Annotated in this window: 58 protein-coding genes (2 of these 58 cut by a window edge); 12 read left to right on the top strand and 46 right to left on the bottom strand. The window is 49.4% G+C overall.

Features of this window, described 5'->3' with window-relative positions:
• From flhB to flgB, 37 genes are all read right to left on the bottom strand, one after another.
• Nucleotides 1–860, bottom strand: partial view of a flagellar biosynthesis protein FlhB gene (gene flhB / locus MJX74_RS09300; protein WP_240222590.1) — the 5' portion only. The gene continues 292 nt to the left of window position 1, outside the view; the window shows 860 of its 1,152 coding nt (coding positions 1–860); its start codon is at nt 858–860; its stop codon lies off the left edge, out of view.
• A gap of 3 nt (nt 861–863) precedes the next feature.
• A complete protein-coding gene (gene fliR / locus MJX74_RS09295) occupies nt 864–1,643 on the bottom strand; it encodes a flagellar biosynthetic protein FliR (protein WP_240222589.1) in 780 nt (259 codons plus the stop codon).
• Nucleotides 1,640–1,909, bottom strand: a complete 270-nt coding sequence (locus MJX74_RS09290) for a flagellar biosynthetic protein FliQ (protein ID WP_240222588.1) — start codon at nt 1,907–1,909, stop codon at nt 1,640–1,642. Before MJX74_RS09290 ends, fliR begins: the two co-directional genes overlap by 4 nt.
• Nucleotides 1,910–1,958: 49 nt before the next feature.
• Entirely contained in the window at nt 1,959–2,708 is a 750-nt protein-coding gene (fliP, locus tag MJX74_RS09285) for a flagellar type III secretion system pore protein FliP (RefSeq protein ID WP_240222587.1), read from the bottom strand.
• On the bottom strand, nt 2,701–3,063 hold the full coding sequence (locus MJX74_RS09280) for a FliM/FliN family flagellar motor switch protein (RefSeq protein WP_240222586.1): 363 nt from the start codon (nt 3,061–3,063) through the stop codon (nt 2,701–2,703). The genes fliP and MJX74_RS09280 overlap by 8 nt, the downstream gene beginning before the upstream one ends.
• Complete coding sequence (locus tag MJX74_RS09275; RefSeq protein WP_240222585.1) at nt 3,060–3,935, bottom strand: FliM/FliN family flagellar motor switch protein; 876 nt, start codon at nt 3,933–3,935, stop codon at nt 3,060–3,062. Before MJX74_RS09275 ends, MJX74_RS09280 begins: the two co-directional genes overlap by 4 nt.
• A 1-nt stretch (nt 3,936) precedes the next feature.
• Nucleotides 3,937–4,356 carry a PilZ domain-containing protein gene (locus tag MJX74_RS09270; RefSeq protein ID WP_240222584.1) on the bottom strand — a complete coding sequence of 140 codons (420 nt, stop codon included), beginning with the start codon at nt 4,354–4,356 and terminating at the stop codon, nt 3,937–3,939.
• A complete protein-coding gene (locus MJX74_RS09265; protein WP_240222583.1) occupies nt 4,343–5,350 on the bottom strand; it encodes a flagellar motor protein MotB in 1,008 nt (335 codons plus the stop codon). Before MJX74_RS09265 ends, MJX74_RS09270 begins: the two co-directional genes overlap by 14 nt.
• Nucleotides 5,350–6,207, bottom strand: coding sequence for a flagellar motor stator protein MotA (gene motA, locus MJX74_RS09260; RefSeq protein WP_240222582.1), 858 nt, complete (start codon nt 6,205–6,207; stop codon nt 5,350–5,352). Before motA ends, MJX74_RS09265 begins: the two co-directional genes overlap by 1 nt.
• A gap of 19 nt (nt 6,208–6,226) precedes the next feature.
• Nucleotides 6,227–6,946, bottom strand: coding sequence for a FliA/WhiG family RNA polymerase sigma factor (locus MJX74_RS09255; RefSeq protein ID WP_240222581.1), 720 nt, complete (start codon nt 6,944–6,946; stop codon nt 6,227–6,229).
• A 9-nt stretch (nt 6,947–6,955) separates the two neighbouring features.
• Complete coding sequence (locus tag MJX74_RS09250) at nt 6,956–7,381, bottom strand: flagellar basal body-associated FliL family protein (RefSeq protein ID WP_240222580.1); 426 nt, start codon at nt 7,379–7,381, stop codon at nt 6,956–6,958.
• Nucleotides 7,382–7,395: 14 nt separating this feature from the next.
• Complete coding sequence (locus MJX74_RS09245; RefSeq protein ID WP_240222579.1) at nt 7,396–8,628, bottom strand: flagellar hook-length control protein FliK; 1,233 nt, start codon at nt 8,626–8,628, stop codon at nt 7,396–7,398.
• Nucleotides 8,625–8,951, bottom strand: a complete 327-nt coding sequence (locus MJX74_RS09240; protein WP_240222578.1) for a hypothetical protein — start codon at nt 8,949–8,951, stop codon at nt 8,625–8,627. The genes MJX74_RS09245 and MJX74_RS09240 overlap by 4 nt, the downstream gene beginning before the upstream one ends.
• A gap of 273 nt (nt 8,952–9,224) precedes the next feature.
• Nucleotides 9,225–9,617 (bottom strand): flagellar export chaperone FliS, encoded by a 393-nt coding sequence (gene fliS, locus MJX74_RS09235; protein WP_240222577.1) that lies wholly within the window; start codon nt 9,615–9,617, stop codon nt 9,225–9,227.
• 17 nt (nt 9,618–9,634) lie between these two features.
• The gene (gene fliD, locus MJX74_RS09230) at nt 9,635–10,930 is read right to left on the bottom strand and encodes a flagellar filament capping protein FliD (protein ID WP_240222576.1); all 1,296 of its coding nucleotides are present in this window, start codon (nt 10,928–10,930) and stop codon (nt 9,635–9,637) included.
• 95 nt (nt 10,931–11,025) lie between these two features.
• The gene (locus tag MJX74_RS09225) at nt 11,026–11,892 is read right to left on the bottom strand and encodes a flagellin N-terminal helical domain-containing protein (protein WP_240222575.1); all 867 of its coding nucleotides are present in this window, start codon (nt 11,890–11,892) and stop codon (nt 11,026–11,028) included.
• A 97-nt stretch (nt 11,893–11,989) separates the two neighbouring features.
• Entirely contained in the window at nt 11,990–12,955 is a 966-nt protein-coding gene (locus MJX74_RS09220) for a vWA domain-containing protein (protein WP_240222574.1), read from the bottom strand.
• Nucleotides 12,955–14,013: a VWA domain-containing protein gene (locus tag MJX74_RS09215; protein WP_240222573.1), complete on the bottom strand. Its 1,059-nt coding sequence runs from the start codon at nt 14,011–14,013 to the stop codon at nt 12,955–12,957. The genes MJX74_RS09220 and MJX74_RS09215 overlap by 1 nt, the downstream gene beginning before the upstream one ends.
• Before the next feature lie 10 nt (nt 14,014–14,023).
• The gene (locus MJX74_RS09210) at nt 14,024–14,794 is read right to left on the bottom strand and encodes a MotA/TolQ/ExbB proton channel family protein (protein ID WP_068227645.1); all 771 of its coding nucleotides are present in this window, start codon (nt 14,792–14,794) and stop codon (nt 14,024–14,026) included.
• Nucleotides 14,795–14,951: 157 nt separating this feature from the next.
• Nucleotides 14,952–16,931: a PEGA domain-containing protein gene (locus MJX74_RS09205; protein ID WP_240222572.1), complete on the bottom strand. Its 1,980-nt coding sequence runs from the start codon at nt 16,929–16,931 to the stop codon at nt 14,952–14,954.
• A 12-nt stretch (nt 16,932–16,943) separates the two neighbouring features.
• Nucleotides 16,944–18,413, bottom strand: a complete 1,470-nt coding sequence (locus MJX74_RS09200; protein WP_240222571.1) for a tetratricopeptide repeat protein — start codon at nt 18,411–18,413, stop codon at nt 16,944–16,946.
• Between the two features lie 30 nt (nt 18,414–18,443).
• Nucleotides 18,444–19,730 (bottom strand): hypothetical protein, encoded by a 1,287-nt coding sequence (locus MJX74_RS09195; protein WP_240222570.1) that lies wholly within the window; start codon nt 19,728–19,730, stop codon nt 18,444–18,446.
• A 79-nt stretch (nt 19,731–19,809) separates the two neighbouring features.
• A complete protein-coding gene (locus MJX74_RS09190; protein ID WP_240222569.1) occupies nt 19,810–20,361 on the bottom strand; it encodes a hypothetical protein in 552 nt (183 codons plus the stop codon).
• Between the two features lie 139 nt (nt 20,362–20,500).
• The gene (locus tag MJX74_RS09185; protein ID WP_240222568.1) at nt 20,501–20,767 is read right to left on the bottom strand and encodes a hypothetical protein; all 267 of its coding nucleotides are present in this window, start codon (nt 20,765–20,767) and stop codon (nt 20,501–20,503) included.
• Nucleotides 20,767–22,074 carry a motility associated factor glycosyltransferase family protein gene (locus MJX74_RS09180; RefSeq protein ID WP_240222567.1) on the bottom strand — a complete coding sequence of 436 codons (1,308 nt, stop codon included), beginning with the start codon at nt 22,072–22,074 and terminating at the stop codon, nt 20,767–20,769. The genes MJX74_RS09185 and MJX74_RS09180 overlap by 1 nt, the downstream gene beginning before the upstream one ends.
• A 7-nt stretch (nt 22,075–22,081) precedes the next feature.
• Nucleotides 22,082–23,107 (bottom strand): hypothetical protein, encoded by a 1,026-nt coding sequence (locus MJX74_RS09175; protein ID WP_240222566.1) that lies wholly within the window; start codon nt 23,105–23,107, stop codon nt 22,082–22,084.
• 13 nt (nt 23,108–23,120) lie between these two features.
• Nucleotides 23,121–24,017 (bottom strand): flagellar hook-associated protein FlgL, encoded by an 897-nt coding sequence (gene flgL / locus MJX74_RS09170; protein ID WP_240222565.1) that lies wholly within the window; start codon nt 24,015–24,017, stop codon nt 23,121–23,123.
• 10 nt (nt 24,018–24,027) lie between these two features.
• Nucleotides 24,028–25,350 carry a flagellar hook-associated protein FlgK gene (flgK, locus tag MJX74_RS09165; RefSeq protein ID WP_240222564.1) on the bottom strand — a complete coding sequence of 441 codons (1,323 nt, stop codon included), beginning with the start codon at nt 25,348–25,350 and terminating at the stop codon, nt 24,028–24,030.
• Nucleotides 25,347–25,823, bottom strand: coding sequence for a rod-binding protein (locus MJX74_RS09160; RefSeq protein WP_240222563.1), 477 nt, complete (start codon nt 25,821–25,823; stop codon nt 25,347–25,349). Before MJX74_RS09160 ends, flgK begins: the two co-directional genes overlap by 4 nt.
• The gene (locus MJX74_RS09155) at nt 25,824–26,918 is read right to left on the bottom strand and encodes a flagellar basal body P-ring protein FlgI (RefSeq protein WP_275692733.1); all 1,095 of its coding nucleotides are present in this window, start codon (nt 26,916–26,918) and stop codon (nt 25,824–25,826) included.
• Between the two features lie 10 nt (nt 26,919–26,928).
• Nucleotides 26,929–27,594, bottom strand: a complete 666-nt coding sequence (gene flgH, locus MJX74_RS09150) for a flagellar basal body L-ring protein FlgH (RefSeq protein WP_240222562.1) — start codon at nt 27,592–27,594, stop codon at nt 26,929–26,931.
• A 4-nt stretch (nt 27,595–27,598) separates the two neighbouring features.
• Complete coding sequence (flgG, locus tag MJX74_RS09145; protein WP_068227611.1) at nt 27,599–28,384, bottom strand: flagellar basal-body rod protein FlgG; 786 nt, start codon at nt 28,382–28,384, stop codon at nt 27,599–27,601.
• A gap of 12 nt (nt 28,385–28,396) precedes the next feature.
• The gene (locus MJX74_RS09140) at nt 28,397–29,131 is read right to left on the bottom strand and encodes a flagellar basal body rod protein FlgF (protein WP_068227609.1); all 735 of its coding nucleotides are present in this window, start codon (nt 29,129–29,131) and stop codon (nt 28,397–28,399) included.
• Nucleotides 29,132–29,143: 12 nt separating this feature from the next.
• Nucleotides 29,144–30,343 (bottom strand): flagellar hook protein FlgE, encoded by a 1,200-nt coding sequence (locus MJX74_RS09135; protein WP_275692732.1) that lies wholly within the window; start codon nt 30,341–30,343, stop codon nt 29,144–29,146.
• A 12-nt stretch (nt 30,344–30,355) separates the two neighbouring features.
• Nucleotides 30,356–31,024: a flagellar hook assembly protein FlgD gene (locus MJX74_RS21880; protein WP_068227606.1), complete on the bottom strand. Its 669-nt coding sequence runs from the start codon at nt 31,022–31,024 to the stop codon at nt 30,356–30,358.
• A 12-nt stretch (nt 31,025–31,036) separates the two neighbouring features.
• A complete protein-coding gene (flgC, locus tag MJX74_RS09125; protein WP_068227603.1) occupies nt 31,037–31,453 on the bottom strand; it encodes a flagellar basal body rod protein FlgC in 417 nt (138 codons plus the stop codon).
• A 2-nt stretch (nt 31,454–31,455) separates the two neighbouring features.
• Entirely contained in the window at nt 31,456–31,824 is a 369-nt protein-coding gene (flgB, locus tag MJX74_RS09120; RefSeq protein WP_275692731.1) for a flagellar basal body rod protein FlgB, read from the bottom strand.
• Between the two features lie 87 nt (nt 31,825–31,911).
• Between flgB and flgA the strand changes: the two genes are divergently transcribed.
• The 6 genes from flgA (at nt 31,912) to MJX74_RS09090 (ending at nt 35,919) form a co-directional block, all read left to right on the top strand.
• Entirely contained in the window at nt 31,912–32,694 is a 783-nt protein-coding gene (flgA, locus tag MJX74_RS09115; RefSeq protein ID WP_240222561.1) for a flagellar basal body P-ring formation chaperone FlgA, read from the top strand.
• Between the two features lie 63 nt (nt 32,695–32,757).
• Nucleotides 32,758–33,048: a flagellar biosynthesis anti-sigma factor FlgM gene (gene flgM, locus MJX74_RS09110; RefSeq protein WP_240222560.1), complete on the top strand. Its 291-nt coding sequence runs from the start codon at nt 32,758–32,760 to the stop codon at nt 33,046–33,048.
• Nucleotides 33,045–33,476: a flagellar export chaperone FlgN gene (gene flgN / locus MJX74_RS09105; RefSeq protein WP_240222559.1), complete on the top strand. Its 432-nt coding sequence runs from the start codon at nt 33,045–33,047 to the stop codon at nt 33,474–33,476. Before flgM ends, flgN begins: the two co-directional genes overlap by 4 nt.
• 34 nt (nt 33,477–33,510) lie before the next feature.
• On the top strand, nt 33,511–33,942 hold the full coding sequence (locus MJX74_RS09100) for a bactofilin family protein (RefSeq protein WP_240222558.1): 432 nt from the start codon (nt 33,511–33,513) through the stop codon (nt 33,940–33,942).
• 59 nt (nt 33,943–34,001) lie between these two features.
• The gene (locus MJX74_RS09095) at nt 34,002–35,201 is read left to right on the top strand and encodes a GGDEF domain-containing protein (RefSeq protein WP_240222557.1); all 1,200 of its coding nucleotides are present in this window, start codon (nt 34,002–34,004) and stop codon (nt 35,199–35,201) included.
• 100 nt (nt 35,202–35,301) lie between these two features.
• Nucleotides 35,302–35,919 carry a TetR family transcriptional regulator gene (locus tag MJX74_RS09090; protein WP_240222556.1) on the top strand — a complete coding sequence of 206 codons (618 nt, stop codon included), beginning with the start codon at nt 35,302–35,304 and terminating at the stop codon, nt 35,917–35,919.
• 81 nt (nt 35,920–36,000) lie between these two features.
• On the opposite strand, the gene MJX74_RS09085 is transcribed toward MJX74_RS09090, so the two are convergent.
• The 5 genes from MJX74_RS09085 to MJX74_RS09065 all read right to left on the bottom strand — a co-directional run bounded on the left by MJX74_RS09085 (nt 36,001) and on the right by MJX74_RS09065 (nt 42,630).
• Nucleotides 36,001–39,150, bottom strand: coding sequence for an efflux RND transporter permease subunit (locus tag MJX74_RS09085; protein ID WP_240222555.1), 3,150 nt, complete (start codon nt 39,148–39,150; stop codon nt 36,001–36,003).
• A gap of 15 nt (nt 39,151–39,165) precedes the next feature.
• Nucleotides 39,166–40,320 carry an efflux RND transporter periplasmic adaptor subunit gene (locus MJX74_RS09080; protein ID WP_240222554.1) on the bottom strand — a complete coding sequence of 385 codons (1,155 nt, stop codon included), beginning with the start codon at nt 40,318–40,320 and terminating at the stop codon, nt 39,166–39,168.
• A 242-nt stretch (nt 40,321–40,562) separates the two neighbouring features.
• The gene (locus tag MJX74_RS09075) at nt 40,563–40,964 is read right to left on the bottom strand and encodes a hypothetical protein (protein WP_240222553.1); all 402 of its coding nucleotides are present in this window, start codon (nt 40,962–40,964) and stop codon (nt 40,563–40,565) included.
• Between the two features lie 37 nt (nt 40,965–41,001).
• The gene (locus tag MJX74_RS09070) at nt 41,002–41,148 is read right to left on the bottom strand and encodes an entericidin A/B family lipoprotein (protein WP_240222552.1); all 147 of its coding nucleotides are present in this window, start codon (nt 41,146–41,148) and stop codon (nt 41,002–41,004) included.
• 183 nt (nt 41,149–41,331) lie between these two features.
• Complete coding sequence (locus tag MJX74_RS09065; RefSeq protein WP_240222551.1) at nt 41,332–42,630, bottom strand: ABC1 kinase family protein; 1,299 nt, start codon at nt 42,628–42,630, stop codon at nt 41,332–41,334.
• A 177-nt stretch (nt 42,631–42,807) separates the two neighbouring features.
• Here MJX74_RS09065 and MJX74_RS09060 point away from each other — a divergent pair, with 177 nt between their 5' ends.
• The 5 genes from MJX74_RS09060 to MJX74_RS09040 all read left to right on the top strand — a co-directional run bounded on the left by MJX74_RS09060 (nt 42,808) and on the right by MJX74_RS09040 (nt 47,579).
• Nucleotides 42,808–43,404, top strand: a complete 597-nt coding sequence (locus MJX74_RS09060) for a class I SAM-dependent methyltransferase (protein WP_240222550.1) — start codon at nt 42,808–42,810, stop codon at nt 43,402–43,404.
• Nucleotides 43,405–43,406: 2 nt separating this feature from the next.
• Entirely contained in the window at nt 43,407–44,930 is a 1,524-nt protein-coding gene (locus MJX74_RS09055) for an HNH endonuclease signature motif containing protein (RefSeq protein WP_240222549.1), read from the top strand.
• A 50-nt stretch (nt 44,931–44,980) separates the two neighbouring features.
• Nucleotides 44,981–45,775: a hypothetical protein gene (locus tag MJX74_RS09050; RefSeq protein WP_240222548.1), complete on the top strand. Its 795-nt coding sequence runs from the start codon at nt 44,981–44,983 to the stop codon at nt 45,773–45,775.
• Between the two features lie 167 nt (nt 45,776–45,942).
• Nucleotides 45,943–47,262, top strand: coding sequence for a type II toxin-antitoxin system HipA family toxin (locus tag MJX74_RS09045; protein ID WP_240222547.1), 1,320 nt, complete (start codon nt 45,943–45,945; stop codon nt 47,260–47,262).
• Complete coding sequence (locus MJX74_RS09040; protein ID WP_240222546.1) at nt 47,259–47,579, top strand: helix-turn-helix domain-containing protein; 321 nt, start codon at nt 47,259–47,261, stop codon at nt 47,577–47,579. The genes MJX74_RS09045 and MJX74_RS09040 overlap by 4 nt, the downstream gene beginning before the upstream one ends.
• Here MJX74_RS09040 and MJX74_RS09035 read toward each other — a convergent pair.
• The gene (locus MJX74_RS09035) at nt 47,557–48,183 is read right to left on the bottom strand and encodes a hydrolase TatD (protein ID WP_240222545.1); all 627 of its coding nucleotides are present in this window, start codon (nt 48,181–48,183) and stop codon (nt 47,557–47,559) included. The two genes, MJX74_RS09040 and MJX74_RS09035, sit on opposite strands and share 23 nt — an antisense overlap.
• 61 nt (nt 48,184–48,244) lie before the next feature.
• Nucleotides 48,245–50,269, bottom strand: a complete 2,025-nt coding sequence (locus MJX74_RS09030) for a S9 family peptidase (protein WP_240222544.1) — start codon at nt 50,267–50,269, stop codon at nt 48,245–48,247.
• A 711-nt stretch (nt 50,270–50,980) separates the two neighbouring features.
• Here MJX74_RS09030 and MJX74_RS09025 point away from each other — a divergent pair.
• Nucleotides 50,981–52,813, top strand: a complete 1,833-nt coding sequence (locus MJX74_RS09025; RefSeq protein ID WP_240222543.1) for a hypothetical protein — start codon at nt 50,981–50,983, stop codon at nt 52,811–52,813.
• Between the two features lie 416 nt (nt 52,814–53,229).
• Here the strand turns inward: MJX74_RS09025 and MJX74_RS09020 are convergent, their stop codons facing one another.
• Together MJX74_RS09020 and MJX74_RS21945 are read right to left on the bottom strand one after the other, a co-directional pair.
• Nucleotides 53,230–56,970: a hypothetical protein gene (locus MJX74_RS09020; protein ID WP_240222542.1), complete on the bottom strand. Its 3,741-nt coding sequence runs from the start codon at nt 56,968–56,970 to the stop codon at nt 53,230–53,232.
• A gap of 364 nt (nt 56,971–57,334) precedes the next feature.
• Nucleotides 57,335–57,671 carry the 3' end of a DCL family protein gene (locus MJX74_RS21945; RefSeq protein ID WP_420851397.1) on the bottom strand. 410 nt of this gene lie beyond the right edge of the window, so the window shows 337 of its 747 coding nt (coding positions 411–747); its start codon lies beyond the right edge, outside the window — the gene reads right to left on this strand; its stop codon occupies nt 57,335–57,337.

Raw genomic sequence — 57,671 nt, 5'->3', positions numbered from 1 at the left:
GCTTTGGCATCTTTTTCACTGTAGCGGATCGCCACAGCATAGTGTGTTGGGTTCATCACGATAACATCGGCTTTGGGCACCCGCTCTTCAATGCGACGGTTGGCCATCTGAAACTGGATCTGGCGGATACGGCCTTTTATCTCCGGGCTACCATCAGCGGATTTCCGCTCTTCTTTTACTTCCTGCTTGGTCATTTTCAATTCTTGCGCAATTTTGTGTGCCTGATAAGGCACATCAATTGCCGCGACCAGTAATAACGCAGTCACCGTTAACATCAGACAAAGTGCCAGCAATCCCATGCCTTCCTGTAAGGCAGCATTAATGTCCAGCCGCTGCAACATTAATAGCCGTTGCCATAATTGACTAAGAAATAAGTACAGGCAGCCGGCCAACAGCGCGATCTTCAAAATTGACTTACACAGTTCTACCAACGAATTGAGGCTAACCATTTTGGCCAACCCTTTTAGCGGGTCCAGCTGTTTAAAACGCGGGCTAAATAACTTAGCAGAAAAAATATAACCGCCCGGCATACCGCCAATAATCAGCATCGCCATAAATAGCAGAAACAAAAACGGAAACAAGGTTGCCAGCATATCGCCAATCGCTTGCCCTACCGCCAACGGCATCAATTTCTCATCGGCCAGCATGGCTTTGTTCAACTGTAAACTACGCTGCATTAACTGCATAAATAGTGTCAGAAACAGCTGGGCAAACCACAGTAAACCGGCCACCCCCATCATTAACAGTACCGCTGTATTGAGCTCTTTAGAGCGGGCAACCTGGCCTTCTTTTTGCCCTTTTTCTAACCGTTTCGCTGTAGGTTGTTCTGACTTTTCCTGTGCGCTATTTTGCTCTGCCATTAGTTATCTCATCAGCAAATAAAGGTTATCCAGCATCTCGTTAATCATCGCAGAGAAACGATAGCCGGTTTGCACAACAGTCAGATACACACAAACGAAACCCAGCACCATATTCATCGGAAAGCCAAGCACAAAAATATTTAGCGATGGCGCAGCGCGGGTAGCAACACCAAACGTCAGGTTAACCAATAACATTGCAATTACGCCGGGCAATGCAACCAGCAAGGCCGCACTAAACATCCAGCCGAACATTTGCAACAACACGGTGATATTCAACTGATATAAACTGGTGCCTACCGGCCACAGTGAAAAGCTGTCAACCAGTACAGCAAGCACCAGCAAATGGCCTCCCAGCGCAAAAAATAACAGTGCTCCCATCATCCAGAATAAATGCCCCAGTAACGGTGCCGAGTCACCGGTAGCCGGGTCCATCATCGTCGCCATCGACAACCCCATTTGCATCGACAACATCATTCCTGACATCATCAGTACTTCAAACAGCATACGCACTGCTAAGCCCATCATAATGCCAAAGCCAATTTGTTCGAATGTGATTACAGCAGCATCAAGTGATAAGGGATCTACGGCTGGCATAGCTGAAAGCAACGGGCTAAGCAAAAAACTAATAAACACTGCCAACAGAATTCTGGCCCGCGGTGGTACACCGGGGTTATCAAAAGCCGGCATTGCCCACAGCAAGGCGGATAAGCGCACAAACGGCCACCAGACAGCACCAATCCAGCTCATCAGTTCAGCACTGGTGAGCGAGATTAAGGAGGTCATCCAAATACTCCGGGGATAATCAGCATCAGATTACGAAACCAGTCTACCAAGGTTTGCAGGATCCAGTTGCCGGCAAATATCAGCATCAGTAACGTCAGCACCATGCGGGGCAAAAACGTCAGGGTTTGTTCCTGAATAGACGTAGCGGCCTGGAACACGGCAATAATTAAGCCCAGGATCAGGCTGGGTACCACCATGACCAACAAAATTTTGATGATGGTGTACACGGCCTGTGCCACAAGCTCTGTACTCTGGTCCGGGCTCATTATTTTACTCCGTTCATGGCTAATATCATGGCCTTTCTCAAGGCTGATCTCACGGTATAGTTCCAAAAGTTGCCGCCAGGGTACCCGCGACCATAGACCAGCCATCAGCCAGCACAAAAATCATTAACTTAAACGGCAGGCTGATAATAAGCGGTGATAACATCATCATACCCATTGACATCAACACGCTGGCCACCACCATATCAATAATCAAAAATGGCAAAAACAACATAAAGCCTATCTGAAATGCTGTGGTCAGCTCGCTTAACACAAAAGCCGGGATCAACACTTCAATTGGCACATCAGCCGCGGCCATGGTGGTAGGCTCCTGAGCTATTAGCAAAACCTGATGCAACTCACTCTCGCGTGTTTGCGCCAGCATAAATTGGCGCAGTGGTTGCTCTGCGCGTACCAGGGCTTGCTCAAGCGTCATTTCGTCAGCCTGATACGGCTTAAATGCGTTTTGATATACGTCCTGCCACACCGGGCGCATAATCAGTAGTGTCAGCATCATTGCAATAGCAACCAGTACACGGTTAGGCGGGCTTTGCTGTAATCCCAGTGCCTGGCGCAAAATAGCCAGCACAATAACAATGCGGGTGAACGAGGTCAGTACCATCAGCATGCCGGGGATCAGGCTTAAAACTGTCATCAACAGCACAATTTGCAGCTTTACGCTGTAGTCCTGGCCGCCGTCGGCATCGCGTACCGATAACAGTGTTAAATCATTTGCCATTGCCGTACCGCTAAGCAACATAGCCGCCAGCAGTATCAACAGGGTTTGCAACGGCTTACTCATGATGCTCAGGTGTCGTCTTGCGGTTGACAAACTTAAGGCCATATTTGCCGTCGACCATCACCACTTCCGCTTTGGCAAACAGCACACCGTTTACTTTTACATCCAGCGCTTCGCCTACGGCTTTATCCAGCGGCAGCACGTCGCCGACACTGGCCCGGCTAAGCTCACCGAGCGTAACTTCAGTACTGGCCACTTCTAACGTGACGGTCAGCGGCACATCACGGAACATCGACAAGCCATCACCCGGGGCGGTGGCGCCATCGCTGCTTTGCTCGAAGATATCGTCCATCTCCATCATATCCAGCCCGGCTAAAGCCGCATCCAGACCTTTGCTGTTATTCAGGTTTTCGCTCATGCTTGTTTCTCTTTATTAACGATATCAGTAATCTGGAATACCAGGCTGTTGGCTTCTTCTGCCACTTTGCCCAGAAATAACGCTGTCTGGTTAAGCTGTAATGTCATAGCGCTGCCAAATTCTATTGGCAGCACAGCTCCATCCAGACAAGCCTGCAGCTGGCGCAAACTCACTTTTTTGCGCACCATCTCAACCCGGCACTGCACCGGCACCTGCGGCCAGGGTGATACATCTACTGCACTGGCGCTGATAGCACTGTGATGTTGCGGTGCGATAAAGAACTCCAGCGGCAACCATAGAAACCAGCTAATCACATCGCTGCCAAGCAACAAGCGCACCTTTAACGGCAGATACTGAAACCGGGTAGGTTCCATTTGTTGTTTTATGGCACTGGCCGGTAAAGCCGACTGTTCTTTAAACAACAGTTGTTGCATGGCCTGTAACTGGCGCTGGGCGATACGGCTACAAATGCGCAGCTCTGAAGCACTTAGCTCAGTTTTTTCATCGCCAGGCAGCACTTTACTCAGCTGGCCACCCAGCGATAAGTCAGCCAGATGGTGTACGCTGGTGTAATCCAGCGCCAGATAACAGTTGGTATCAGTTGGCACCAACACCGGACACTGCAACAACAACCGGCCAGGCTCTGCCAGCCAGCTGTCAAGCGCACTACCCTGGCATAACGTCAGTTCAATATTAAATTCGACATCGGTCAGTAATTTGCTCAGTTCTATCTCTACTGCCTGCGCTAAATCAGGTAAGCGCTGTTTCGCCTGTTTACTGGCAGCGCTAAACCGGCGCTGGTCCAGTGTCAACGCAAAAGGCTGGCAGTGGGCAGCCTGTTCAGCCGGGATCAGCAAAGTGGGAGTTTTCATCTTATTCATCTGTAGTTACGTTATCTGTCGCACCGGTATCGCGTGATGCCCGGTAGGCTTTTTTACTTAAGCGGCGCAGTAAATTCAGCCGCTGTTCACGCTTGGCATCCAGCCAGCTGATACCAAGAAACACCAGCTTGTCGCTGACCTGACGGCGGTATACCACCTCAGCTTTAATCTTAAACTGGTTGTCATATTCAACCATGACGATATCCGGTACCGTTTTTGCCAGCGGCACCAGTAAACCGGCACCGCCCAGGCTCATGTCTTTTACCACTGCCTGACATATCTGGCTGCCAAATAAGCCGCTCTGCCACAGTTTTACCGCTATACCTTTAGATTGAATAGCCACAGGCTGACTTTGGGCGCTAAAGTACCAGCGTAAATACTTGCGCGAAGCATCAGGTTTAGTTGCTACCATCGGTTATCCTTATTCCTGAACGGCCAACGGGTTGATTGCGCTGTGCTTCTTCTGCTGCTTGCTGGACGGCGTTGTTCTGGTTATCGGGGGAAAACAGCTGGTTTAATTCCGCCTCGGCGGCACTGGTTAAGATCAGCAATTCAATGCGCCGGTTAGCGCTGTCGCCACGGTCTTGCTCGTTTAGCGGCCGGGTAGCGGAAAATGCCGCCACCTGCGCTACCCGCTCAACCGGCATGCCACCGGCAGCCAACACCTGGCGGGCCTGCAAAGCACGATCGCCGGATAATTCCCAGTTGCTGTACTGGCTGCCACTAAACGCCGTGCTGTCGGTATGGCCGGAAATGATCAGTTTGTTTTGTACTTTTTTAAACACCGGCCCCAGGCTTAGCAGCAAGTCTTCAAAAAACGGTGTCATACGCATTTGCCCACGGATAAACATTTGCTGCTTTTTATTGTCGCGAATAATAACCCGCAAGCCCGAGGGCACTATGTCCAGTTGGATATGATCCTGCGCCATTAACTCTGCTGCCACCTGTTCAAAGGCTTGCAGCAATAAACTCAGTTCAGCCGGGCTGTCAAACTGGCCATCAATCAGTGAATTTAGCTTATCGCCCTTACCTGCCAGCGGCCTGTCGTCACCTGAGGGTACCTGCAAATATTCCGACATACCCGGCAGCGGGTTATCCGGCGGTAAAGTGTTAGCAGAATTCTGATCTATCACCGAGGGTGTGCCGCCCAAATCGACCGGAAACGGGCTGTTACCCGGTTCAAACGGCGCCGGGCTGCCCTCGAAAATGGAATGGGTGCGCATATAGTTGGCAATCTCGGCGCGCTCTTTCATATTGGAGACTTCTAAAATCCACAACACCATAAAGAACGCCATCATTGCCAGCGTAAAATCGGCAAAGGCGACTTTCCAGGCACCGCCGGATTTGGCTTTGGCGGCGCTACGCTGACTGCGCTTAATAATAACCGGCGAGCTGGAGCTGTTCATCAGGCGGCCTTATCGTTAATCCACTGTTCCATCGTGGTAAACGACGGCTTCTGCTCTTCGTTAATCATCCGACGGCCAGAGTCAGTTGCTACTATCGCCACATGGCCTTTAGCATGGGCCACCAAAATAGCGCGTACACATTCAAGCAGTGCAACCTGCTTTTTCACATACTGTTCCATCGCTGAGCTCAACGGCGCCATCAGACAGTAGCAGCCAAAAATACCAATAAAGGTGCCTACCAGTGCAGCCGCAACGTGATAACCAATATTGCTTAGCGGGCCATCCAGATGCTGCATGGTAATGATAATGCCGCCCACCGCGGCCAAAATGCCAAAACCCGGCATAGCTTCAGCTATTGAATACATGGCTGAAGATGGCTTTAACTTTTGCTGTTCAATGGTATAAATTTCCTGCTCCAGCAGGCTGTCAAAGTCATGCGCGTTTAGTTTGCCCATGCTCATCAGTCGTAAATTGTCACAAACAAACACCACCAGCGCCTCATGCTCCAGCACCAATGGGTAAGCGAGAAAAACCGAACTGGTATGCGGGTTTTCGACATGTTCGTCCAACTCACGTAAGCCTTTACTTTTGGCCAGATCCAGCAATGAATACATTAATAACAACAGCTCGCGGTACAGCGCACTGCTGTCTTTGTGTTTTATAAACTGCGACTTCAACTGCGACCACATTTCTTTTAACACATAGCTGGAATTACCCACTACCAGAGCACCGAAACCGGCACCGAAAATAATAAGAAACTCAGCAGGTTGCCACAGTGTTGCCACATTGCCACCGGCAAACATATAACCACCGACCACAGCGCCCAGTACGATAATAAAACCTACAATTTTTTGCATTGTTCTGCTTCCTGTGCCTTTACCATTGCGCCAGCTTTTTGCTGAGCATTTCCACCGATTGCTTGTGCAACTGGCAAACCCTGGACTCGGTTAACTCCAGCACCAGCGCAATCTCTTTCATATTCAACTCATGGGTGTAATACAGCTGTAGCAACAATTTATTGCGCTCGGGCAGTAACGCCATAGCCTTTGTCAGTGACAGCTTAAGCTCGAACTGGCTTAAACTGCTGCTGCCAAGCTGAGCCTCGGCTTGTTGCTCTAGTAATAAATCCAGGCTTTCCATCGCCTCTGCCTGGCCAACATATTGCAGCTCAAGCAAAGTCTTTTGATCAATATTCAGCGCCTGACACAGCTCGTCATCAGTGGGTACACGCCCCAGTTGTCGTGTAAGGTCACGGCTTTTATCCCGCAATTGATGCGACTGCTGGCGTAACTGACGCGGCCGCCAGTCGGTGCGGCGAAACTCATCCAGCATGGCGCCCCGCACACGCTTAAAGGCATAAGACTCAAACTGTTCGTCAACATCACGGCCGTAGCGGCGCAATGCACTTAGCAGGCCCATCAGGCCAATTTGTTGTAAGTCATCTTTGTCTACCATACTGCCAACCAGGCTGCGTAGATGCGCCGCCGCCCGTTTTACCAGATAGCCGTAACGGTTCAGTAAGGCACTTTCCTGCGCCGGGCTGAATTTAAAACTGCTCGGTTGTTCCGGATCAGACCATTGGGTTGTTGCCAGCATAAAACGGCCTTACTGAATAAACACGTTGGTGACCAGCGCCTGTTCAATCTGATAACTGAACTTGTTCTGGCGCAGCGTCTGGTTAAATTTATCCAGCAACACGGTTTGTACCTGCTGGATATCTTTAAAAGCATTTTTCGCGTCGGCGTGGCTGGTATTGCTAAAATGTTCTACCAGCGTGTTACGCAGCAAAGGTGATGCGTCAGGCAGTTGCGCCATTACCTGGCTGTCATGGCTGACTAACGTAAGCTCAAGCACCAGGTAACGCGAATGTTGGGCATTGTCTACACTGATGACAAAGCGCTCCATCGGATAAAATAGTGGCTTTTGCTGCTCAGTTACCTCGTTATCCGGCGTCCCTAACCAGAAATAAGCTGCACCACCACCGACGGCCAGCAACAATACTGCTGCAATCACTAATACTAAAACTTTCATGTCTTACTGTTCTCCTATACCAGCCGGTTTAACCAGCCAGTGGTTAGCTGCGCTGAGTTGGTGCTGGTTACTTCTGTTACGTCGTCGGTAAAATGAGCCGCAATGTGCTCAGACGCTGCACCTTTTTGCTGCTCAGACTGTTGTTGTGATTGCTGGCGCACATCTATATCAAGCAACTGCTCACTACCCATGCGTTGCGCCAGTTGCTGACGCAACTGCTCCAGATTCTGCTGCATAGCTTCACGCATCTGGTTATTACTGGCGTACAACTGCACAGTAGTGCGATCACCATCAATGCTGACACTTAATTCAATTAGCCCAAGCTGCGGTGGATCTAGCCGGATTTGCGCACGCTGTATGTGCTGGCCCAGTTGCAGATTAATTTTATCGGATAATAAATGCACCAGTTTCTGGCCCCACTGGCTGCTTTGCAAACCCAGTTGATCAGCCTTCCACTGAAATGCAGACTCTGGTGCGGTTGTTGCAGGGGTTGTTGCAATAACAGCTGTTTGTGTGGCTGCTATGCCGCTAACCCCGCTGCTATCAAAGCTCTGTGGGCGGGCCAGCTCAAGAGCCTGGCGGATGAAATGCTGTAAAGACACTGGCGAGGCTGGTAACACAGGGTCTGCGCTTGCTTTGACACTGCTGTAAACGCTGCTGCTTAACAGCGCCGCGTTATACTCATTGTCAGTCATAGCTGGCAACCCTGTAGCACTTTGCTGAGCAGCCTCTGCGCGCCATTGAGTTGACACAGGCAATGGCAAAATATTAACGGCAGAGAACAACCGCGGGTTTATCAGCACTTCTGCAGATTCTTCAGGCTGTATTGGTGTATCTGCAACAACGCCAATACTTGTTTCGGCCGTAATAACCGGTAATACATCTGGCAGTGCACCAGCCACTTGCGCAGCGTCAGCATCTGTTAAATCGATACTAAATATTTCCGGCATTGAATTGACATTTGTCACGTCTGACGTTGCATTGACATCAGCTAATACTGCAACAAGCTCTGGCTGTATATGTGTGTCCTGTAATGTCAAAGCTGCATCTGTATTGTCTGATAATTGCGCCAGCAGTTTTGCATAACTAACGGTATATGGCTTAGCGTCTGGCGACATTAAACCGGGCTCTGCACTATCGGCACTATAATTGTCAGCACTATGATTGGCAGAGCTATAATTAGACGACACCATTGTCACAGTGCTGCCGGAGTTAGCTGTTGGCACACCTACCTGCAGCTGAGTCATGGTATTTCACCTTCGCTGGTTTGCCGATACGCCAGCACGCCGGGCCGGTTTTGGTTAAATTGTTTCATTTGAGTCTCAGTGCGGTGTAATTCATTTTTAGCCAGGGTTAACACCTGCTGATAGCTCTGTCGCAGCGTGCTCAGCTGTACGGCAAATTGCTCACGGGCACCGGCAATATCCAGTTGCTGGATCAACTCCATTAACTGACGATCCAGCCCGCGTAATAGCTGCCAATCCTGCGCTTGCGCTGCCAGCAGCACGTTGTGCTGTAGCTTTAATAGCTGTTTTGCCACATTACCTGCCTGTAAATGGTTTAACGCCACATTCAGCCCCCGTTCAACTTTGTTAAGCCAAATGATTTAGCAACAGTCAGGCCATAATTCAAAGTTATGATTTATATAGAGTTTTATTAATGCCGACAGCAAAAGCGGAAGCATTACTTCCGCCGATCGGAAGTAGAACATTACCGCTTGCCGCTAACGTCCGGTAAGTGCACAGAAATTAGCGGCTTTGACTTTAAATGCACAGAAAAAAACCGCTGGCAAAACAGCGGTTTTTCAATGCGCTAAGCAGTATTAAAATTCGCAGTAAGTTTATCAGGCTGCGCTTTTTGCCAGCCCCTGCCAACCTTCTTGCAGGTTAGTCATTATTACCCTGACAGTATCAATTGAAGTTAAATCGTTTTTCAGGCTGGCATTGAGCAATGCCTGGCCACAGTGCTGATACAGCTTTTGCATATTCGCTGCTATTTCACCGCCATTTTGCTGGTCCAGCGACGCATCCAGCCCGCCAAGAATTTTCAGCATACGCTCAATTCCGGCCGCCTTTTTATCAAAACGTTTAGCCTGAATATGCCCCTCAACCCGGGCTAATTCATCAAGGAAGCCATCAAACAACATTAGTACCAGTTTATGTATATCGGCGCCGGCGGCTTTGCCTTCAACCGACGTATTCTGGTATGCCTGATAACCGTTGGCAAAATCTAACATAAGCTGTCTCTCACTAATTAAAACTGACCCATAGAGCTTTCAAGCTGCGCTATGGTAATTTGCATCTGGGTAAACTGGCTCAGATAGCGCTTAAAGGTTAGTTCCATGGAATAATCATGCCGCTTTTGCTTTTCGGTAACTAAATCCAGGCTGGCCTGCAGTGTTTTTTGCTTATCGCCTAATAAACCGCCATAGCTTTTGCTGTAGGGTTCTACTGCTTTCTCCAGCTTTGCCAGCACACCAGTATCAGAGGTCAGCATAGCTTCCAGCGCTGCTGGGTCATCTTCCAACGCTTTTTCCAGCCGGTCGCTGTTAATACTCAGTTTACCGTTACGGTCAAATTCCAGGCCCACGCTATACAGTGTTTTGCCACCGATTTCGCCCTGAAAAGCCGCGCGTAACTGGCTTTGCACGCTACGCGCTGCACTGTCGTTTTTCAGGTTAGTGTCACCACTGATACTGCTTACAATACCGTTATAACCATCAATAAATTTTTGCAGGTTGGCTTTAATCGCGGTCTGATCCTGGCCAATTTTGATATTCACCGGGCCATCATCAGCAGCTTGTGCTTTAACTAAATCAATCGTTACACCTTCAATCACGTCGGTTAAGCTGTTGCTGGCACTGGTAACACTAATGGCGGTATCACTACCTAAACGTACTATAGCGTCCTGAGCTTTTTTTAATTCCTGCTTTGCCGCCAAAGCTGCAGTAATATCGGCACCGGCAGCATCGGCACCAGCGGTAAAGCCCAGCGTTAGCTCATTGGCTGCACCACTTTCTTCACTGGAAATCACTAAAAAAGTTTCCGTACCACTGCGCATTACGGTGGCTTTAACCCCTTCATTGTCGGCATGGTTATTAATAGCAGCCGCCAGATCACTTAATTTGGCATTGGCGGGTAACCCGGCCATATTGACCGAAAAATTTTTGCCACCTAAATCAATATTAAACTCACCGTCTGTCGCCAGCGCGGCCGTGGGATCAAATGACATTGCTAATTGGTGGTTTTGCGCCAGTTGCTGGACAAAAATATCGTAACTGCCCGCCACAGCCTTGCCGCTGGCTTTAACCGCTAAAGTAGACTCGCTGCTGCTACTGGCCGTATTGGCCAGCAGGCTGCTGTCGGCTTTACGAAAATCTTTTAGCTGGGTTAAAAAGCTACCCATAGAGGTTTGTAGTTTTTTAATGGCATTGAGCTGGGCGGTAAACTGCTTTGACTTTGCCGACAGCAACTGATCTTTACCGGCCCGATCAATTTGCGTGTACTGGCTCGCCAGAGTCTGGGGGTCAATACTTAAATAAGACGCCATAATGTAAACCTTCTACCATCAGCTAATGCTTGAAAAATACCCCGCCAGCTAACGCCAGCAGGGTTATAACACTATCGTTACTGTTAACGTTAAAATTAACGCAGCAGTGAACCAATCATTTGTGTCGTGCTGTTAGATGCGCTCAGTACAGAAATACCTGAGTTCATCAGCAGCTGTTGTTTAGTCATATTTGACGTTTCTTTAGCAAAGTCAGCGTCCATCAGCTGGCCAGCTGCAGATTGAGTATTTTCCATCATATTGGTCACGTTATTAATAGAGTGATCCAAACGGTTCATACTGGCACCCAGCTCAGAGCGGGCAGCGCCAATGGCATTTAGTAATGTATCTACCTGACCCATAATGGCCTTGGCATCAGTTTGGTCTTGTGCCACATCACCACTGGCGAAACCAGCAGCAAACTCTGTTGCTGTCATAGCAGTGGTAATATTTCCTAACTGAGTACTGATATCAACTTCTAAGGTTTCTGCGCCCGTCGCACCAATTTGAAAAGTCACGGCATCCTGAAGTTTGCCATCGGTTTCATCAAGTAACTTGGTGCCTGAACCATAAGATGTATTGCTGAGAATGTTAGTCAGCTCATCTGACAATGCGCCAAATTCAGAGCTTAATGCCGTATATTCAGAAGTGTTGTTGGTACCGTTGGCGCCTTGCGTTGCCAGCTCTTTCATCCGGTAAGCAATGTTTGTCATCTCTTCAAACGCGCCTTCAGCGGTTTGTAACATTGACATCGCATTGTTGGAGTTATAAATAGCCGCTTCCTGGCCACGTACCTGCGCATTTAAACGGTTGGCAATTTGTAAACCTGCTGCATCATCTTTAGCAGAGTTAATTTTAAAGCCTGAACCTAAACGCTCTAACGCTACTGATAAATCGTTATTGGTACGGCCCAGTTGGTTCTGGATCGCTTTTGACGCCATATTGGATTGAATTGATAAAGCCATCGTGAAATCTCCTGTGATTGATGCTCACAGAATTAAAGCGACAGCGGCAAAGCGGAACTAAAATTTTTTTAAAAGAATTTTTGCTGCGCCGATATAACTAAAATGCCAGCCCGACAAAAGCACCGCGGTTGCGCTTAGCTACTGCCTGCATAAAGGCAGCAAACTGCATGGCATCACCACCTGATGGCCGATAAAAACCGATACCATGAATGCGAAATCTTGGCTCGCCACCGGTACCGGCATTCTTGCTGGTAATAGTGCCGACAATGGCATCCAGGCTGGCTGAGCGGTAGTCATCACCAAATACATACAGGCTCACTTTGCCCGTTGTTTTGCTGTACAGGTCCAGCGCCCGTATAATACCCACCTCAGGCGCACTGCCACCGCCGGTAAAGCGTTTCATCCGATCCATGGCGCGCTGGCGCATGCTGGTTGAATCACTCAGCCATTGGCCTTCCTGGCCGGGATACAAAAAGGTGCCGTCGGCTGCCATCACCTGAAAGCCTTTCATCTGCGGGTGATTAACTAAAATATCATTCACCACATTAATTACCTGATTCCACTTACTGCCCGATACCATTGAGCCGGAGTTATCAATAACAAAGATCACATAATCAGCATCGGTTGGAATACCACCCACTTCATCTGACGGTTTATCAGTGGATTTAGGCACATTCAGCATCGCCGTGGCCTGGCGCAATTCATTACGCAATGAGCTGGCCTGATCCTGCAGTTGTTGCAACGTTTGCTGTGCACGGGGAATGGAAGACTCCAGCGATTTTAGCTGTTCAGTTACAGAGGCCGAGCGGGCCTGTGCGGCGGCAAGTTGCTGCTGTTTATCTGATAGCGCACCTTTTAGCAGCTCAACGTTAAGCTGGGCCGCCAACACCTGCTCTACCATGGTGCTTAAATTATCCGGCCCCAGTTCAGTTTCGCTTTCACCATTTTTTGCCAGCAGTACCAGTAATACCACTGCGCCAAAAGCACAGGAGATAATATCAAGAAACGACAGGGTAAAAATTTCTACCGGCGGCCGTTTTATCCTGCGCATGCGTCTTGCCACTATGGCCACTCCTTTGCCGGGGCCAAAAAGGTGCCCTGTGTTACCTGCGACCAGCTCCAGTACATTGCCGACGCATAAGGATCACCTTCAATCGGCAACAAAATCACGTTCATCCGCAGCCCCTGGCCGGCGCGTTTAATGGTTTCAACAAGCAGCTCTTGTCGGCACTGTGACGAAATAGACTTTTTACTGGTTAACAGGCCGCGACAGCGCACGCTAAGGCCGTCACCCAACGTTGGTAAACCATCAGTAATTAAGTACACATCAGTAACATTAGGATGCAACTCGCGCAATTTTTGCAGGCCAATTTGCAAATTGGTGCCGCCGTTTGGCACCAGCTTGCCAATATCCCGCACTATGGCGTTCATTGAATCGGATACCTGTGCAGAGCTGGCCGCACGCTGGCCCAACATAATGGCGTCTTCAGAAAAAGCCACTACGGTTACTTTGGCGTTCTTTGGTAAGCGGGCTAACAGCCACTGCGCAGCGCGCCGGCTACGTTGCCATTTGGGCAGCGCCAGCTTTTGCTTATCGGGCAAAGCCATATAGCGCAGCACTTCCAGCAGGTTTTCGCCCATCATTGACGCTGATTTATCCAGCAAAATGCCAATTTCCCCGCCTTCTACTTTCAGGCCGGTAATATAATTTTGTTGGCCACTGCCGCTTAGCTGCACATTGGCATCCGGCACCGGTAACCGGGCGATAGCAGCCAGTTGTTTTTCCAGATCGGCCACTACCGCCAGTTCGGTTGAAATTTGCTGCAGTAACTTGCTTTGATCACTGCTGGTATCGCTTTGCGACAGCTTAACATCCTGCTGGCTGGACGATTCTAGTGCAATTCTGTCGTTCAGTTCATCAATTGATTTTTGCAGTTGCTCGCGTTGCTGCTGGGCGGCGTTTAGTTCCTGCTGCAGCTTATTGGTTTCATCGGTCGGCTCAGGCACAAAAGCGTTAAAATCGACCAGAATAAGGATCAGAATAACTGCGCCCAGCCCGCATGCCATCACATCCAGGAATGACATATTAAAACCATCTTCAGCGCGCCGCTTTAGTCTCATAGCGTACTAATCAGTTATGCAAGTGCGCTAACAGGTGTTTCTCACAGGATTGTTGTGTATTTAACACCATCGTATCCTGCCTGCCATTAAGAATGTGCATAAAATACATTAAAATCAGCGAGATAAACAAAGCCACCAGGGTTGAATTAAAGGCAACGCCCAGCGAGGCTGTCATACCGGCAATGTCGCCGGCCAGGGCTTTATCTGCCTGCGCCAGCGCCTGGCCAATACCGCGCACGGTACCAACAAAGCCGATACTGGGAATGGCCCAGATAATATAGCGCACCATACTGTTGCCGCTTTCCAGCTGCGCGGCCAGGCTTTCTACTGAGGATTCAATAGCGTCGGCAGCGTGCTGCACATTGCGGGTATTTTTAAAACGCCGGATACAGTTGATCCAGGTCGCCATAGCCGGGTTATCTTTGTACGACGAGGCCTCTAACTCTGACAGCGCCAGCTCAACGTCCAGAGGCAGGCTTTTGTCATAGTCGCGCAGAAAATCGCGGGTATACAGGGTTTCTTCATCCAACAGGCGCCATAATTTATAACCCATCAGAAACAGGCAAAACAGCAGCAATGAAAAACATACCTGCTGCTCCATATCTTTTAAAATAACCCAGACAGAAAACAAGCCGCTGCTGCCTTCGGCGGCCAGAATAGCCGCTGCAGTTGGCCGCACTATGCCTTCATAAAATAAATGCACCAGAGTGAAACAACCCGCCAATACCAATACACTGGTAATAATGCCGGGGTTCATTGCGGCAGAATCTTTGTTATGCATAACTGTGCTGCTCCGCTCGTCAGATATTAATCGGGAAATCCTGGGGCGCATCCAGAGATACAAAATAGGCCGCCGCAGATCCCGCTACCGCCAGTAACACTATGGCCAGTAAGATGCGTTTTTTCATGTTTAACTCCTGCTATTGATACTATTAATACTATTGATAGCGGGCAATGCGAAAACCGACATCGTCTTGTGGCCCGGTGCCTTCGTTACGGATACTGGCTCTGAGCTCCTTTAAGCGGCCGGATTTATAAGACGCCCCTTTGATCACATGCCCCTGGCCACTGGCGGCGCCGCGATAATCCGTATACTGCCTGGAGGTATCAGGCGCAGTTACCGCATAAGCATCATGCACCCATTCGCGCACATTACCATCAAGATCATAAAAACCAGCCCGATCAGCACGGAAGCTGCCTACCGGCGCCTTACCGGCAAAGCCATCATTATAATCGCGGAACAAGAAGGTTTGCTGGCCCTGCACCGACTTATCGGCAAAGTTACCCTGTTTGTCGCGCAGCCGATCTTCGCTGCCCCACACATAAGTCGTTCTGGCGGCGCGCCGGTTGTGCTTGGCAACAAACTCCCACTCGGCTTCTGTTAACAGCCGGTAGCCGGGGCTGTCGGCATTAATACCCACCACCCTTTCACCCTGAAGGTTATAAAACGGTGCCAGCCCTTCCTGCACGCTTAACCAGTTAGTAAATTTAACCGCATCCTGCCAGGATACCTGGGTTACCGGCAGTGCCGAGCCGCCGGTTTGCCCTTTAAAAGCACCATACTGTGCTTCGGTGATCTCATGCGCCGATACCCAGATATTGCGGCTGAAATTAACGTTAAGCGGATGCTCGTTACGGCCCCGATCCGGCTCATTGGCTGGCGAACCCATGGTAAAGGCTTTTAACTGCACGCCAACAAAGCTGATGCCCAGCGTTTGGGCAAACAAGGGTTTACCTTCGCGGCGGCGGGCATCAAATTCTGTCAGCAGTTCAGCTTGTACTGTCTGCGTTTGCCGCTGGTTGGGCGTGACAGTGCGGCTTACAGTACGATAACCGGTTTTACGAAACTCAACCTGCTGTGCTAACGCCTGCAACGATAAGGTTAACGGGGTTTGCCCCATGGGTTTGCCATTGATCAGCACTTCGGCTGTTTCATTGGCACTAAAGCGTACCTGGCCCATTTCTGCTTTAAGAGCAAAATTCAGGCTGCGCTGCTCTGCCGGTTTTAATGTCACGCTTTGCGACTGCGCCAGGTAACCGGCCTTTTCATAACGCACCGTATAGGCTTTACCGGCATCAATACTGGCCGGGCTGCTGGCAGGTTTACCATTTAGCAGCAACACACCGTCTTGTGGCTGGGTAGTGATGCTAAGCACTGCCTGCACCGGCTGCAAAAAATAATCCCGCTCAGGCGTCGGCTGGCGATGGGTAATATCGATAGTGTCCTGAACCGGCTCGTAGCCTTCGAGGTTAACCTGCACCTGATAGCTGCCGCCGTTTTGCGCTAAACTCAGTGGTGTTTTACCCACCACCTGACCATTTACCGTAACGCTGGCCCCTGCGGGGCGCGACGCCAGTGTTAGTTCGCCCTGTACCGGTGTTAGTGTCAGCGTTTGCGCAATCTCATCGGCAATTGCAGCTGTCAGTGTCAGGCTTTGCGGCTGAAAATACGGCTGTTCGGCACTGATTTGATACTCACCCGGCGCAAAACGGTCTATAAGCATAGGGCCCTGGCTGTGTAGCTGGCCATTTACTGTCCAGTTGATATCCGCCACTTCAGGCAGCGTATTCAGTTGAATGCTGGCAGGCATTGGCTGCAGCGTAACACTCAGGTTGCTTTGTTCACTGCTTAGCACCAACCGTTGTAATGGCTCAAACTTATCGGCACTGACCTCAATTTCCGCGCGCGAGCCCAATAAATACAGTTTGTTTTCAAGAAAAAAGCCGCTACCTGATACCATGGCAAAGCGCTGGGTTTGCGCGGCCTCAGCTGGCAGTACGGTGACAGTAAATCCTTTTAGTAAAAACAGCCAGGCCAGGTAGCTGGCCATAACCAGAGCCAGTAGCACAATACTGCTAAGCACCATCCATTTACGTTTGCGTTTATCTGATGCGATAGATGTATCAATCCGACTCACGGCTTATTCCTCTTAAATCCGGGTTTTGCATTGTAATTGCACATCAGGCGCAGGGGTTGCCGGGCTGATTTCAACAGTAATAATTTCCGTACGATAGCCTTTACAGCTACCTTCAAACTGATAAGTCCCCGGCGCCAGATTAATGGTTTTTTCTTTTACTTCGCCCACATTACCCACCCCCAGCACGCGGATATAAGTGCGGCCGTCGCTTTTCACCAACACCGGCACAGTTTGCGCCTGAACCTGCAGCAAAGACTGCAACTGAGCTAATTGCTGCGCTAACCGGGCGCTTTGCGCTGCCAGCGGTTGTGCTGCGCTAATCGCTTCGTTAGCGCGCTGACGGATGTTGGCATCGGTAAGACGTTGCGGGTTAGCGATAAATGACTCCAGCCGCTGTCCGGCCTGAATAATCTGGCTAGCGCTTTGCAGTGCCTGTTGCAACACCGGGTTATCGGCGTTTAACTTCAGGCCATTTTCTGCCACCATTTTCACTGTTGGCCACTCATCCACTTCGCTGAATACTTGCACTTGTTGCTCTGCCTGCGCGGCTGCACCGGCTTTTTCGGCACCCTCCAGCCGACGCTGTAAACTCGCTAGCTCCGGCCTGTTGCTATCAATGCTACGCGCCCGGGCTAGCGCCTGACGGGCAGTGGCATAATCGGCCTGATCCAGTGCAGTAACCGCCTGCGCCAACACCTCAGCAAAAGATTGTTGCTGAGCTTGCTGGTTTAACCTGGCTAAACTCTGCGCAGAGCGCTGATCCGCAGGATCTAACTGCCGAATTTGCTCCAGCACGGCTTTTTGTTTACTGACATTGTTTTCCAACTGGGCTACCCGCACCTGCTGCCAAAGCTCTTGTACCTGGCTGGCCACATTCAGCCGCTGTTGCAGCTGCAATGCTGGCGCATATAACGGGTTTACTGCCAGCGCCCGGCTGTTGTTAAGTTGGGCCGCCTGCAGGTCGCTATTGGCAAAAGCCGCACTGGCGGTTTGGTAGGCTGTTTCGTAAGCCTGGGTATAGTTTTGCTGCAACGCGCTGCTTTGCTGCTGAATATCCTGTAACAGGGTGCCGGTTTCACTGTAAAGCTGCTGGCCATACAAGCGGTAAGCTTGCTGCATGTTTTGCAATAAGGTATTTACCGCAGCGCTTTGCCAGGCAGCAAGGTGTGTATCAGCCGCCAGCTGATTAACCTGATGGTTGGTGTCTGACAGCAGTTGCTGTAACGCTTTACGGGCTTGTTCATCCGGCATGCCTGCCGCTGAAGGCGCAGGCTCTGCAGATAAAGACTCTGAAGATAAAGGTGCCGCCGCGGCAGGCAGCGTATTGCTGCCAGCCGGTGCTAAAGCTGAAAACCAGTTTAGCGCCAGCAGCACCAGCGCCAATAACAGCAACACCGCAAAAAAACCAACTATTGCTTTAATATAAAACGCTTTTTTCGACTGCTTGTCGTGGTTTATTCCATCATCTAACGCTCTGGCCACATCCGGTTCCTTGCCTGAACTAAGACCTACTTACAGTTGCTGATTCGGTGTTGCTTCTAACTGATAAATCTCTAACAGCTTTTGTCTTAACTGGGTGTACTGCTCGGTAGCCGTACCTTTAAGCTCGATACTCTGTTCGTTAAGCTCCACCACCTGAGGGGTGACTTTAATATCCAGGCTTTGCCCCATTTCACTGAGCACATCACGTTGTGCACTCAGCTCGCGGTTTGTTTGTATCGCCTGGCTAAGACTGTATATGGCTGCGGCACCGGCCGCGATAGCCCCTACTTCGCCGATGGCAGAATTGGAATTTTTCACCAGCATAATACCCAGCACTGCGCTACCGGCAGCAACTAATTGCTGGGTGGCCCGCTCGGCTTTTTTCTTGCGGATATCAGCGGCAATCGGCAGAGTTTCGCGCTGATATTTGCTGTAGGCCTCGTCTGACTCGGCATAAAACGCTTCGTAACTGTCTTGCAGCTGGTCGATAAACTGCTCATCTTTCGCCTGCAGTAAGTTTACCCGTTGCAGCATAGGATCGTTTGCCGCAGGTGCGCCTTTTAGCTCAAATACGGTTTGCCTTGAGGTAAAGCCCTTTCTTTTGCTGACAATATAAGGTGAAAAAGCTTCCTGGCTATACATAGCGGCATAGCGTAAATCAGATACCTGCTGAATTTTCTTTTTATCTGCTTCTGATTTTTTAATCAGTAAATCGTAAACGTAAGCGGCAATATCGTTAAATACCGGTGAGTAAGGGTTTTGATTTTTACGCAGGGCGTCACGGTAAAAGGCTTCACCTACCTGATGTTCAAAGGTTTCTTCACCCCAGATATCATTGGTAGCATCCATCACCCGCACACTGATGCGCACGGTTTCGGTATCGGAATAATTGATTTTGCCAAGTACGTACACATCGGCAGAAACCGACGCATCCGGCGTAACATTAATCGAACCAAACACCTTAGTAGCCGCCAGTGCTTTTTTAGTATCAATAGCAAAACGGTTTGCTTCCAGGCGCCGTACCTGTGGCCAGATATCCTCTTCAGCCACTTTTTTATCATTAATGTTGCCTTTGGCATCCAGAGGAATGCCGGGATCAAATACCGGCACGGCCACATTCAGATAAATTTCCGACTGATACTTAAACTCACGCTGTGCTTTACCCAGCTCTGCTGCTTTTGGTTGGCCGCCAATAGCAGGGCCTACGCTGCTAACATTAGTCTGGGTAGACTGACAACCGCTAATTACCAGTGCCAGCAGGGCACAGGCCGCCACCAGCCAGTGTTTACTCTGTTGCAAAAAAGAATGAGGTTGCATTACCCGCTCCACTTCTAAATTATTAAAGGCCGTTCTAAATTATTCACGGCTATTCTAAATTATTAACGGCTATTCTGTATTATTCGCAGCCATATTGCGTCATCAGCGCGCTAAAATGTTTTTTCTCGCCCTCAGTCGTGGCGCCTGCCAGGCCTTGTTTCACCGTTTCACACACAGCAGAGTTACCTTGCTGAGCCTTGCCTTTCTGCGTTGCCTTTGACGGTGAGCTGTCAGACTCTTTCGCACTGTCCGCATTTTGTGTCTGTTCAGTACCGGCCGACTGCGCGGCCTGCTCATTAGTACCCGCGGCAGCCTCTGCTACACCACTAGCCCCGGCACCTGCAGCACTGATCCGCCCGGCACCGCTGTTTATTGCCTCGGCCATACATTTTTCACTTTGATTCAGATTAGCGGCAAAATCAGCGTCCATCCGTTCCAGCAACTCGGCTTTGGTCAGCTCGCTGCCATCAATATCTTTAAAATTAATCATTGAGCAATCGCCATAAGAGGTGATGTCACCGGCAGCAGGTGCCGTCGGTGCCGCTTGCTGGGCACACGCCGGAAGTGTTAACAAGATTAACGAGACGCTGAACAACCACAATGGGACGCGGAAAATCGTTTCGCTGGGCATCCTTTACTCCTTACCGGCAAGGCTGAATATATCACCCTGTCAGCTGCGCCTTGGGCCAGCAAACAACGAGATAAGACAGCCGGTTAGCTCTGTATTATTACACTATATTAGGGTTAATTTTACTTATTGACCAGCGAAATCAGGCTAAGGTGCCAGCCAGTAGTTGCTGCAGCTCGTACTCAAGGTAATCGGCCAGGCCTAACCAGTCGCGGTTTTGCTGGCACTGCAGCACTGCCGTTAACAACTGCTGTAACTGAGCGCTTTGCTGTGGGGGGGCAGTGGCAAATAAGCTAATAAGTTGCCCGGCAAGCTCTGCCAGTTCAAGTGCCGGCTGCGTAGTGATACCGAGCCGGAATTGCAGCGCCAGTGTTTTAGCGTGCTGCTTACATTGCGAAACAGTACGCATTAATGGGTAAGCTCCGCATGATATTGCGTGCCGGCAATGAATGCACCCGCTTTAGAAGTATTAAAAAATGTGACCGCAGGCTGCTTGCTGATATAACGCTCTAAGCCTGTCAGGTAGGTTAGCAGATTACGTAAAGTCGGGACTTTTTCGCCAAAGCCGTTAATAACCTGCTCGGTAGCGGCCTGATAACCCGGCCCTAAAGCACCGTTTTGCCAGCTGGCATGGGTTTTATTATGGCTAAACGCAAAATCGGCACCAAACAATAACACACGCTTAGCCGCCATTTTTACAGCTAAATCAACAGCCGGATGTATTACGCTACCGTAGCTGAATAAAGTTGCGGCAGATAATTGTTTGCGCACCGGGTCAAAAACAGCACTGTCGCTTAAGGCGATATAACGCTTACCGGGGAAATGTTGCAATAACTCCGGGTTAGCCAGCGGGAAATACACCAGACGGCTGGCGGCAGTCAGACTGTTGCAGGGCAGGTGCCGTAAACCGATTTTATGGTCGCGGCTAACAATAATATCCGGCCGGATATCCTGCGACAGCAAAGCGGCTACTGCAGTATCTACGCATATAAGCAAAGGTGCGTTGGGCTGTTGCTGTGCTTGCTTTATAAAGCCGTAATGTTGTTCCAGCGAAGGGCCGGCAGCGATGACATAAACGTCTTTATCTGCCGCTAACGAGTTAAATAACGTCTGCACCGGTTGGTCTTGCTGCCAAAAAGGCTGGTTTTGTTGCAAGCGCGGCAAAAAAGGACTGATATCCTGTTTTAAACGCTGCGCAGCGTAACCGGCTTCCAGCTCGCTGTATAAGCGATCACGAACTCTCATACTGCTGTCACTGGCCAATACCAATTCCGATGGCAGTACAGCAAATGGCAGTTGGATATCACTCTGACTGGCAGCCAACTGTAACGTTACCCGGCTATCGCTAAGCCAGTGCCGCTGATCAAGCAATTGCAGCACCAGCGCAAAAACATATTCATTTAAGATACAAACTTTAAGTTGCTGCAGGCGTTCGCGGCCAAGCAACTGTTGCTGCAAATCGCCAAGGCCGGTGCCGTATAACGTAATATGTGGATAATGTTGCGGCAATTTGCTGATTTGCTGCAAGGCTTCCTGCTGTCGGTTATGACGGCTGGTTAGTTGGATGCCGTTAATCAGCAGAGTGTTGTCCTGCCCTTCTATCAGTTGCACTGCCAGGCGATGTTTTTCAGCGGCGGCCTGTTGTAAAACAGTTACCAGATTAGGCCAGCGGCTGGCAATCACGCGCATATTTTGCGCAAAACAGTCGTTAATCATTAATGCGTCAACCCAAACCAAACTCAACCAGACTACGGGTAATATTGGCTTGCGACATCACCACCGACACCGCGCTTTTACTGCCACTTTGCATTTCTATACGCAGTTGCTGGCTAAGCGCATTCAGTTCAGAGTTGTCACTCTGGCTTTGCTGAATTGCCACCAGTTGTGCCTGCAGCGCTGTGCGCTGTGCCTGCACTTTAACAAGAGCATCTTTTAGCTGCTGTTGCGCCTGCTGAATTTGCTGGCTGTACGCCTGCACATTGTCGGCTGTCGAGGCCGCTTTACCCAATTGCGCCAGTGTGCTGTCAGCAGCCTGCAGTTTTACACTAACAGGGTTACCCGCTGCAACACGCACACCCTGGCCGCTGATTAACCAGGGCTCCTGCAACTTACGGGCATCGCGTGCTTCGGCAGAAAAGTACAGCTGCTGCTGATTATCGCTGCCAACACTGATTTGCTGACGGGCAAAGGCTTGCTGCACAGTATGCAGATTTTGCTCTGCGCTCTGGCCAGCCGGTAAGCTGATACTGACAGCATTGCCACTGCGGCCCAGCAGAATACTGACTTGCTCATTTTGGCGCCGCTCTGACAGTAAATCTATATTATGGCTAAGGCTGGCTTTTAACGGCGCAGGTTGGGCGCTAACCGGGGTTAAATCGGCATTGAGGCCTGAACTGCTATGCGACAACTTTTGCTCCAACTGCGCTAACTGCTGTTGCGCCTGCTGCTGTTGTTGCGCTGACAATTTGCTGTGGCCCGGTGTATTCAGTTGCCGGCGCAGGTTTTCCAGCGCCTGATATGCCTGGCGGATGTTACGCTCGGTTTGATCAGTCTGGCTTAGCTGTTTACTAACATCTGCTGCCATTGCCCATTTGCTTAATACCTGAATTTGCCGCGACTGCCGTGATACCGGCACAGTGCGGCCGGCATCATCAGCGCGGACAGCTTTGATCACAGCCGCCCGGTCCGCTGCATTAAGCGGCGTTAGCGCACTGTTACTGACCTTATCAACCGCACCGGATAGCTGCATAGCTGCGCCTTAGTTAAACATACGAAAACAGCGTAAGCCGGGATACACTGGAGTAAACTTTCAGCGACGACTCATATGAGGCCAATGCTTCATTCATTTTTACATAAGCCTCCGGATAATCGACGACTTTAATGTCGTCACGCAGTGTCTCGGTAAATAATGCTATATCATCATTGCCCAGCGCCATTTCATCCAGCGAAGCTAAAGTGCCGCCAATGCGGGTAATTTCGCCGCTAACAGTGGCAAGAAAACCGCTGATATGGTTCAACATATCGCGTGATTCGTCGCCGACACCGCCAGCCGGTGCCGTGCTGATTAAATCCAGATATGTTTGCATTTCATTTAAGAAATTTGCGCCCGGGTCCAGCGCGCTGCCAACAATATTGCCTGGTACGCTGGAGTTATCTGATACAGCAATCTGACGTACGCGATCATCACCGTTGTATTGATATACGCCCATCGCATCGCGCTCAAACGGTATAACGTTGGTTAAACTGCCTGAGAAATAATAATTACCGTTGCCATCTTTAGCATTCAGTAAATCGACAATTGCCGGCATCAATACCGACAACTCCTGGCTAAATGCCTCCAGCTCGGCTTGCCCCATAGAACCGTCGGCCGCCGTGGTGACAATCTCCTGGATTGAGTACAGCGTATTTACCATACTGCTCAGCTGGGTTTCCTGCTGGCCCAGATTAAAATGCACCGCATTCATATTCGATTTGTACTGGTCCAGCTTTGTCAGCTCGCTGTTTAACGTAAGCAGCATCACTGACCCCAACGGATCATCTGACGGATTTTGTATACGTTGGTTGGTGGCAAGCTGGGTAGAGAGCTTGCTGTACTCAGCTGTAGACTGCTGAATATTCCGAATAGTGGTTAGATGATACTGATTGCTGCTAACGCGCATAGCCACTGCCTCAGAAGATATTAATCAGGGTTTTAAACAATTGATCAGCAGTGCTGATCACCCGGGCGTTAGCATCATATAGTTGCTGGTAATACATCAGGTTAGCAGCTTCTTCGTCCAGATTTACGCCACTCACGCTGTCGCGCGCAGCCACAGCATTATTGTTCAGCACCTGGGCGGTTTTAACACTGCTTTGTACTTGTTTACTTTGAATCGCCAGATCGCCGATTAACGTATCATAACCTGCTGTACTGCCAGTTAATGACGATACCAGATTGGCAATATTGCCATTGTCGCCGCGGCCACCTGTCGGGTTGCCAAAACCGTCGTTACCGATAAAAGCCAAACCGTCCGGTTGCAAATCAGCGTTAACACTGATGGTGCCCAACACATCTGCCGGGTTGTATAAAAACAGTGGCTCGCCCGGCTGCCCGTTTAAATCGAAGCCTTCGGCCAGCGCCGTGTTTACTGAGTCAGCAATATTAGTAACAATTTGCTCCAGCTGCAGTTTACTCGGTTGTAGTACGTTTACATCTACATTAAGTAAACCGCCGATACGGCCACCGACAAACTCATTCAGACCAAAATCCTGGCCATTAAACATTACCTCAACCGAGGTACCATTAACGCTCACAGACGCAGATTTAGAGCCAACCACCAGTGGTGCGCCGTTTTTACTGCTGATATTAATATTGCCATCACCCGGGTCGACAATGTCTACACCAACATAGCCAGACAATTCGGTTACCAGCACTTCTCGGGCGTCAGCCAGTTCAGCGGTAGGCTGCCCCAGCGCCTGTGCTTTGCTGATTTTGCTGTTTAACTCGGAAATTTGCTGTAACAACGAGCTGCTATTATCTGCCAGATTGCTTAACTCTTTGCTGAGTTTGTCTTGCTGATCTGATAAAGCACCGTTAATTTGCGACAGGTCCTGCACCAGGGCCTGGGATGATGACAATACCTGCTGGCGGTAGGCGTTAGAATCGGGCGCAGACATAGCCGCATTAAAAGCAGCACTGATACCGGCAACGGCATCATTGAGGTTTAACGATTCGGTACCAAGAATTTGTTCCAGATACCCCAGGTAACTTTGAAACCCTTCGTAGTAGCCGGTGTCTGAACTGGTGCGCCAAATATCGTCATTGAGAAAATCATTAACGATACGGTCGACCTTAGTTACCTTAACGCCGTTTAAACCGCCGGCAGCAGTTTCCAGGTATACCGTTTGGCGGCTGTAGCCCTTTACAGCAGCATTAGCTACGTTCTGGCCCACTACATTTAGTGCGTTGTTAGCCGCATTCAGGCCAGACACACCGTTTAAAAGCATACTCATAAGCTGGGTTTCCCACCGCTGTCAGCCTGCCATAATGGCTGGCTGAATCCGCTGTTACTGTATTCCGGCGCAACCAGACTAAGCGCCGCCTTATCAGGTAAAGCGACGGCCTCGGCCAGTTGCTTAAATTTATTTTCAGTTTGTTCCAGGCCCTCTCCCAACTGCCGCACTATGGCTTCAGCCAACCCAAGCTGCTGCTTGGCGGCCAGGTTCTGTGCCAGCTGGGCATCATGCATATCGCGAAACGTCTGGGCTTCATTGCTACCAAACAGGCCATTGTCACCGGCAATAGCGTCGGTGCCGGCATGCATGTTTTTTAATACCAGTTGCAAAAATATCGCTTCAAACTGCTCTGCCGCTTTAGTCAGGCGGGTGGCAGGGTCCTGATTGCTGTCTATGCCTGCTGCGACACGCGGGTCTATCGCCAGCCCCTCGCCAGATAAAGCGTGGCCGGTTAACGAGGTTATATTCATTCAAATCACCAGCAAATCAGCATCCAGTGCACCGGCATTATCCAGTGCAATCAGGATCGACATCAGTTCTGCCGGAGTTGCCCCCAGCGCATTAATAGCCTGCACAATAGCTTCCAGTGAGCTACCTTCGGGCCACAGCATCATATTGGCGGTGCGCTCCTGCACATCAACCCCGCTATTTTGTACCGGTGTTGTCGTGCCATTACTAAAGGGTAACGGCTGGCTTACACCCTGTTGCTCGCTGATCGTAATGGTCAAACTGCCATGGCTTACTGCGGCGCGCTTTACCCGTACTACATCATTCATTACCACGGTGCCAGTGCGGCTGTTAAACACCACGCGTGGCCGCTGGCTGCCTTCTTCCACGTTGAGATCCTGCAACATCGACATAAAGGTGATGCGGCTGTTCGCATCTACCGGCGCACTGACCACCAGCTTGCCTTTATGCTCCGCTCTGGCCACTTCTGGCCCGAATACCTGATTAATAGCGGTAACAACATTGCGCGCGGTCTGATAATTAGGTTGTTTCAGGTTAAGCACCACCTGGGCAGCAGGCTCATACAGTTGCTGTACACTACGTTCAACAATAGCGCCCGACGGAATAATACCGGCAGTGGGCACATTGACGGTAACCGACGAACCATTCTGGCCGGTGGCATTTAGCCCACCTACCACCAGGTTGCCCTGCGCCAGCGCATACACTTTGCCGTCAACACCACGCAATGGCGTTAGCATTAAGCTGCCACCATGCAGGCTTTTGGCATCACCCAGCGACATAATGGTCACGTCCATTGTCTGCCCGGGGCTGGCATTGGCAGGCAAGGTTGCTGTAACAGCTACCGCAGCCACGTTTTTTGACTTCGGCAGGCTGTTTTCATCCAGCTGCACACCAAACTGTTTCAACATATTGTTTAATGACTGGGCAGCAAACCTGATCTGCGCCTTGTCGCCAGAGCCCGGCAAACCTACCACCAGACCATAACCTACCAATTGGTTATCGCGCACGCCCTGAATATCGACCAGATCCAGCAATGGCCTGGCTTGCAATAACAACGGGCACAACAGCAACAGTACGGCACTTATACAATGTTTCATAACGCCTCGATTAAAACGGGTTAAGAAAGCGGTTAAATAAACGGGTAAACCAACCTGCCTGGGTGGCACTGGCTAAATCGCCTTTACCGGAATAACTGATACGGGCATCGGCAATACGCTGCGATGAGATGCGGTTGGTAACATCAATATCTTCCGGCCGCACCAACCCCTGCAGGCGGATATATTCATCGCCCTGATTCAGCTTGATCCACTTTTCGCCACGAATGGCCAGAGCGCCGTTGGCTAACACATCGGTTACCCGCACAGTAATAGAGCCGCGCAGGAAATTTTGCTGGCTGGCTGCGCTTTCGCCATCAAAACGCGAACGTGAATTCAGCTCCATCGCCAGCTCAGCAGTATTAAGGTTACCGGCCAGCGGCACCCCCACATTAATGCCGGTATTTTTATCTATACTGGCATCGGCACTTTTGCTGGACTGAGTACGCTCGTTTAGCTCCACGGTAAGAATATCGCCGACCCTGTAGGCACGTTTATCCTCGTACAAGGTAAACATATAACGATCACTGTACAGGCTGCCATGTTGCTGGCCCGACAGTGGTTCATCACCACTGCGCTGCGCCACTACCTGCTCCCAGTCGGCTTCATGTGCCAACTCGGGCTGGCTGGCGCAGGCGCTAAGCAGCAGTATCAGTATTAAAGCGCTACCGGCTTTCATCGGCTTACAGGCTCTGGTTAATAAAGCGCAGCATCTCATCAGCTGCCGACACTACTTTGGCGTTCATTTCATAGGCCCGCTGCACCGCAATCATGCTAACCATTTCATCCACTACACTGACGTTTGAGCCTTCAATGGTGTATTGCTGCAACGCACCCAGCGAGTCTTCTCCCGGCACGCCTTCCACCGCTTCACCTGAAGCAACAGTAGCGCGGAATAAGTTACCGCCCAGTGCTTCCAGCCCGGCCGGGTTAACAAAATTAACGGTTAAAATCTGGCCCAGTTCTACCGGTTCGGCCTCTCCGGCCACTACCGCGGTAACAGTGCCATCACGGCCTATGGTTACGCTCATGGCATTTTCCGGTATGGCGATATTTTGCAGTAGTGGCAAACCATTGGCGTTTACTATCAGCGAATCACTATTTGGCTGAAACTGGCCGCTGCGGCTGTACAGTATTTCACCGTCAGGGTTTTCGATCTGGAAAAAGCCCTGCCCGGCAATAGCGATATCCAGCGGGTTATCGCTTTTTTCAAAGCTGCCTTCAGTAAAAATTTTCTGCGTGCCATTAATGCGCACACCGGTACCCACCTGAATACCAGAGGGCACCTGGTTTAGCTCATCAGCCTGGGCGCCGGGCTGGCGCTGCACCTGATAGAACAAGTCTTCAAACACCACACGGTCTTTCTTAAAGCCGGCGGTACTAACGTTAGCCAGGTTGTTAGAGATGGTTGTCATGCGCATATCCTGCGCGGCTAAACCGGTTTTACTAACCCATAAGGCAGAATTCATTTGCTGCTCCTGTTAACTGTTGCCGCTGACCAGCTTGTTACCGGCTACCGCCAGTTCGTCAGCGGTTTTCATCATGCGGATATTCATTTCAAACTGGCGGCTGATATTCATGGTGTTCACCATTTCTTCTACCGCATTCACGTTGGCACCTTCGAGCACACCGGTACGCAGTGTAATCGCCAGATCCGGCGGCAGTTGTTCCTGCTGTTGCGGCCGTAATAAGCCATCCAGACCTTTTACCAGGGTGTCATCACCGGCACTGACCATTTTTAACCGGCCTTCCTCGGCGATAAGCCCACCACCTACCGGCAGCAGGTTAATGGTACCGTCAGCGCTGATATCGATATCACCAAATTCCGGCAGCACTATATCGCCCTGCTCACCCTGCACGGCATAGCCGTTTAGCATTAAGCGGCCATCGGCATCTATCTGCAGGTTACCGGCACGGGTATAGGCTTCGTTACCGTTGGCATCGGCAATGGCTAAAAAGCCGCCGTCGCTCAGCACAATGTCAAGATCACGGCCGGTTTGCTGCACAGGGCCATTAGCCAGATCAGTAAACACCGGCAGTAACTGTGCCTGATAACGGGTACGAAAGCCGTCACCGGCAATCATCATTGCCTGCGCCTGCTCAATATCTGCTTTAAAACCAGGCGTATTAACGTTGGCCAGATTATTGGCGCTAACACGCAGTGCCGTCTGGTTAAGTTCGGCCCCCGATACAGCGGTATAAATTAAGCGTTCCATAACGGCTTACCTTTAGGTGGCACTAAACAGAATTTGCATCATTTCATCAGCGCTGCTGATGGTTTTGGCGTTTGCCTGGTAGTTTTGCTGAAATGCCATTAAATCAACAAGTTGCTCGCTAATATCCACGTTAGAGCCGACATAGGCCCCGGACAACAACGCACCAAAACTGCCGGCATCAGGCGTGCCATACAGCGCGGCGCCAGACTCATTAGTGGCATACCATACGGTTTTATTACCGGTTTCCAGGCCGCTGATATTGGCAAAACTGGCCAGTACTACCTGGCCTTGTAACTTGGTTTCACCATTAGTAAAAGTGGCAAATACTTCACCACTTTCGGCTATCGCTACCCCGGCAAACTCACCGGCGGTAAAGCCGTTAGCGTCGTTTTTATAAATATTAAAACCGCTGCCAAACTGAGTACTGTTAGTCAGGTTTACGCCAAAGTTCATTGGATCCGCGCCGGTGATGAGAGTTGGATCGTAAGTCAACGCAACTGTGGCCGGTGCGGCAGGTGTGATCAGCTCGCCGGCACCGTCAAAAGTCAGGGTTGACGGCGTGAGTAAATCTGCACCGTCAACAAAATAGTGTGCCTGCCAGGTATTGGGGCCCGTATGGACAAAATACTGGGTTAAGGTATGGCTGTTGCCCAAAGAGTCGAATATTTCGCTTGATTGTGAATAGTTGTAGCTGTTGCCCACCGCCGGATCGAACGGCACGGCTATTACATCACTAGCTGAGCTTAAATTTAGCGAGAATTCGACTGCTGTAGAGGCTTGCGCCGGAATATTGGCCGCTTCAATTTTTAAATCTGTCAGCACGCCCGGCACCAGATTGCCTTCGGCATCTATGCCATAGCCCTGCAGCCGGTTGCCGGTTGCGTTAATAATGTTTTGCTCTTTATCCAGATCAAACCGGCCGGCCTGGGTGTAAGCCATACGGCCATTTTCTGCAACAACAAAAAAACCTTTACCGGTGATGGCTAAATCCAGCGCTGAGCCGGTGTTTACCACGCCGCCTTCACGGGTAAAGTTTTCTTTAATATCGCTAACGTCGACACCGCCGCGCTGGCCACCGTTATAAACAGAAGCAAATTCAGCGCTGCCGCTTTTAAAACCGGCAGTACCGGAGTTGGCAATGTTATGGCTGGTAATTTCCAGCGCTTTTTGTGTGGTTTTTAACCCACTTAAACCGATATTGAACATAGACATAATACTGATTCCTTAACTATTGCCGCCAAAGGCCAGCTGATTGGTATCTAACAGAGCGTGGTTACCCAGGCCATTGACTTGCAAAATAATGTCGTCTTTATTGCTGCCGACAGACACCCGCTCTACCTCGCCACTTAGCATGGTGGTAAGCGGCTGTGGCTGACCGTCAATATGGGCATCCGCCTGCACGTAATAACCACCGGCGTCTTGCTGGTCAAAGGCAAACCGTATAGTGCCCACACCGCTATAAGGCAAAGTTTGTTTCTGCATTAACTGGCCTTCCGCGTTGTACAGGCGAACCTCAACACTGTCGGCTTCTTTGCCTAGATTTACCGCACCGCTAATTGGCCCGTCTTGTTCCAGCAAAATGGTTTCAGCTGCTACATCAACCTGCTTCCCAATAAGGGCAGTGGCCTGCAGTGCCTGCTGGCTGGCTTGCAGCTGCAGGTTTTTACCCGAGTCAACTTTCAGGCTTTGCAGGCTTTCAACATTGGCAAACTCGGCCAGTTGGCTGACATACTGGGTGCCGTCCATTGGATCTAACGGGTTCTGATGGCTAATTTGTGCCACCAGCAGCTCCAGAAACATAGTGGACAAACCTTCAGTGTTACTGCCGTTCGTAGCCACACTGTTACTGTTCTGGGTATTAATATTGTCTGCGAAGCCGCTGATTGCACTCACGCTGTTACTCCTTTACTGGCCAAGGCGCAGCACGCTTTGCTGCATACTGGATACCCGGCCCATAACTTCTACTGAGGTTTGATAACTGCGCGATGCAGACATCATGTCAGCCATTTCTTCCAGCACATTGACGTTGGAATAAAATACATAGCCGTCTTGATTCGCCAGCGGGTTATTTGGCTCGTAGCGTTGCTCTACCGGCCGGCTGGACGTTGTAACGCCCAGCATTTGTACTTCAGCTGATAAGCTCTGGCTGTCTGCCGTTTGTTTATATAACGCCGCAAATACCGGCTTTAATGCCCGAAACGCCCCGGCTTCAGTGGCAGAAGCAGTGTCGGCATTAGCTAAGTTTGAAGCGATGGTATCCAGGCGCATTACCTGAGCGCGCATAGCGCTGCCGCTGACGTCATAAATGCTGTTAAATGACATGCTTACTCTCCTTTAATCGCTTTTTGCAGGCCGCTGATTTTCATATTCATAAAGGTCAGGCTGGTTTGAAAATCCATGCTGTTAGCAGCGAAATTGGCCTGTTCGATATTCAGCTCGGCCGTGTTGCCATCGGCCGAAGCCTGATAAGGCGTACGGTACAGTAACTGGTGGCCGCTTTGCGCCTCCTGATATGGCTTATCGATGCCGCTGCCAATGTTGTAAGCCACGTCCTGCATAATTTGCCTGTAGTTAATATCGCGGGCTTTAAAGCCGGGCGTATCGACATTGGCCAGATTGCCTGCAATAATTTCTGCTCTGTCCAGGCGCAGCTGCAATGAAAACGGGTGTACACCAAGCGCTTTATCAAACATGTTCAGGTTGCTCTCTTTAAACAGGTTACCTTTGCTAGCCCTTGGTTTTACAAGCTCTGTGCCACAATTAAAAAGCGATATGTATCAATGAATTGCCATATAAAGATGCCTGATTTAACGCCAAAAGCGGAAGTAACACTTCCGCAGCGGAAGTCGGCGTTTTTCCCTGCTGCCTGCGCCACAATGGCACTGTTGCTGCTAATTACCTGGCCGCTGCAGGCCAGACAGGAGCTTGCGCCAGAGCAGCAACTTAAACAGCATATTCAACAAGAACTGCAGCAGTATCTAAACCAGCTAGGCGTTAAAGCCAGGCAGCAGGATATTCAGCTTAATTTACCCTCCGCGCTAAGCGACAGCCGCTGCGACAACCTCGGGATCAGCCGCCGCCAGCAGACAGAGCCACCACTGGGCCGGGTAAGTTACACCTTAAATTGTACTTCGCCGCAGCGCTGGCAAGGCCGCGCGGTGGCGCAGGTAAAACTCTATTTGCCATTGGTAGTAGCCAGCCGCACGCTGGATCGCGATGAAGTGCTAACTGCCGACATGCTTAGCCTGCAGGAGTTGGATATCGGTGGTATACGCCACGGACTGGAGTTTGATGCCGGCACACTGCTGGGCATGACAGTAAAGCGCCGCATCAGTGCGGGCAGCCCGGTAAGCCGTCATCTGTTGCAAGCAGCGTATCTGGTACAAAAAGGCGCGCAAATTACCGTGCAGTATCGCGGCGATGGCTTTGCTGTCGCTACCACAGCCATTGCACTGAGTGACGGCCAGTTGGGTGAGCGCATCAGTGTACAAAATATCAGTTCCGGTAAAGTGATCGATGCTATCGTAACAGGTGAAAATAACGCCGAAACCACGCAGAAATAAATTAAAGTTTCGCTATTATCGCGCCGCTTTATCAGATCAGAGCCAAATTGTGGAATAGACAGTATGCAAATAGATCCGAAAAATCCGCTGCAGGTAAACCCGGTAAACCGGCTGGCGCAAGAGCAACATAGTGCAGAGCAGCCGCAAAACCCGGCTGCAGGTAAAACTGAAGCAGGCGTAAGCCAGGTTAGCGCCTTTAGCCGTTCACTGGAGCAAACATTTCAGTCACTGGCAGATAAAGACAGCGTAGATATGGCCAAAGTGCAGCAGCTAAAACTGGCAATTGCCAACGGCCAGTTGCAATTGGATGAAGACGCTTTGGTCAGCGCAATGCTGGAAATGCACAAACGATGAGCGCCCAGCTGCTGAAACAATTTATCAGCAGCCTGCAACAGGATGTGCAGCGGCTGGATCAGCTAAACCAGTTGCTGGAACACCAGTATGAACTGATGAGCCAGCGCGACAGTGAAAAACTGCAACCGCTGAACCAGCAGTCTCTGCAACTGATGACGGCGCTCGAACTTAGCCATAATGAACGTGATGTGGTGCTGCAGCAATTTGGTTTGCAAAATAACCGCGACGGTATGCGCCAACTGGTAAGCCGGTTGCCGGTGCCGGTGCAACACGGCACCCGTCAGTTACTGCAGGAGCTGACGTTAAAAGCCCGCTTATGCCACGCCCAGAATGAAAAAAGCGGTAAGCTACTGGCCAGCCAACGCCAGCTAATGCAAAAACTCACAGGGATGCACAGCCGTACCAGCTATCCCGCCATGCCGCTGTAATGGCGGTAAGCATTCGCCATAGGAAGCCAACACCATGTTTTCAGCTAAAGTTACGCAGGATAAAGCCGCTACTAAACACGCAACATTGCTCTCTGAAGGCTGTGAATTACAAGGTGACCTGATGCTGGACTGCAATATGCAGATTGACGGCCGCTTGCAAGGTAATATTCGCAGTGTGCATGCAGTAACCATCAGCCAGCCAGGCCGGGTGCAGGGCAAAATCTACGCCCGCCATCTGATAATCAAAGGCAGCGCTGAGGGCGAGTTTTACGCCGAACAGGTTGAAATTCTGCAATCTGGCGTACTAAGTGGTACCATTTACAGCGATAATCTGAGCATTGAACCGGGTGGCCGTTTTATCGGTGAAGTGCAGGCCGCAGATGCCAACAGAAAAACCGGCAGCAATAAATCGGTATTGCCACTGCGTGGCGCCAGAGGCAAAGTACTGAGTATGACCACTGCATAATATAGTGCCAATTTACGCTGCTTATTAACGATACCGATTAATTATCACCGAGGTTTTGGGTGCATTTGTTTGTTCTGTTACCGCTGTTGCTGATCCTGTTACTGCAATGGCAGTTTGCGCCGCTGGCATCGGCTATCAGTGCCCTGTTTCCTCACATTGTTTATACCATGCTACTGCTAACCACCATGCTGGCCAGCCTTATGCGGCAATGGCACTGGCTATATGGCCTTAGCCTGCTTGGCAGCCACTATTATGTAGTGCAACAGGCACTTCAGGGCCCGCTAACCGAGCCTGCTACTGCGGCCCTTAGTTTTACCTTGCCGCTATTGTTCACGGTACTGATGTTATTGCTGCAATTGCAGCAAAAACCGCAATTACTTACCCCGCGCGGGGTATTATTGCTACTGCTGATGTTGCTGGCACCACCGGCATTATTATTGTTACCACTGGCCGATTGGCTGGCATTGTTACCGCTGCCCGCAGCCTTTTTCCAGCCAGTATCGGCACAATTTCTGCTCAGTTGGGGCCAGTTATGGTGGATGGCAGTTATCGCTGCCTGTTGGTTGGGGTTATTAAATTTTTATGCTGCTAACAGCCAGCGCTGGGGCCAGTTTGCCGCCTGGTTGGCCATAATGCTGTTTTATTTGTTGCTCCAGCAACCGCAAATGTCAGGCTGGATGACATTGGCTGCCAGCTTAAGTTTATTACTCAGCCTGGCCAGCCAGATGCTGCAGCTGGCCTATATTGACGAGCTAACCCAGTTACCACAGCGGCGCGCCCTGCTAAGCCATTTAAGCCGCCTTGGCCGGCGCAGTGCGGTAACAATGCTGGATGTTGATCACTTTAAAAAATTTAACGACACCTACGGCCATGATGTTGGCGATCAGGTATTAAAACTGCTGGGCGCTTTGCTTGGCAGCGAACGCGGTATGAGCGCCTACCGCTACGGCGGTGAAGAGTTTACGCTGGTATTCCGCCACAACAATAAAGATACCCTGGCAGAAAAACTTGAGCAGGTACGCACAAAGGTTGCAGAGTACCCACTGGTGATCCGCCAGCAAACCCGGCCGCAAGACAGCAAGCAAGGCAAACAACAGCGCGGCAATACGCCAGGCAGTAAAACCGTGCATGTCACCATTAGCTTAGGCTGCGCCATCCGTAACCCCGGCGAAACCACAGCACAACTGCTAAAACGCGCCGACGAAGCGCTATACAGCGCCAAAAAAGCCGGCCGTAATAAGGTGGCTTTTGCACGCTGAAATCTAATAACCCTGATACCACTTTAGGTTAGGCCCCAACCGGCAAAATATGGTAAAATTGCTGCCGTATTACGCAGATAACAGGGTTAAAAGACAACAAATGGCAAGACGTACCAAAGCCGAAGCCGAAAGCACCCGGGCAGCTATTTTAGATGCCGCAGAAGTGTTGTTTTTTCAGCACGGTGTATCGCGTACAACACTGGAAAAAATCGCCGTGGCCGCCAATGTAACCCGTGGCGCAATTTACTGGCACTTCCAGAATAAAGCGGATTTATTCAATGCCATGCTGGAGCGGGTGCGCTTACCGTTTCAGTCGTTGTTAACTGAAATAGATAATAATCCCGGTGATAATCCTTTTAATCAAATCCGTGATTTAATGATTAACGGCCTGCAGCTTATTGCCTCCAGTGATCAACACCACCGCGTGCTGACTATTGTGTTTCACCGCTGTGAATATATTGATGAGCTAAACCCGGCAGTTACCAAACAGGATGAGCTGGATGAGCAAGCCGTTGCGGTAATGCAGCGGGCTTTTGAACGCGCAGCGCAGGCAGATTTACTTCGTGATGGTATCTGCCCCTATCTGGCGGCAACAGCTTTGCATATGTATATGGGCGGCATTATCAGTAACTTCTTACTGCGGCCGCAACAATGCGACTTACATCAGCATGCCGGTGCGCTGGTAGATGCCATGCTGCAAGGCTTGAAAAAGCCATAAAAAAACCGGCAATTCAGCGTGGGACCGAAAAGCCGGTAAAGGTACAAACTTAGCAGGGCAGCATTGCTGCCCTGTGTTCATTTAAGACTGCTTCACCACTTTGCTATCATCTTGTCCGGCATCATCCTGCTGCGTGTTTTTGGCTTTTGCTGCAAACACCCGCATTATCACCAGATAAAACACCGGCACCAGAAACACGGCCAATACGGTTGCTGAAATCATGCCGCCCAGTACACCGGTACCAATGGCATTACGGCTGGCCGAACCCGCACCACTGCTGATAACCAACGGTAACACACCTAAAGAAAATGCCATTGACGTCATAATAATGGGCCGTAAACGTAAGCGCACCGCTTCTAATATGGCATCTACCAGCGCTTTACCCTGCTGTTGCAGTTCACGGGCAAACTCAACAATTAAGATGGCGTTTTTCGACGCCAGCCCCATAGTGGTCAGTAAGCCTACCTGGAAGTACACGTCGTTACCCAGGCCGCGCATATAAGCGGCTGTCAGTGCACCAACAATACCCAGCGGCACTACCAGTATTACTGCAAAAGGCACGCTCCAGCTTTCATACAGTGCCGCCAGACACAAAAACACCACCAGAATAGATAAGGCGTACAATGCCGGTGCCTGTGAGCCAGACAGTTTTTCCTGATACGAGGTTGCCGTCCATTCAAAACCAATACCGTCTGGTAATTGGCCAATTAACCGCTCCATGGTGGCCATCGCATCACCCGAGCTGGAGCCCGGTGCCGGTTCACCCTGAATTTCCATTGCCGATACACCGTTGTAGCGCTCTAACCGCTGCGGGCCGTATACCCAGTCGCTGCTGGCAAAAGAAGCAAAGCTCACCATTTCGCCGTTGCTGTTACGCACATGCCAGCGTTTAATGTCTTCCGGTGTCATCCGAAACTCAGGCTCAGCCTGCACATACACTTTTTTCACCCGGCCACGGTCAACAAAGTCGTTAACGTAGGTAGAACCCCAGCCAATTGACAGCGTTTGGTTTATATCGCCAAGCGACACGCCCAGCGCCTGCGCTTTTAGCTGATCCACGTTAATTTGTAACTGCGGGGCATCTTCCATACCATTTGGCCGCACACCTACCAGGCCTTGCTCTTGCGCTGCCATACCCAGTAACTGATTACGCGCCTTCAACAGTTCTTCGTGCCCTACACCACCACGGTCTTGCAAAAACAACGAGAACCCCGTTGCCCGGCCCAGCTCGGCAATAGGCGGCAGGTTAAAGGCAAAAATCTGCGCTTCTTTTACCGTACTGAAAAAGCCCCAGGCGCGGCCAATAACCGCCTGCACGCTATCTTCCGGGCCACGATCACCCCAGTCAGCCAACCGCACAAACGCCAGGCCCATATTCTGGCCCCGGCCGGCAAAGCTAAAGCCCGATACGGTAAATACCGATTGCACCGCAGCCTCAGAGCCATAGTGCTCGGCCACTTTATCCATTACGGCCTCAGTACGCTCCTGGCTGGCACCGGTTGGCAGTTGTACCAGAGATAAAAATACACCCTGATCTTCTTCCGGCAAAAACGAGGTGGGTAAGCGCATAAACATAAGCGCCATAACGGCAACAATAGCGCCATATACCAGCATCGACCGCTTAGGCCGCGCCAGCATGCCGGCAACACCGCGCTGATAATTACGGTTGGTGCTGTCAAAACCCCGGTTAAACCAGCCAAAGAAACCGCCCTTGGCCTGATGATCGCCCTTAATGGGTTTTAACATAGTGGCACACAGTGCCGGGGTGAAAATTAATGCCACCAGCACCGACAACGCCATGGCCGTTACAATGGTAATAGAAAACTGCTGATAAATTGCCCCGGTAGCACCGCCAAAAAACGCCATAGGCACAAACACTGCCGACAGCACCAGGCCGATACCAACCAAAGCGCCGGTGATCTGGCCCATAGATTTACGCGTGGCTTCTACCGGGCCTAAGCCTTCTTCGCTCATTACCCGTTCAACGTTTTCAACCACCACAATGGCATCATCTACCAGCAGGCCGATGGCCAGCACCATACCAAACATGGTTAAGGTATTAATGGTAAAGCCAAACGCCGACATCACACCAAAGGTACCCAGTAACACTACCGGTACCGCCAGGGTAGGAATTAACGTAGCGCGGAAGTTCTGTAAAAACAGATACATCACGAAAAACACCAGAATAATGGCTTCAATCAGCGTTTGCACAACCGAGCTGATAGATACTTCAACAAAGGGCGTGGTGTCGTAAGGGATCACGGTAGATAAACCGGCCGGGAAATACGGCTCCAGCTCGGCCAGCTTAGCCCGTACCGCATTGGCAGTATCCAGCGCGTTAGCGCCGGTGGCCAACTCAATGGCTAAACCGGTGGCCATTTTGCCGTTATAACGGGCAATAACCGAGTAATCTTCACCGCCCAGTTCAATACGGGCCACATCAGACAGCTTAACTGTCGAGCCATCGGCATTAACCCGTAGTAAAATCTGGCCGAACTCTTCCGCCGATGTCAGCCGGGTTTGCGCCAGAATAGCCGCATTAAACTGCTGGCCCGGCAACGCCGGAGCACCACCTAACTGGCCGGCAGTTACCTGGTTATTCTGCACCTGAATAGCCGACGTAACATCGGCCGGAGTCAGCTGAAACTGGTTTAACTTATCGGCATCCAGCCATACCCGCATCGCGTACTGGCTACCAAATACCTGCACATTACCTACGCCAGCGGTGCGGCTTAACGGGTCTCTTACGTTGGCAACCACAAAGTCGGATATATCATCACGCGCCATGCTGCCATCTTCAGAGATAAAGCCCACCACCATCAAAAAGCCGCCGTTAGACTTAGCTACCCGCACGCCGTTTTGCTGCACTTCCTGCGGTAATAACGGTAACGCCTGTTGTAGCTTATTTTGCACCTGTACCTGGGCAATATCCGGATCGGTACCGGTTTCAAAGGTCAGTGTCAGGCTAACATTACCGGATGAATCGGTATTGGCCGACATATACATCAGGTTATCCAGGCCGTTCATCGCCTGCTCAATGACCTGGGTTACCGCATCTTCTGCCGTTTGCGCCGCAGCACCACGGTATGAAGCACTGATACTGATTGCCGGTGGCGCTACGCGTGGGTATTGCTCTACCGGCAGTTGTTTAATCGACAACACCCCGGCTAACATAATTACTATTGCAATTACCCAGGCAAAAATAGGCCTGTTAATAAAGAAATTTGCCATCTGCTACTCCTGAGTTTACTGCGCAGCAGTATTAGCGGCGTCGTTTTTAGTAGCAGCTTGCGCCGTAACCACTTTAACCGTGGCACCCGGCTGCACTTTTTGCAGCCCGGCCACAATCACTTTTTCACCCGCTTTAAGGCCCGACAGCACCTGCCAGCTTTGCTCAACAGTACGGCCGGTTTCAATAACGCGGGCTTCTACTTTATTTTCGCTGTTTACCAGCATTACCGATGCCTGGCCTTTAGGCGTGCGGCTCACCGCAGCTTGCGGCACTAACAGGGCATTATCATCGGTACCGTGGTGCAGGCGCGCCCGCACAAACATGCCTGGCAGTAAATCGCCGGTTTCATTCGGAAACACCGCCCGCAGCGTTACCATGCCGGTGCTGGGGTCTACGTTCACTTCAGAAAACTGCAGGCTGCCTTTGTGCGCATATTCACTGCCATCATCCAGCAATAAATCTACGCTAACCTTTTCGCTGTTGTCGCCGCTGTGCTGGCGTTTTAACCGCAACAACTCGCTGCTGGATTGGGTTAAATCAACATAAATCGGGTCTAACTGGCGGATGGTAGCCATTATCTGAGTTTGGTTTGCTGTTAACAGCGCGCCTTCAGTAACAGCAGAGCGGCCAATCTGGCCGGCAATCGGCGCGGTAATTTCGGTGTAATTCAGGTTAATCTGCGCGGTTTGCAGCGCGGCTTCACTGCTGGCTACTGCGGCATCAGCCTGCATCAGCGTAGCCTGGGCATCATCAAAATCCTGTTGGCTTACTGCTTTGCCACCGAGCAAACCTTTAAAACGGTCGGCTTTAAGCTTGGCATTGTGCTGCACGGCTTTGCTGCTGGTAAGGTTGGCTTTGGCATTGGCCAGTGCTGCCTGGTAAGGCGCGGCATCAATTTTATACAGTACCTGGCCCGCTTCAACCAGTTGGCCTTCAGTAAATAAACGCTGCTTTAAAATCCCGTTCACCTGCGGGCGGATCTCGGCCTGGCGATAATCCGTAGTGCGGCCCGGTAATTCGGTAGTTAACGCCACAGACGACTTGCTTATTGTGACCACCTCAACCTCGGGTGTGGCTGCACCCTGCGCTCCGGCTTGCTCCGGCTCGCTACAGGCCACCAGTAACAAGGCCAGCACTGATGCACTTAACAGCTTAATATTTACACGCATACAAACTCCTGTGAGACACTGCCCCAACACGCTGTGCACAGCATAGGCAGAATAAGACTGGCAATATACATACAGGCTTGTATGTAATCAAGCGTGAACTAATCGTTGCGCGACCAACGGTGCAAAAACGCTGACCAACAGCAATAGTGTCCAGTATAGTCTCGTCAGAGTAAAACGGCAGTGGCGCCAAGCAGCTGCAATAACAGCCCTGCTTTAGCGCCTTTGCTGGTGAAAACCGCCGGTTATTGCGAAAGCGGTTCTGCGTCGTTTGGGGCTGATATTACCGGCCGTGCGCCACCCGATGGCTCAGTATTTGGCAGCCGACGGGCTAACCAATGCTGAATAGTGGCATTTGCCAGTACTGCGGTTGTCTCAGAATACACCGGCCGCGGGTAAGCCTTCTGGTCCAGGGCCTGAACCATATAAGACGACCCGAAAAATACACACGCTCCCAAGCCAACGGCTGCCAGCGCGTTTTTACAATCATCGTTGTGGCGGGTAATAAAAAACAACATCAACATGGCACAACAGGCCGCCATGTAAACTGCGACATAATTAAAAACATTATTACCGACAACCACACCAACGGTATAAATGGCCAGAAACACCAACACGGGTGCAGCTAACATAAATGTAGATTTCATATACCTGTACATGGTGTAAGCTCCTGTCGTTAAGTTGTTAATTGTCGTCTGCTGCGTCTTGAATTTCTTCGCCGGCAGTTTCGATGTCTTTACCGGCCCCTTCAATAGTGGCGCAAGCAACAACGGAAACACTTAATAACACAACAAAAAACGATGCCAGCCAACGGGGAGTTTTGATATTCATGGTTGTTCTCCAGGTTAATGTTATTAAGGTGGCGCAATAGTCGCGGCTACCTTGTATTCAACCTTAGCTAAGCAAAAAACAAACCAAAAATACTACATTGTTTTTATTGAACTTTTTTAAAATACTCTGCTCACCTTATTTGTAGTATTTACAATAGTTCGGGATTTTTTTCCTACCGGCTGTTTAAAGCGGTAACAGGGCGCGTACATTAACTCTGGCTTTTAACCGCGCCGCCAGTAAATACAGGCCGGCAATTTTGCGGTGTAAAAAAATGGCATCGGCCGGCGGTGCATGCCAGTAATTCTGCTGCAGGCTAAGGGCGGTGCCAGCTTCGCGCAGGCGCAGGGCTAAATCGGTATTGCCAAAATCAAACACCGCATCCTGCATCAGTGGCTCACAAGCCATGGTTACCAGTTTCAGCACGGCCTGCTTTTGCTCTGGCATTATCTGCTGGCTAAAAAAACCAATATCACTTAATGCCTGCGCTATTGCGGTATTATCGTGCGCCAGTGCGGCAGTAAATAAACGCCGGTAGCCCTGGATAAATTGCGGGCTGTAGCGGCGGCAAGCGCCAAAGTCCAGCAGCACCAACTGCCCTGACGCCGTGTTATACAAATAATTGGCAAAATTAGGATCGGTTTGCACCAGCCCAAATTCAAACAGCTCGCGAAACAGCAAAGCAAGTAATAACTGCATTACCCTGTCACGTTCTGCCTGGCTGTGCTCTACAAGCGATTCCACCGGCACACCGTCAACAAAGGTCATCGCCAGTATATTGGCCGTGCTTAGCTCTGCTATAGGTTCAGGCAATAAAAAATCGCTGTTACCAGCCAGCAACTGCCGGTACTCATGCAAATACGCCGCCTCTTGCAGGTAATCAGCCTCGGCTTTTAATTGCAGCTTGGCCTCTTGCAGCAGGCTTTGATAATCCACCCCGGCGGGCAGCAAACCGCTAATGCGCAGCAGCGTAGCCACATTATCCACATCGCTGTCGATACTGTGTTTTACACCGGGATACTGAATTTTTATCGCCAACCGGCGGCCATCGTCATGATAGGCATGATGCACCTGGCCAATAGACGCCGCCGCTAACGGCGTAAAGGTAAAATCAGCAAAATGCTGCTGCCAGTTATCGCCCCAATCGGCCTGTAACACAGCGGCCAGTTGCTTTACCGGCATAGGGTTCGCCCCAGAGCGTAACCGGGCCAAAATATCGCTCAGCGCCGGTGGCAGCATATCGCCGGCATCCATCGACAATAACTGCCCTACTTTCATGGCCGCACCACGCAAATGCGCCAGCTGATCAGCCACCCGGCGCACATTCGCCGGTGTCAGCAGCATATCGGTTTTCGCCGGTACTTTACCCTGCGCCAACTGCCGCGCGCCTTCAGCCAGCATGCCACCGGCAACCCGCCCCGCCAACGACGCCAAACTGCCCAAACGGGAAAAACGATGCGCCGGAACCTTAGACCCTGCCGCCATAAACACCCCAAAGTTATTCAACAGTTAAGCTATACGCCAAAGCCGTGGGGTTAGTTTGTTTATATGTGGCAAAACTCAAATGACGGCTGATAGTTGCTTAGGTTTATCTCTAAGCTTTGAAACAGTATAAAACACAGGTAGTATCAAAGCGTTTGTTGCGAAACCACGGCCAGATAAATGTCATCTGAAACAATAGATTATTACAACCAGAATGCGGCTGACTTTGTTTTAGCAACCGATCAGATTGATATGACTGCGCTATATAGCGAATTTCTGCCTTTGGTTAAACCCGGCGGCCATATTCTTGATGCTGGCTGCGGCAGTGGCCGCGATGCCAGCTATTTTAAGCAACAGGGTTTTACCGTCAGTGCTTTTGATGCCAGTGCAGTAATGGCGAAAATTGCCAGTGGGCGCTTACAACAAACTGTTGCAGTGCGTAGCTTTGAACAGTTGGATGAAACAAAAACCTTTGATGGTATTTGGTGCTGCGCCAGTTTGCTGCATGTAGCCAGGCAAACCTTGCCTGATGTTTTCTCGCGGTTACAACGCGCACTTAAACCGGGTGCAGTGCTGTATGTGTCGTTCAAATATGGTGACTCAGAGCGTGACGTAAATGGCAGACGTTTTACCGATATGAATGAGCAACAATTAACAGCGCTGGTCGCTAACATAGCAGGGCTAAGACTTAACAAAACCTGGCTTACGTGCGATCAGCGGCCAGAGCGTAATAACGAAACCTGGCTTAACGCCATACTGACAAAGAGCGCGGTTTAGTTATGGCAGGTATGCAGCAGCAACTTGATTTTATTGCTTATATCCAGCGCATGCTAAATGAAGGCGACTTTAGCGCCACCTATAAGTTTGCCCTGTTGCATGCTATTGCCGATGTCTGCGTTGAACACCCTCTACAGCAACCGGACAGCGAACTGGTGATCACGCTGGATGAACTGGTGGATAAATTTATTCTGCTGTACTGGCACCATGCAGTGCCGTTTGCCAGCGGTAATAACGGAGATGCGGCACTGCTAAAGCAAAACACCGGTAAACAATCGAAAGTGATCAGCGTTTTGTATCAGTGTCAGCAAAATGATATCCGCAATATCCGCCAGTTAAAGCAAAGCCGGTATTGGAAAGAAATTTACCGCGCTACGCTGGCAACGCTAAAAGACGGCCCGTTGTGGCGCCTACAAATTTTGTCCAAGCAGGCGGAATGCTTTTTATATCCGCATACTGATAACGGCAAACTTATTAAGCTAAACACAGGCATCGCCTATTCATTCCGCCGCTTTTACGATCTGGTGGTGTATCTGGCAAAAAATGCCTGGCTGCAAAAAATTCAGAGCATTAAAGACAATCAACAACTGATAGGCCCGCAAAGCCAGTTGCAGCAGTTTTTATTTGGCGTGGATCGTAATGCACTGAATAAAGCACGCCCGGTATTAATTGAAATTCAGCGTGGCCTGTGTTTTTACTGCAATAAACCACTGAATAATAACAGCGCCGATGTTGATCACTTTATTCCCTTCGCCCGCTACTCTACAGATTTAGGCCATAACTTTGTAGCCACTCACAGCGCCTGCAATAACAGTAAACGTGATCATTTAGCGGCGCAGCAGCATAGGGACAATTGGCAAGAACAAAACCTGGTACTTAACGAGCAACTGCTAAGCAAAGAACTGGGCGCTTATTTTTATTGCGACGCGGTAAAGTCGCGCGCGGTAAGTGATTGGGCTTACGGCGTTGCTCAAGCTAATGGCGCTAAACTGTGGTTAAGTAAAGATGAGTTTGTTTATGCTGGCACCACACAACCTACTGTCACCCGGGTTGCAGCAAGCCCCATTAACGCAGCCAATGATGAGACAACTTCAGTTGCAGGCACAGCCCTGACACAGCTGCGTTACTTTCCCAATATCAAAATCGCCTGCGGCCACTTTAAAACCGGCGATGCCAGTGACGTTGATTATCTTCATGCCCCTGCAAGCTTTGGCAACCTGAACCCGGACAAGCATTTTCTGGCCCGTGCCAGCGGCAACTCAATGAATGGCAGCAAAAACCCGATATTAGATGGCCAGCTACTGCTACTTGAGCTGATTAGCCCCACCAGCGCCGGTTCATTGCAAAACTGTACCGTGGCGATAGAGCGTCAGGATATAAGCGGTGATAACCAATACCTGCTGCGTGATGTGAAAAAAATCGCTGACGGGCAGTATCTGCTAATGGCAAAAAACACGGATTACCCGCCACTGCCAGCCGATGAAAATATGCGCACCTTCGCCAGGCTAAAAGGTATAGTTGAATAACCCAACACCTAAACCCAATTTAGTTATAATGCTCAGCTTTGGACGCTACTATGGCCAACGATACCGACTACAACCTGCTTGTACCCACCCGTAGCAACCACTTTAACACCTGCTATTACTGCGGCTGTATTGCCGCTACGCATGACTATGCGCCGCCGCAGCAGTATTTGGAGTTTTACCTGGCCACGCGCGAGGCCAGTGAGTTTTTAAAAATTCCGGTTTGTAATGAGTGCCACGAGCTGGTTAAACCCTGCAAGGCTGGTACTTTGGATGAGCGGCACAAATTTGCCAAAACCAAACTGGCTAAAAAGTATGCCAAGGCGCTGAGCATTTACGAGATGTGGACGACGGAAGAGTTAGCCGGGTTAGATTTTAGCCTGCGCCACAGTATTGAAGCGGGCTTAAAACTGGGCGCGGAAACCACTGAGCGGCTTAACTTTTTTGGCTTTGACTATGAAGCCGGTGGTGTTAGCCAGTTGGTAGCAGATACCGCGCCGCTGGTGTTTGACGTGTTTGGCGAGAGCTTTGATACGTTTCGTGAAGCGCTGGATTTTGCCAGTAAAGCCTACCGGATACCGAAAAACGCCTTAAAAGAAGCCTTTGCTGATAACGGCAACAGCTTTGAGCAGGCGATCCAGGCAGTTCACCAGCAGGTGGCCGAAAAGGAATTTAACCAGCAGCTAAAACAGCAATGCGCCGCCTTTGCCAAACAGCATAAACAAGCGGTGATTTTTGTGCATAAACAGGTAGAGCGTTACCTGAGTGAAAACGCCGATATGACGATAACCGAAGCACTGCAGCATTTGTATGACACCAGAGTAAAGCCGGCCGCCGCCAGGCATTAAACTTAATGCCTTAACCGCGCTGGGTTTAGCAAGACAATTACTTGTCTGATATATCAGACAAATAATTGTCTTTTTAGCAAAATTGCGCCTTATGTTAGACAAAAAATTGTCCTTTCTGCTTTTTTGTACGCTATATTAGACAACAGAACAGCAGCAACAGGACATTTATGCAGCTTACACTACAAGCCTTTAATGATGGCCACTGGCAGGATGCTTTTGTTATTACCATCGCCGCCCCGGAGGCAGGCAAACATAGCCGGGTATCTTTGCAGGCCCGGACAACATACGCCGCAGCTTATTTTGATGAGATGGGATCACGTAGTTTTTCGGTCATGTACCCGGTTAACCCTATGGACGTGTACAGCTTTAACAGCTGGCCCGGCGTGTTTGAAGATATTATGCCGATGGGCTACGCCCGCACACTGTGGCTGGATATGCTGGGCCTGCAGCAACAGCCGCTGGCAGTGCAGGATCTCACCTTGTTGCAAGCCGGCACGATTGCCCCTGTGGGTAACTTACGCCTGAAAGAGTCTGTTGAAATGGCCGTAGTGCAACAGGTAAATGCACTGGAGCAGATGCGTTTTGAACAGCAGCAGGTAATAGAGCGTGACCATGACTTTTTAAACTATGCCAGACAACGCGGCGCAGTGTCGGGCGGCGCAACCGGTGCCGGTGGTGCCGCACCTAAATTGTTGGTCAGGCTAAACCCGCAGCGCGAGGTATGGATAGACACCCTGCAAAACGATAACAGTGCTGACGCACATTATCTGGTGAAATTTCCACGCGGTAACACTGCGATAGACCAGGATATTTTGCGCACGGAATACCACTATTACTGTGAATTGGCAGAGCTGGGGTTTGCCAGCATGGACGTTGCCAAACTGCAGCTGCACGAAGGTAGCAAACAGCCCTCGCTTTGGTTGCCGCGCTTTGACAGGGAGTTTAATGCCGATGCTGTACAACGTTATGGTGTTGAATCTGTGTTCTCGCTGTTAAATAAACCCGCTGGCAGCCATTTGAAACATGAAGAGGTATTAAAGGTACTTATTCAAGTGGTTAACAGCCAAACTGCGGCAGAATTAACCGCCGAATACCTGAAGCGTGACTTGTTAAACGTGGTATTTGGCAACTCTGATAACCATGGCCGCAATATGGCGGTACTCAAACATGCGACGGCGGTATCACTGGCCCCCATTTATGACTTTGCCCCCATGAAGGCAGATCCGGAAGTGGTAATGCGTACAACCCACTGGAGCAACACATTTGAGCGCGGTGGTGATATTGACTGGCTGGGGTTATGTGACCACCTGGCCTGTTATGGTGAACCTGAATTGTTTAAAACCGAATTACGCCAATTGGCCGCCAAACTACAGCACTTACCAGGGCGCCTAACAGAGCGCGGCGTGCCTGCCAGCATAATGCAGATGCCGGTGATGGGCTTTGCCTATCTGGAAACCAGGCTGCAGAAGTGGGGGTTATTGCCATGACAAAAGCTAAGGCCACTACCACAATAGATCGCTTTGCATTAAAGCAACGCCTGATGCAGCAAATGCTGTCTGGCAGCACAACTCTGGGCCAGATTGGTAAAGCCTTACGCACCGAAGGCTTGCAGATGTCACAAACAGACGTATGCAAACTTACCGGTTTAAGCCGCCAGGTTGTCAGCGATATAGAAAACGATAATGGCAACCCGCGGTTAGATAATTTACGCAGCTATTTTAAATTGCTCGGATTAGAGCTGGCGGTGCTGCCACGCCAGCGCACTGAACTGGATAGCTTGCTTAAGCCCCCTGCTGAGGTTTAACCACAAACTGCCGTGCGCCTAAATCCAGCGCCAGCGCGCGCAGTTCGCTTTGCTGTTTTACCGGCGCATAGGCAAAGCAGCTGACCTGCAGGCCGGCTTCGCTGGCAGTATGAATAAACTGGCATACGTCGCTAAAACCCAATTGTGTTGGCTTTACCGCTTGCTGATAGGCTGGCGGGTTAGTAGCCGGCAGGTAAATTTCCAGCCGCTCTACTTCCAGCTCAAGCAGCTGTTGGCATAACGCCGCAGCCTCGCTTGGTGCTACCAGGCCATAACTGACCAGCGTAACTGGCACGCCATGGCGCTGCCGTTTAAAGGCAGGCAATACCTGCGACAACAGATCCAGTTGCAACAGCGGATCGCCAATACCGGCAAAAGCCAGGCCTTGTAGTTCAAATTCGGTAGAGGCCTGTTGCTCGTAACCGGCCTGATAGGCTTGCTCTGTGGCATCCAGCAATTGCTGTGCGGTGGGCTCGGCAGCAAGTTGCGCCAGCAGCGGTTCGTTACCCGCCAATTGCAACAAGGATTGCGCGGCCGGTAGCCGGCTGCCGCATTGCAGCGTTAAACGCTGATGATCAAAATAATGGTAAGGCGATGATGACATTTATATCTCCAATGCAAGTTGAAACCATAAACGGCGCCCGCAGGCGCCGTGATATTAAGCCTTAACGTGCGCCGGGTTCGGCGAATTTGGTCATCCAGTCTTTTACCTGGTTGTACCAATAAATGGAGTTATTCGGTTTTAAGATCCAGTGGTTTTCATCGGGGAAGTAAATCATCCGCGATTCTACGCCACGGCTTTGCAGCGTGCGGAACAACTCAAACCCCTGGCCTACCGGTACCCGGTAATCCAGCTGGCCGTGGCTCACTAAGGTTGGCGTGTTAAATTTGTCGGCGTGGTAGTGCGGCGATATGTTTTTGTAGATGTCCGGGTTTTCCCAGTAACCGCCAAAACGGGTGGAATGCACGGCAAAATCGGCCGCCATTTGCGAGTACATATTGTATACCGCAGCATGAATAAGCAGCGCTTTAAACGGGTGCTCGGTGCCCAGCAGCACTGAGGTTAAATAACCGCCGTAACTGGCACCACCGGCTACCATGCGGTCGGTGTCGATCCAGCTTTGGTTTTCAAACCATTTGGTGGCTGCCTGTATATCGGCTAATGGCTTGGTGCGCCAATCGGGGTTTATCGCATCGGCAAACTCCTGGCCAAAACCGCTTGAACCATGAAAATTCGGCCAGGCGGTAACATAACCCCAGGAGGCAAAGGTCTGGGCATTCCAGCGGTAGCTGAAGCTGTCACCAATGGCATTATGCGGCCCGCCATGTATCAGTAAAAACAGCGGGTATTTTTTGCTTTTATCAAAGCCCGCCGGGTAATGCAGCCACATCTGGATGTCTTTACCATCGGCACCTTTATAGGTTACCGACTCATAACTACCCAGTTCGGTGTTATGCAGAATATCGTCGTTAAAGCTGTCCAGCCGGGTGGTTTTGCCGTTACGGGCATCTACCGTTACCAGCCGCGCCGGATACATAAAGCTGTCGTTGGTAGCAACCAGAGTATTGTTGCCCGCTAAAACCGGCTGGCCAAAGCTGGTGGCTTTGGTAATGGCGCGGGTTTTACCGCTTTTGGCATCGATATGGTACAGGCGCTGGGTGGCGGCATCGTCGATACTGCTGTAAAAACCGCGGCTGTCGGCTGCCCAGACAAAATTACTGACTGAACGGTCCCAGTTGTCGGCTAACTCACGGCTGGTTTTTTTTGCCAGATCATAAATAGTTAATTTGGCGGTATCAGCATAAAAGCCATGAATGCGCTGGCGGGTAAAAGCCAGGCTTTTGCCGTCCGGGCTGAAACTGGGGTTAGCATCCGGCGCCTGATTGTCGGTAGTGAGGTTTTGTGCGCTGTCGCCACCAATGCGGGCCAGAAAAATATCAATTTTGGCATCTACATGATTGTCCCAGCCGTTGGCAGTAAAAGCGATGTACTGCTCTTTGCTGTCAATATCGTAGCTGGACGCACTTTGGCTGGCACGCGGTAATTCATAACCCAGTGGCTGGGTAACGGCCTGCACCTCACCGCCGCTGGCAGCTATACGAAATACATGCGCCTGGCGGTTTTCGTCTATCCAGTGGTCAAACTGCGAGTAAGGCAGCGCATTCCACTGCCGGGCCGACACTTTTTTATCTTTTTCGGCTTTTAGCTGTTCACTCATCTCGTCCCAGCTTTTATCCGGCCAGACACGGCTGATAAAATACAGGTGTTTACCCACCCATTTAATACCATGCACACCCGTTGGCACTTGCGTTAAGCGCTGCGCTTCGCCGGGTTTACCCATTGGCAGCAGATAAATTTGCCCGGTATCGTCTTTGTCGCGCTGGCTGATAAAGGCTAAGGTTTTGCCATCGGGCGAAAAAGTGGCTTCGCTGGCACGCAGGCCTTCGGCGCTAAGCGGTGTTTGCTGTTTGCCATCGGCACTAAACAGCCACAAGCGGGTGTGGCCTTTATCGGCTTTAACATCATATTTGGTTACCGGCGCAACAATATAAGTGCCATCGTTCGATGCCACGGGCGAGCCTATGCGCTGCAGTTGCCATAAGCGCTCTACGCTCAGGCTGTTGTCGTCCTGTGCCATGGCCATAAGTGGCAGCAGGCACAGCATCAGCATAAGGTGCAGTTTTCTCATCGGTGAAACTCCCTGGTTATTATTAGTATGATACCGGGGAAGATACTAGCATAAGGCAGCAGCCTGTCAGCTAAGCGTAAGACAAACGGCGGCTTTAAGGCTGTTAGTGGTGTAAGGGTAACCGCCGCGATTACTCGGGCTATCCTGCCCTAGCCCTTCGGGCCAGCTAAGCTGTTCTAATGTGCTCCAGGCACATTAGTGGTCGAACGACGCGCTCTCATCGGGCTAGGTGTCAATGTCGTTTTAAGCATAACTTGAACTTTTTGAATTAAATAAAATCAGTCACATACGTGCATTTAAAGCATAAATTGAACTCAGCAATTTAAACCATAAAGTGAACTTTTCATGCTCCTTCAGTTCCTTTCCCGTAATTAAATTACTTTACTGAAAGCCAATCACAATCAAGCTGTAGGTCTTTGAAATTAGGAAGGAAAAGTCAAATCAATCAAAGTGTTTTTCGCTCTCACTTGAAGTTCTGTAAATAAGTGTACTGCTTGGTAGGCGGAATAATCTGAGTAGCAGTAATAAACGAAAAAGGAGAAGCGCTATTCACGCTTCTCCTTAAAGGGTTGGTCTCGATCCTTCTCGGGACTAGCCTCAGTCAGAAGGGGAGACCGTTTTTTTCTGTAGTAACAGTGATTTATTAGCAAAACACTGCATTAATAAGTTAATGTACGATTAAGTATAACAGAATTAGGGCGTAGAACAAGAATGCGTTTAGATTCCAGAATCGAAAGAGCAAACCTTCAAACCCAACAACTTTTTTTTATCGAATGCTGGTCAAGCCTAACTAGCTTACACAGCATAGATTCTGACCGAGTTACTTATAACAACGCTTTAAACGCAACAATTGAACTACTCGAACTGTACACTCACGGCGATAAATATAAGGCAGCAGATAAGCGCAGCCATGTGATGACAGAACTGCTAGAAATTTTTCGATCTGACTTGTGCTTTACTCATGCAGAGTTTAAAGAGGTGACAAGCCAAATAATATCTCTCTGTGATAATAAAGATCTTAAAGACCACAATACTAGCCCTATTGAAAAAAAGCGCCTCCTGATTAGTAGCCTTCTCACTCAGTTTAAAGAAAAAATCCTTTTGAGTTATAGATCAGTAGCCATTAATGTTTTACGAGAAAGATTACTTCACGGTGAGAAGTCAGACACTGAAACATTAACTGAAATTTACCATACAACCAACTTACTCATAAGCACACTTTTAACGCTGGGAATGCCCATTTCTGAATGCTACCTGCTATCACGGAATTATCTTCGAGAAAGAACAGATACATTTGAAAATCAATTCCAGCCTTTCACTCAGAAGATTAGCGCTGAAGATCGTCAAATAACCATTACTCTTAGACTACTCAGTGAACGGTTACACTCACTTATTGGAAGTACCGGACAGTCATTTGAATTTAAAAATTGTAGATTTGAACAAATTCCATCTGATAAAAATAACATGGTTTCGGTAGACATCGTGGTTAACACAATTTCATTCAGCGCTGCTCGTCAAATTGCAGAATCGGAGTTATACCGAGCGCTGGATGTTGTCGCATACATGATGGGAAGAGACGAGATTAAAATAGAAAAAAAATACCGAGCATCCACTATAGAGAATGATATCGAACACACAAAAACGCTACCACATTTCGATAAACAACTTGTTAACGCATCTGATCGTCTAAACTCGGACGAATTTTCTTTGTATATTAGAACTATGTCTAAGTTGTACAAAAATGCTGAAATAAATACGGTTCGGAAAGTCAGTTCAGCCTTTAGATTCTTTAGAAATGGAGTACTAACAGACGGAACACCTGAGAGTCGCTTTACAGCGTTTTGGTCTGCATTAGAATCGCTAACTTTGGGAGTTGCGACTGAAAACCTTACTCATGACGCTCACGTAATTCACTCTGTTTTACCTTGCATAGGGTTAGACTACCCCGTAAAACAGCTATTTGCTTTAAGGGGTGTAGCAAAAGCACTTCAGTGGGAATCATTCCAGATCAATGGGCAAGAAGTTGATTTAAGAACTTTAAACCTAGCTGAGCTTTACTGCATCTTAAAATCACAAGCTACAGTAGACGAGTTGAACAGACGCTTAGCACAATACCCATACGCAAAATATCGATTCAGTCAGCTAATTGAGTTATGCCAAACACCTTACCAGCTTGGTCTAAAAATTCAAAAGCACAGAACAAAAGTAGAAATGCAAATCCATAGGATATATCGAACTCGAAATGCAATTATCCACAATGCTGCAACTCCAGACAGGCTAGAAATGTTGATAGTTAACTTAGAGCATTATCTGAGAAGCACATTAAATTCTATGGTTTATATGATGGATAGCGCACCTTCAATTTCCTCACCAGAAGAAGCATTTAATAGATATCAATTCCAAGCAGAACAAATTCTAATTGAATTAGATCCATCTCTAGGTGTTAAGCAGAAAGATAGAGAGTCAATAACTAAGCAAATTATTAATGGTAACGTTATCGCCAAAGACGAACTTTTAATCAAATGGCTGAAGATGCACAACTAAACTCTTGTAGCAGTTTAGGCCGCTCAGACACGATCCAAGCTGCAGCAACTGAAAATGCTATAAATATGCTGTAAAATTTTCTATTGGACACAAAAAAGGCCTCGATTTTCAGCTAAGATATTGATTTATATTACGAACTAGCCGCAATTACTCGGGCTGTCCTGCCCTCGCCCTTTGGGCCAGCGAAGCTGTTCAAAAGCACTCCCGGCTTTTTTGTCGAACGCACGTTCTCATCGGGGAAGGTATCAATGTCGTTTTAATCATAAAGTGAACTTTTAAATTTATAATATATAAGTTACCTGGATTTTTTTGAACCATAAAACGGACTCTTGTTTTTAAGCATACAATGAATTTCTTTATTGCTTACTATACCTTGAAGTGACTTTATGATCACTATACGAGTAAATACCCAATTTTCAAGGCAGAGGAGACTTCAGATTCAACAGTTGGTGGTACATGTTGATTGGCTCACCATTGAGGTAGCGGGTCTCTTCGTAGTACCAAGCTCTTGTTTGGGGTATTTTCATCTCCTTCCGTCTGAAATTATTGGGCCTGTCGATGTCAAAACCTTTATATTTCAATTCACTTACATAATTTTCATATTCTGAACATAGTTTGGGGAAATCTTCTGTCGAAGTGTACACCACAATGAATATGGGGCTTGCTCCTGTAGAGTTATATCCACAAACCTTGTCAAGGTGCTTCCTGATTACCTGTTTATCGATAGTTTTTCCTAAGCGGAATGCCTCAATAATTGAGATCAAATGCCCCTGACCATCTTGAATCCACCCGTCCGTTTCTCCAACTCCATCTTCCGAGGCCGACAAGCCTATACGTGATTGATCATGTATTTTCCAACTAACAAAGTTCATACGCTGCCTGATCAGAGATACGAGCCAGTCATTGATCATGTTCTCATCGTCCAACGGGATTATAGACGTGGAATTCGAATAGGCTTTCTTCCTCAGCAAATTTCCACTTCGCATGAGAAGCTCGTTGCCGACTTGCTCAATAGTTTGCAGAAGATAAGGGTCTATAGAATTGCTTGGCTCCATCAGAATCTGACTTTGATCAGCTGCGTTCAGATCTCTGATCCTCAGCCAACTAACCCTTAAATCCTCTTGGGTTGATTTAATTGACGATGTTTGCGGATGTTCAAGTTTAAAATGAATAGGAGCTTGTTGGTCAAGCAGGCCTTTTTTGATACTATTCAGCGCATACAACGCAGCGTCTGGTAAATCGTTAGATTCATTAAGTAATTCATTAATATAACTTATTGCCTCTTTTCTGCGGCCAGACTCTATCAAATATTCTGCTCGTTCGGCAGCAAACTGATAGCTTTCTCGTTGTCGACTGGTAGCAATCCCCCAAAATTCACTGAACTCATCCAGGCGCGAGATTTTCAAGCAAAGCTGAAGGATGCAGCGCAAATCGTCGTCCGGTAACACAACGTTTGTAGATGTTTGATGTGATTTCTTGAAGATGTCAGTCCAGATTTTAAAATAATCTTCCAGCTGTTTATCAGATTCATCAGTGCTGGAAGCCGATAAGGCGCTCTTTATAAGGCCTGTTGCATTCTGGAGTGTCGGGGAAGTTTTGACTAATTGGGCGAACTGTTTTACTGAAGTATTGTTATCTATTGTCATGTTAAGGCTGGCAATCAAGTAGGATTTAAACTCCTGAACAGCCCTAACAACTTCTTTCTCCGTATACTCTATTTTGAAATTGCGGATCGATTCGATTTTATCATGGACGGGTAATGCTACGTTCTCAAAGATTTCTTTCAGCTCGATTTTTCCCGTCAGCTCGTCGATTTTGTTTTTATGGACCTTGTGAGCATTTTTCCAGATAGAGCCTAAGAAATATTTAGCTATTGAGATGTATCCGTTGTTAGCAGCTTTAATCACTATGTCAAAAATTTCAGGTACCCAATTAGGTGATTCCTTTTCTAATGTTCGACTTTTGATGATTGTTTCAATCGACTCTCTACGCTTTCGTGTATCCGTCTTTTCTAAAAGAATAAACAGAGCGCTCATAGGCACAGCGGATGAGCTCAGTGCTATTAGAAAATTATTGTATGGCTTGTCGGTAAATTCATTTGTTAATTCACAGAAGGTGGGCCAAAGGCGCAAAGGGCTGTAGTCAGAGTTATCATTTGAATAGTTGAACGCGCCCGAATATTTGTCGTGGGCAAAGCCGAACTGTTGCACTAGCATAACAAGTTCCGTAGCTATGTGTTCTCTTACGATGTAGTCCTGTGCACCTCTATATAATTGGAGCAGCACTCGGAAATGCAATCTGACTGCTGAGTTCAAATTCCTTGTGTCTTTATGCGATAGCTCTACTTCTTGATCATAGTATGCCTCCAGCGCCAAGATCCATTTGAATCGCAGACCTTTAGATGCGCAAAGCAAGAGCTGGCTCCAGCTCAACTCATCGAGTGCTAACGGATCATCACTGCTATGTGATTGATTACTAATCCTCATTTGCAGTTCGCGCAGATAACTGGATATCAATACTTCGCAGAGTTTCTTAGTTATCGCATTGCTTGTCTGGTTAGAGTGCTTACTGGCGAGTTCAAGACACCAGAACAGAACTATCCACTCTCCGATAGGTGTTGGATTCGATTGCTTGTGAATGTCTGTGAGACGCCGATTGATGATGTCACCCAAGAGTAAAAGATGATTGTCGAATAGATTTTGTCTACAACCCGATTCATTGATATATATTATTGATTTAATTGTATTTTTCAAGCTTGGCAGGCGAGTATCTGAAATTGTAAGTGTTCGTGAATTTCGGCTAATTTCGCGGCGAGTGAACCAAGCGACCATTTCGCAGATTGCTTCAAGCGCTTCAGTTGCGTACCTGTGGTCAAGCTTTTCATGGCTGTAACAATAGACCTCCAGTCCTTGCATCCAAACTAAATCTTGCCAAATCCTCTCATACGCCACCTTGTCTGAAATTGGGCGCGCAGATCGCTCAATATTTCTATAAAGCTCTATCAACCCTATATGATTGGTCGGCCTATTCGAGAGCAAGAAACACAAGTAAGCAGGGAGAGATATATCAGCAAATAGAAGGTTCAATAGTTTGGGCGCGTTACTGGAAAGAGCGATCAATTTTCTTGTTATAGGGAAGCTATTTTCTATGGAATACACATTCTTCTCGTGCTTAATAATTAGCCAAACTAGCCGAGCTGATATGCTATCTGGCTCATGAAAGTTTCTTAGCCAGCCATCCTCAAACCAAATCTTTCCTTCAAGTAACGTGCATGGCTGTCTGCTCGCTAGATTGTCAATTACCTGCGCTAACGGATTGAGGTTGAGCGTGTCATGGTAAATTGCTTCGGCCGATGTACTCGCAGCTTGTATTTGCGTCAGTGATTCAATTCCGTTGTGGCTGATTGCCATCTCTGTGGCGCAAGCCCTCCAACTATCACGCAAACTTGTATCTGACACTATATGATTGAAAGCGCATTCAAGGAACTCATCTATATCAATACCGTGTTCAAAGTCAATTTCAAAAACATACGATCGATCAGTAGCTACACACATCTTGATCGTGTACTCAGTGAAAGCTTGATTGGGGTCGCTAGTTGTTGCTCGTAAACTCTTCCATAGACATGTTCCAACACCAAAGATCTCATTGTGGTCGAATGATATCCTCACGTACTCACCTTCTGAAATTAAATATTCCGAGAGGATAGTGAGGGTATTAGGCTCAATGTCTTTTTTATGTAACCTTAGATGCGGTGATACCAGATCATCATACCCCAAACGGATAGCGTGCAAAAAAGAAAGTGCATTCAATTGATTACGAAGGAAATTAGGCATATCTAGGGATGAATCCGTAGCTCTTTGAATGCACAAGTTGTCGTTAGGAAATCTAAGTAAACCGACGACTTCAAGGTCTTCAATTTTGACCGGATACGCTAAACAATACTCACCGCCATCGATGGTCGGCCAAGGTTGCCTTTCTTCAATTAATGCTTTAACAACATTTCTGGTTAACGAGCTAGGATAGATCTGTGCACTGAAGATGCATTCTGCAAGCATTTCTTGAATTCTAGTAGGTGCTGATGACGAGAGATTTAGATGATTATCTTTGTAAAGGCCCAGCTTTTTTTCCAAATCTTTGATTAACTCGTACGAACTCATATGACTTCCATATCCTAAGGGTTTGCGTCTCTTAACTGACACCGGCCCCCGAGCTTACTGCGGATTGCTTCAACAGGACAAGGTGATTTGAACGCACAAATTGCTCTTGCAGCAATATGCTGTACAGCATTTTTCAAAGGATACACATGGGGAGCATCATAGTTTCCAGCAGCGATATAATGCCCCTTGCGACAAACCTCAGTTACTCAACGTTCTAAAACCATCTTAGACTAGTGCTGAAAAGTCCTGTTTTTGTGACTGGCAATGCAACCAATTTACACCGTCGGTAGGTATTAACGATATGCCCGAAACCAGCCGCTAGTTCAAACCTCATAAGAAGAATTGAACCAGCGTCCGCAGATGATCAAGATAACCGCACAGGCCGTGCAACCTTCGGCCGGCGCGCCGAGCTCGCAGTCTGAAGGTTTGCTTCCCGGCTTAGAATCCGAAGGACTGCTTGATCATGGTGGAACGCTCGGAATGCTTCAGTCACTAAGTTATCCACGAACGTTGACGTGGTCTGAGCGTCAGCAGGGGTGGAAATAATGCCATCAGGAATGTCCCTCGACCACCCCCTGGCAGCCCGAAATCCACTCACTATCTGCGAAAAATACGGCCATGCGTGGTCAAGGTGTGCATCGTGAATGCTAACCATTTTTCCGGTCAACTCGCACTCGACACGTCTATGATTATCGCCGTAC

Source organism: Rheinheimera hassiensis, assembly GCF_022436675.1.
Lineage (GTDB): Bacteria > Pseudomonadota > Gammaproteobacteria > Enterobacterales > Alteromonadaceae > Alishewanella > Alishewanella hassiensis.
This window is presented reverse-complemented; position numbering and strand designations above follow the sequence as displayed.

Excerpts from the sequence above, each read along its gene's own strand:
- MJX74_RS09225 (WP_240222575.1), bottom strand. The coding sequence starts at position 11,892 with ATGGCTTTATCAATTCAATCCAATATGGCGTCAAAAGCGATCCAGAAC.
- MJX74_RS09065 (WP_240222551.1), bottom strand. The coding sequence starts at position 42,630 with ATGGCGGCAGGGTCTAAGGTTCCGGCGCATCGTTTTTCCCGTTTGGGC.
- MJX74_RS09080 (WP_240222554.1), bottom strand. The coding sequence starts at position 40,320 with ATGCGTGTAAATATTAAGCTGTTAAGTGCATCAGTGCTGGCCTTGTTA.
- MJX74_RS09290 (WP_240222588.1), bottom strand. The coding sequence starts at position 1,909 with ATGAGCCCGGACCAGAGTACAGAGCTTGTGGCACAGGCCGTGTACACC.
- MJX74_RS09255 (WP_240222581.1), bottom strand. The coding sequence starts at position 6,946 with ATGCTGGCAACAACCCAATGGTCTGATCCGGAACAACCGAGCAGTTTT.
- MJX74_RS09050 (WP_240222548.1), top strand. The coding sequence starts at position 44,981 with ATGGCCAACGATACCGACTACAACCTGCTTGTACCCACCCGTAGCAAC.
- MJX74_RS09085 (WP_240222555.1), bottom strand. The coding sequence starts at position 39,150 with ATGGCAAATTTCTTTATTAACAGGCCTATTTTTGCCTGGGTAATTGCA.
- MJX74_RS09185 (WP_240222568.1), bottom strand. The coding sequence starts at position 20,767 with ATGCGTACTGTTTCGCAATGTAAGCAGCACGCTAAAACACTGGCGCTG.
- MJX74_RS09100 (WP_240222558.1), top strand. The coding sequence starts at position 33,511 with ATGTTTTCAGCTAAAGTTACGCAGGATAAAGCCGCTACTAAACACGCA.
- MJX74_RS09180 (WP_240222567.1), bottom strand. The coding sequence starts at position 22,074 with ATGATTAACGACTGTTTTGCGCAAAATATGCGCGTGATTGCCAGCCGC.
- MJX74_RS09190 (WP_240222569.1), bottom strand. The coding sequence starts at position 20,361 with ATGCCCAGCGAAACGATTTTCCGCGTCCCATTGTGGTTGTTCAGCGTC.
- flgH (WP_240222562.1), bottom strand. The coding sequence starts at position 27,594 with ATGAAAGCCGGTAGCGCTTTAATACTGATACTGCTGCTTAGCGCCTGC.
- MJX74_RS09215 (WP_240222573.1), bottom strand. The coding sequence starts at position 14,013 with ATGAGACTAAAGCGGCGCGCTGAAGATGGTTTTAATATGTCATTCCTG.
- fliD (WP_240222576.1), bottom strand. The coding sequence starts at position 10,930 with ATGGCGTCTTATTTAAGTATTGACCCCCAGACTCTGGCGAGCCAGTAC.
- MJX74_RS09135 (WP_275692732.1), bottom strand. The coding sequence starts at position 30,343 with ATGTCTATGTTCAATATCGGTTTAAGTGGGTTAAAAACCACACAAAAA.
- MJX74_RS09265 (WP_240222583.1), bottom strand. The coding sequence starts at position 5,350 with ATGAACAGCTCCAGCTCGCCGGTTATTATTAAGCGCAGTCAGCGTAGC.
- MJX74_RS09090 (WP_240222556.1), top strand. The coding sequence starts at position 35,302 with ATGGCAAGACGTACCAAAGCCGAAGCCGAAAGCACCCGGGCAGCTATT.
- MJX74_RS09195 (WP_240222570.1), bottom strand. The coding sequence starts at position 19,730 with ATGCAACCTCATTCTTTTTTGCAACAGAGTAAACACTGGCTGGTGGCG.
- MJX74_RS09025 (WP_240222543.1), top strand. The coding sequence starts at position 50,981 with ATGCGTTTAGATTCCAGAATCGAAAGAGCAAACCTTCAAACCCAACAA.
- MJX74_RS09270 (WP_240222584.1), bottom strand. The coding sequence starts at position 4,356 with ATGGTAGCAACTAAACCTGATGCTTCGCGCAAGTATTTACGCTGGTAC.
- MJX74_RS09275 (WP_240222585.1), bottom strand. The coding sequence starts at position 3,935 with ATGAAAACTCCCACTTTGCTGATCCCGGCTGAACAGGCTGCCCACTGC.
- flgB (WP_275692731.1), bottom strand. The coding sequence starts at position 31,824 with ATGTTTGATAAAGCGCTTGGTGTACACCCGTTTTCATTGCAGCTGCGC.
- flgL (WP_240222565.1), bottom strand. The coding sequence starts at position 24,017 with ATGCGCGTTAGCAGCAATCAGTATCATCTAACCACTATTCGGAATATT.
- flgK (WP_240222564.1), bottom strand. The coding sequence starts at position 25,350 with ATGAGTATGCTTTTAAACGGTGTGTCTGGCCTGAATGCGGCTAACAAC.
- MJX74_RS09175 (WP_240222566.1), bottom strand. The coding sequence starts at position 23,107 with ATGCAGCTATCCGGTGCGGTTGATAAGGTCAGTAACAGTGCGCTAACG.
- MJX74_RS09160 (WP_240222563.1), bottom strand. The coding sequence starts at position 25,823 with ATGAATATAACCTCGTTAACCGGCCACGCTTTATCTGGCGAGGGGCTG.
- flgC (WP_068227603.1), bottom strand. The coding sequence starts at position 31,453 with ATGTCATTTAACAGCATTTATGACGTCAGCGGCAGCGCTATGCGCGCT.
- MJX74_RS09045 (WP_240222547.1), top strand. The coding sequence starts at position 45,943 with ATGCAGCTTACACTACAAGCCTTTAATGATGGCCACTGGCAGGATGCT.
- flgG (WP_068227611.1), bottom strand. The coding sequence starts at position 28,384 with ATGAATTCTGCCTTATGGGTTAGTAAAACCGGTTTAGCCGCGCAGGAT.
- MJX74_RS09075 (WP_240222553.1), bottom strand. The coding sequence starts at position 40,964 with ATGAAATCTACATTTATGTTAGCTGCACCCGTGTTGGTGTTTCTGGCC.
- MJX74_RS09210 (WP_068227645.1), bottom strand. The coding sequence starts at position 14,794 with ATGCATAACAAAGATTCTGCCGCAATGAACCCCGGCATTATTACCAGT.
- MJX74_RS09245 (WP_240222579.1), bottom strand. The coding sequence starts at position 8,628 with ATGACTCAGCTGCAGGTAGGTGTGCCAACAGCTAACTCCGGCAGCACT.
- motA (WP_240222582.1), bottom strand. The coding sequence starts at position 6,207 with ATGCAAAAAATTGTAGGTTTTATTATCGTACTGGGCGCTGTGGTCGGT.
- flgM (WP_240222560.1), top strand. The coding sequence starts at position 32,758 with ATGCAAATAGATCCGAAAAATCCGCTGCAGGTAAACCCGGTAAACCGG.
- flgN (WP_240222559.1), top strand. The coding sequence starts at position 33,045 with ATGAGCGCCCAGCTGCTGAAACAATTTATCAGCAGCCTGCAACAGGAT.
- MJX74_RS09250 (WP_240222580.1), bottom strand. The coding sequence starts at position 7,381 with ATGAAAGTTTTAGTATTAGTGATTGCAGCAGTATTGTTGCTGGCCGTC.
- MJX74_RS09020 (WP_240222542.1), bottom strand. The coding sequence starts at position 56,970 with ATGAGTTCGTACGAGTTAATCAAAGATTTGGAAAAAAAGCTGGGCCTT.
- MJX74_RS09040 (WP_240222546.1), top strand. The coding sequence starts at position 47,259 with ATGACAAAAGCTAAGGCCACTACCACAATAGATCGCTTTGCATTAAAG.
- fliP (WP_240222587.1), bottom strand. The coding sequence starts at position 2,708 with ATGAGTAAGCCGTTGCAAACCCTGTTGATACTGCTGGCGGCTATGTTG.
- MJX74_RS09280 (WP_240222586.1), bottom strand. The coding sequence starts at position 3,063 with ATGAGCGAAAACCTGAATAACAGCAAAGGTCTGGATGCGGCTTTAGCC.
- MJX74_RS09030 (WP_240222544.1), bottom strand. The coding sequence starts at position 50,269 with ATGAGAAAACTGCACCTTATGCTGATGCTGTGCCTGCTGCCACTTATG.
- MJX74_RS09070 (WP_240222552.1), bottom strand. The coding sequence starts at position 41,148 with ATGAATATCAAAACTCCCCGTTGGCTGGCATCGTTTTTTGTTGTGTTA.
- MJX74_RS09155 (WP_275692733.1), bottom strand. The coding sequence starts at position 26,918 with ATGAAACATTGTATAAGTGCCGTACTGTTGCTGTTGTGCCCGTTGTTA.
- fliR (WP_240222589.1), bottom strand. The coding sequence starts at position 1,643 with ATGACCTCCTTAATCTCGCTCACCAGTGCTGAACTGATGAGCTGGATT.
- MJX74_RS09060 (WP_240222550.1), top strand. The coding sequence starts at position 42,808 with ATGTCATCTGAAACAATAGATTATTACAACCAGAATGCGGCTGACTTT.
- MJX74_RS09140 (WP_068227609.1), bottom strand. The coding sequence starts at position 29,131 with ATGGAACGCTTAATTTATACCGCTGTATCGGGGGCCGAACTTAACCAG.
- flgA (WP_240222561.1), top strand. The coding sequence starts at position 31,912 with ATGAATTGCCATATAAAGATGCCTGATTTAACGCCAAAAGCGGAAGTA.
- MJX74_RS09055 (WP_240222549.1), top strand. The coding sequence starts at position 43,407 with ATGGCAGGTATGCAGCAGCAACTTGATTTTATTGCTTATATCCAGCGC.
- fliS (WP_240222577.1), bottom strand. The coding sequence starts at position 9,617 with ATGTTAGATTTTGCCAACGGTTATCAGGCATACCAGAATACGTCGGTT.
- MJX74_RS09035 (WP_240222545.1), bottom strand. The coding sequence starts at position 48,183 with ATGTCATCATCGCCTTACCATTATTTTGATCATCAGCGTTTAACGCTG.